The following is a 57,545-nucleotide window of genomic DNA, read 5'->3' on the forward strand; positions in this document are numbered from 1 at the left end:
GATTCTTGCCAGGCTCTTCCAGGGGCAGATGAGCGGGTTCTACATCGATGTCGGCGCTTGGGATCCCAAACGTCATTCCGTGACGAAGCACTTTTACGACCTGGGTTGGTCGGGCGTGAACATCGAGCCGGTCGCGCGCCAGTACCAGTTGTTCATCGAAGAAAGGCCTCGAGATCAGAATCTAAACGTCGCTGTGGCGGATGTTTCCGGACAGCTACGGTTTTACGAATGTAAGGAGCTCACGTCCCTCTCGACCGCAAGCGACGTGCAAGCTCAGGAGCTGCGGCGGGCGGGATACGATGTCGTCTCCTACGATGTGCAGGTTGTGACGCTCGAGGACGTCATTGCTCGCTGTGAAGATCGAGCAATCGACTTTCTGAAGGTCGATGTCGAGGGCTTCGAAGCGGCGGTCCTCCGCGGCATTGATTGGAGCAGGCGCCGCCCGCGCGTGCTCGTGGTCGAAGCGACCTTGCCGAGTGTCAAAATCGAGGACTGGGACCAGGTCGACAGCATCCAGAACTGGGATAGCTGGGAACCGGCCCTGCTCGCGTCAAACTACGAGCTTGTCTGGTACGACGGCCTGAGCCGCTTCTATTTGCGCAAAGAGGATGCCGTCCTCAGAAAGCGCCTTGCGCTTCCGCCATGCGTCCATGACGGTTTCGAGCTTGCGGAAGTGCATGAACTCAAACGCACTCATCAGATGCTGATGAAGGAACGCGAAAACGTTCTGAATGCGAATATAAGGTTGGAAAGCGAACTGAGATCCGTCGAGTCCGACCGAGCCGAAAAGGACCGGGTGATCGGCACTCTTGATGGACAAGTAACCGAGCTGAAAGGCAATCTGCTGACGCTCATGACTGAGCGCGAGGGCGCTTTGGAGGCGAATGAGCGACTGTCGAGGGAGTTGCGAGCCGTCGAGTCCGACCGAGCCGAGAAGGACCGGGTGATCGGCACTCTTGATGGGCAAGTAACCGAGCTGAAAAGCAATCTGCTGACGCTCACGACTGAGCGCGAGGGCGCTTTGGAGGCGAATGAGCGACTGTCGAGGGAGTTGCGAGCCGTCGAGGCCGACCGGGCCGAGAAGGCCCGCATTCTTGATGGACTCGCGGAAGAGGTTACCGGGCTGAAGAATACGCAGCAGCAGCTGATGGATGAACGGCAGAATGTCCTCGAGTCGAATCAACGCTTAGAAGGCCAGCTACGCGCCGTTGAGCAGGACCGGGCCGAGAAGTCGGATGTGGTCGCCCGTCTCGCTCGGGAAATTGCCGGGGTGACCAGCGAGCGGGACGTCTTGCTCAGGGAACGAGAGGATATCTTAAGCGCGAGTGGACGGCTGGAAGGCGAGTTACGCGCCATTGTAACGGACCAAACCGAAAAGGCGGCCGTCATCGGCCGCCTCGTCGAAGAAGTTGCGGAACTTAAGCGTGGTAAGCAGGCACTTCTGGACGAAAAGGAGCGCATCCTTATCGCCGGCCAGCGGCTCCACGCCGAACTCGCCGTTGCTCGCGCGGATGGGACGAAAAAGTCGGAAGTGATCGACCGCCTCAGTGCCGATGTCGAGCGGCGAGCAGTCGAGAGCACGATTCAATCCCATAAGCTGGTTGCCAAAGATCAAGTGCTCGAACTCTCGGCTGTTCAAAATCTCAAGAGTAAGGCGGTGCTCGGCGGCTTTGGAGACCTTCTTGTACGGCGCCAGCACAAGTCACCGGCGTACGGCGACTACCACCCGGCTGAAACTGCCGGAAGCGGCCTGCACGTAGCGATCGACACCCTCGAAATCGTCTTCGGGGTATCGGGTGGTGTCGAAACGTACATGAAGATGCTGACCAGTGCCCTCGTTGAGAGTGGTCGGCGGGTTACCATCATCTGTCTGCCGGACCAAATGGCTGCGCTGCGAAGGCTCTTTGGCACGAAGGTCGGCTACTTCGTGATGCGCAAGAGCCGCGCCGTTGGATTGGCGATCGAAGTGCCCAACCGGATTCTCGGAGCCAGGCGCAGGTTGAGTGCGGCGACTTCGATGGCGACGTTCTCGCGCCTTCGAGAAGACATCGGAGTAGACCTTCTTCACAGTCCTGTGCAGATCTTTTCAGTGCTCGATTTCCGCGTCCCATCGGTACTCAACCTGCACGATCTCCAGCACTTGCACTTTCCCGAGAACTTTACGCCGTCGGATATCGATGCCCGCAATCGGCTATATGGCCTGTCGGCATCTCTAGCCGACGCGATCGTGGTGTCCTCCGACTTTGTTCGCAACGATCTCGTCACGCAAATGCAGGTGCCGCCAGCCAAAGTGTTTACGGTGCCTGTTACCTGGGATCCGAGGGTCGTTGAAGGTCTCGGCGGGTTCAGCGTCCAGGATGCGACTTCACAGTACAAGCTACCGCCGATATATGCGGTGTATCCGGCGCAGTTCTGGCCGCACAAAAATCATGCGCGGCTCGTGAAGGCGTTGCGCATAGTGCGCGATAAGCGCCCCAACATCGACCTGAAACTCGTCTTCACCGGCTATCGCGGGCATTCGGGTTGGCCAGCTGTCAAAGCGACGATCGAGGAGCTGGGCCTTGAGGCTGATGTCATTTGTCTCGACCATGTTCCTGTCTATCATCTTGCGGCGATCTATAAGGGCTCGATCTATTGCGTGATGCCGTCGACGTTCGAGGCGTCGAGCTACCCCGTCATTGAAGCTCAAGCGCTCGGGGTGCCCGCGATGTGCTCGGATGTCACGTCGCTGCCGGAATTGGTGCGCGGCGAGGCCGGCCTGCTGTTCGACCCCTTCGATGTCGAGGATATCGCAGCAAAAATGCTGCAATGGCTGGACGATCCCGAAGATCGCGGGGCTCATGCCGCGCGCGCTCAAGCGAAGGCAGCTCACGAGCATAGCGTCGAGCGATACGTGAATGGTCTCGCGAAAGCCTACGAGCATGCCTGCGGGGTGAGGGAACGCAAGGGGCACGCGGAAGTAGCCGTGCCTGCGTAAGTGTTGGAAATGCGACGCGTGGCGGAGCTGCGTGTTTTAAGTTTAATCATTAAGTGACGATTGCAGGAAATGAACATTCGATTTCAAGTCTCCAAGCCTGTCTTGTGTGGAAACGAGCGGCGCTATGTCATCGACGCCATCGATTCAGGCTGGATATCCAGTACCGGGACTTATCTGACAAGGTTCGAGCGGGCGATTGCCAAGACTCTTCAAGTCGACGAGTGTCTATCCGCGAGCAACGGAACGACGGCACTTCACTTGGCATGCCTGGCGCTTGGATTGAAAGCGGGCGACGAGGTCATTGTCCCTTCGCTCACCTACGTCGCGTCGGCCAATGCTGTTCGGTATTGCGGCGCCAATCCGGTCTTCGCCGATTGCGACGCGAAGACATGGAATGCAACCGCCGAACTGATCGAGAGGGCTTGGACACCACGAACCGTTGGCGTTCTGGCCGTTCACCTCTACGGAATGCCGACGGACATTGGCCAGATTGCAGAATTGTGCCACCAGCGTGGGGCATGGCTGCTCGAGGATTGCGCGGAGAGCCTCGGTGCGACGGTCTTCGGCAGACCCACCGGCAATTTCGGCGATGCCTCGACCTTTAGCTTCTACGGCAATAAGACGATCTCGACCGGAGAGGGTGGCGCCGTCTACGTCCGTGATCCCCAGCGTAGGCGGCACGCGAGGATGCTACGCGGTCAAGGCATGGATCTTGAGCGCAGGTACTGGCACCCCATCATGGGCTACAACTACCGAATGACCAATATTGCTGGCGCAATCGGCCTTGGTCAGATCGAGATGCTCGACTTTCACCTTGCTGAACGTCGGCGGATCGCCAAACGATACCGGGAGCGTCTTCGTCCCCTCGAGGCCGAAGGGCTGCTGCAGCTTCCGGCGCAGGTCGCTGGATATGAGGGGACGCACTGGCTCTTCTCTGCGGTGCTGAACGCCGGCGGCGAAGCGCGCCGAGCGACCATCATGCATCACTTGGCCAGTGATTACGGAATCGAAACTCGGCCGTTCTTCGTTCCCATGCATCACTTGCCGATGTATTCGTCCGAGCATCGGCTTCCCGCCACGGAATTTCTGTCTGCCCATGGCATGAATTTTCCAACCTATACAGGTCTCCGCAACGACGAAATCGACGAGATCTGCGAGGCAATTGGCCACTTGGTGCGCACCGTGCCGTAGCTCGGCGCCGTCATCCAACAACGCATCGGGCGCTTGGATCGCTCTGATATCGGAACTGAGTCATGAATGATCTAGAGCGTAGTCTCGCATTTACGCCCAAAGCAGAACAGATCGCGCATCTGCGGACGTTACCGCGCGCAGAGCTGCCGAGCTTTGCCGTTGTTATCCCATCATTCAATCAGGCAAAGTTCATCCGCGAGACTCTCGAGTCCGTGCTCGCGCAGGATTACCCCAACATCGAGATTTATGTTGCCGACGGCGGGTCGACGGATGGATCCGTCGAGATCCTAGAAGAGTACGCCCGGACGTATTCGGAAGTTCTCAGGTATGACAGCCGGCCGGATGGAGGCCACCATCACGGCGTCAACAAGGGCATCGCTAATACGGCCGGGGACATCATCGCCTGGATCAATTCGGATGACGTCTACCTACCCGACGCGTTCTGGAAGGTCGCGACCTTCTTTCACTACAATCAAATGGCCATAGTCGTTTATGGCCGTAATCGATATGTGGACCGGGATCTCAGGCCAGTCGTTGACTATCCGGTCGATTGGAGTCCGCTGCTTTCAGAGCAGCGGCGACGAATGATGCACTTCTGCCTTGTGCCGCAGCCATCCCTGTTCTTCAAACGAACAGCGGTAACGCTGTGCGGCGCGCTTAATTCCAAGATCCTGGATTATGAGCTCTGGATGCGTTGGCAGGATAATGTTCCGTTTTACTTTTGCGACGACTACTTTTCGATGTCCCGGCTGCATGATGACGCAATTACGGCCAATGCCGACCGAAAATTGCTCAGCGGGATTTGCGAGACGGTCCACCAATATTACGGAGTCGTACCGTTCAGCTGGGCCTTCAAATATGCGTACACGCTTGAGCACGGCGCAGCCTGGTCGCGCGGCGAGTCTCCTCCAGCCGGGCGCAAAGTCCAGCTCATGGCCCGCTGGCACTGGATGGCGATGAATTTGCGCTGGTCGCCGCGGCTCGCTTCACGATCCATACGCAACTTCAGAGCGTGGGCGGCCCAGGTTCGCCGCGTCGCAGCTTGAGGGGAGGCATTCCATGTCGAAGGCAGAGATCCCGATTACAGTCGTTGTGCCATCGTATAATCAGGGCCGCTTTATCGATGAGACACTAACTAGTCTCCTCGACCAGGGCTATCCTGCCCTCGAAATCCTTGTGATGGATGGAGGGTCGACGGATGACACGGTTGAGCGGCTGAAGAGGTACGGCGACCGTATCACCTGGATCAGCGAGAAGGACTCTGGACAGTCCGACGCAATTGCCAAAGGGTTTGCGCGGGCGCGTGAGGGCTGGATCACCTGGCTCAACTCAGATGACGTGCAGTGCAATCGGGCGCTCTGGGCGGTGAGCGATGTCATCGCGCGCAATCCAGACGCCGATGTCGTGGTCGGACAAGGCCATTACATGGATGCCGATGGGAAGAACCACAGGCCTTATCCAACGATTCCCGTCGGTCCAAAAATCGATGTTGCGCGCCAGATGTTCGAGAAGGGCTATGTCGCTCAACCTTCGATGTTTTTCCGCAAATCTGCCTATGTAAAGGTCGGTGGCTTAAATCGCGCGTTACAGTTCTGCATGGACTACGACCTGTGGACGCGTTTTGCGCTTGCAGGCTGCCGCTTTGCTGCGTGCGATGTCGACATCTCCGGAAACCGCTGGTACGCGACGACCAAGTCCGCCGGGCAGACGCTCGAACTTCTATCGGAAGTGGCAGCCATGCAAGTCAGACATTTTGGCCGAGTCTCGCCATATTTCGTGCAGGCGGTCAGCGATAATCTCTACCAAATCTTGCACGGAAATCACTACGGCACCAAGCGCCATTTGCTGTACCGCCTGCTCTATTTCAAGACCGTATGGCTGTGGCTGAATGCGCACAGCCCGGCATACTGCCTGCGCGGCCTCTTCACAGAAACAATCGCAAAATCGGGCCCTCTCGTTGGCGACCGACTGACCGTCGGTGACTACTGGCGCGGTTTGCGGAAGGCCGTTAGCAGACCGCGGGTCGCGACATGACGGCGAACCTGGAAATCATCAATCCGCGGCCGGGCCATACGCTGCTGCTGGCCGACCTGTTTGCTGTTATCGCCGCTGATCCGCTGAGCCGTCGATTTCACCCGCATCCGTTCACGCCAGCCGAAGCAGCTCGCATCTGCAGCTACCGTGGGAAGGATCGATATCTGGTGCTCCGGGCGGACGATCGGTTCCTGGGCTATGGCATGCTGCGCGGCTGGGACGCGGGCTTCTCCGTTCCAAGCCTTGGCATCTATGTTGTTCCTGAACTGCGCACGACTGGCGCAGCGCGACTTCTGATGGAGCATTTACATCTGACGGCCCGGCTATCAGGCGCCAAGCAGGTCCGTTTGAAAGTCTATCCCGACAACATTGCCGCGCACAGGTTGTACCTGGCGCTCGGTTACTGCTTTTCTGATCTGCACGACACGGATCAGCTTGTCGGCATTCTCGAGTTGTAGCGCTGGATTCCTGACGAACTCGAGAGCCTTAAACACGATGCCCTTCGGACCAGAGTTGAAGACGATCCTTCGTCAGGTCAGCGGTTTTCGGCTTGGTCAGCTCCAGGCCTACCGGCCGCGACCGATGAGCATATCCGTGTCCGAGGGACGCCCCGTCTACATCAGTCCTCTCTCTATTTCGATCGTTACGCCCGTGCTGAACCAGGCCGCCTTTGTCGGCCAGACAATCGAGAGCGTACTTGGTCAACTCGTCTCGCCTCTGGAATACGTCGTTATAGATGGAGGCTCCGTCGACGGCACGCTCGACGTCATCGCGCGCTACGGAAAGCATCTGAGCTATTTCGACAGCCGAAAGGATAGAGGTCAATCGCACGCGCTCAACAAAGGTTTCGCCTGGACAAAGGGAGATATTCTCGGCTGGGTCAACGGTGACGATCTTTTGCTTCCCGGCGCACTCGAAACAGTTGCTCGTTTCTTTGCATCGCATCCCGAAGTCGATGTGGTCTATGGTGATCGCATTATTATTGACGGCGAGGGCAGAGAGACCGGCCGCTGGATGTTGCCAAGTCACTCAGACCGGATTCTCTCTTGGGTTGATTACGTCCCCCAGGAAACACTTTTCTGGCGGCGACGCCTCTGGGAACGAGTTGGCTCGTACATCGACGAGTCGTTCCAGTTTGCGATGGACTGGGACCTCCTGGTCCGGTTCCGCGATTGCGGCGCGCGCTTCCATCACCTGCCCCGGCTCATCGGAGCGTTTCGTGTGCATTCCGCTCAAAAAACAATCGCGCAGTTCGATGTCGGCTTGGAAGAAATGAACCGCATTCGTGCGCGCTGCCTGGGTTATGTGCCTTCATCCGCGGCAATGAGGCTTGCCGTGCTCCCCTATGCGCTTCGCCATATCGGTAGAGAGTGGCGGTCACGTCTGATGTTAACCCACGCCACGAGGCGCAGTCCACCGCGCGAGCGTCAACAAGCCGGCATGTGAAGAAGAATTATTAAAGATTTATGCAGAAAGGACAGCGTCGAAATGAAAAAGGCAGTGATCACTGGCATTACAGGCCAGGATGGTGCGTACCTTGCCGAGCTACTTCTCTCGAAGGGCTATGAGGTGCATGGCATCAAGCGACGCACCTCGCTCTTCAATACCGACCGAATTGACCACCTGTATCAAGATCCTCACGAGACGGGCCGCCGGTTCATTTTGCACCATGGCGATATGACCGACTCGTCATCATTGGTTCGTATCATTCAAGAGGTGAAGCCAGACGAAATCTACAATCTTGCCGCGCAAAGCCACGTCGCTGTGAGCTTCGAGGAGCCGGAATACACCGCAAATTCTGATGCTCTGGGTCCGCTGCGCGTGCTTGAGGCCATCCGAATTCTGGGACTGGAGAAAAAGACGCGCTTCTATCAAGCAAGCACATCTGAACTCTACGGGCTTGTTCAGGAGATTCCACAGAGAGAAACAACCCCATTCTATCCACGTAGTCCTTATGCGGTTGCGAAGCTCTACGCGTATTGGATAACCGTCAACTACCGCGAGGCTTACGGCATTTATGCCTGCAATGGCATTCTCTTCAATCACGAAAGCCCAATTCGGGGCGAGACGTTCGTGACTCGCAAGATTACGCGAGGGCTGGCCCGCATCAAGCTGGGTCTGCAAGATTGCTTGTTCCTAGGCAACCTTGATGCAAAGCGAGATTGGGGGCACGCGAAAGATTACGTCGAGATGCAGTGGTTAATGCTGCAACAGGACAACCCGGACGATTTCGTTATTGCGACCGGTGTGCAATACAGCGTGCGCCAATTTGTTGAAACTGCTGCGAGCGAAATCGGCTTGCGAATTGGTTGGAAGGGCACAGGCATCGACGAGCGGGGTTATGATGCCGACGGCAAGTGCATCGTCGCCGTCGATCCTCGGTACTTCCGGCCGACGGAAGTGGAAACGTTGCTAGGCGATGCCTCGAAGGCGCAACACAAGCTCGGCTGGAAGTCGAAGATCTCCTTTAAAGAGCTCGTGAAGGAAATGATCGGCGAAGATCTCAAAGCCGCGGAGCGCGATGAGTTGATCAAGCGGCACGGCTTTAATGCGTTCGATTATCACGAGTAGCGCGATGAACAAGTCGAGCAAGATTTATATCGCGGGGCATCGCGGCATGGTGGGCTCCGCGATCGTGCGGCGGCTTCTCGCGGCCGGATATGAAAATTTGGTGACCCGTTCGCATGCCGAGCTGGAGTTGACCGATCAAGCAGCGGTTGGCAAGTTTCTTGCGCGAGAGGAGCCCGACTACATCTTCCTGGCGGCGGCTAAAGTCGGTGGCATTCATGCCAACGATAGTTTCCGGGCGGAATTCATCTACCAGAACCTCATGATCGAGGCGAACATCATTGATGCGGCTTGGCGGGCCTGCGTGCCACGTCTGCTGTTCCTGGGATCGAGCTGCATTTATCCCCGGGAATGCCCGCAGCCGATCAAGGAGGATTATTTGCTCACCGGACCACTGGAGCACACCAACGAGCCGTACGCGATCGCCAAGATTGCCGGACTCAAGCTATGCGAAAACTATAATCGACAGTACGGCCTACGATATGTGTCGGCGATGCCAACCAATCTGTACGGCCCAAATGACAATTACGATTTGAACAACAGTCACGTTCTACCGGCCCTCATCCGCAAGGCGCACGAAGCGAAGCAGCGGGGCGATTCCACCTATCCGGTATGGGGGTCGGGACAGCCACGACGCGAGTTTCTATACGTCGACGACATGGCGGACGCGTGTGTGTTTCTGATGGAGCGCGATGACATCAGGGAGGGCTTGTTCAACATCGGGACGGGCGAGGACAGCGCGATTTCCGAGCTCGCGCAAACCGTCAACGAAGTGGTCGGATTCAAGGGATCAATTGTTTTCGATCCGACCAAGCCCGACGGAACGCCTCGCAAGCTTCTTAACGTCGATCGGATGCGCGAAATGGGCTGGTCTGCGAGAACCGGCCTCAAGGAGGGTATCCGCAAAGCTTACGCCGACTTCCTACAGCGAGTACCCAAAAACCGGGCTTGAGTGGCTGCCGACGTCTACGGCAACGCCTGACGCCCAGTTGGCGCATTCCTACTTGACCGATCGATCAGCCCGTTCGGGAAGCTCTGAGCATAACAATGACGTTTTTGCCAATGGGAGGGGACGCTTATGTCGGATTGCGCGACCTACAGAGTCGCTTTATTCATCGATGGACTAAGTTTGTACGCGAGCGCCAGGGCGCTCGGCTTCGATATTGATTATAAGCGATTGCTGAAGCGGTTCGAGAGTCACGGCAGGCTCCTACGGGCCTTCTATTATAGCCGGACGATTGAGAACCAGCAGAACTCGTCGGCGCGGCCCTTCATCGACTGGCTCGAATACAATGGCTTCACGCTCGTGACGAGGCCGGCCAAAGAGTTCGTTGACTCGTCCGGCAGGCTCAAATTCAAATGCAGCATGGATGTCGATCTAGCCGTGGATGCCATGGAGATGGCCCCTCACGTCAATCGGATCGTTCTTTTTTCGGGCGAGGGCAATTTCCGCCCGTTGGTCGAGGCCCTGCAGCGGCGAGGAGTGCACGTAACCGTAGTCTCGACCGCAGCGACCCAGCCGGCAATGATAGCCCACGAACTGCGGCGCCAGGCTGACGAGTTTATCGACTTGCTCGAGCTAAAGCCGAAAATTGGCCGTATCGTGCTCACGCGGCAACGCGTAGCATCAAGCGCCGATCCGTCCCGGTCGGTGAACGGCAACGAGCCCGCGATCTAAGTGATCCGTTGTTTCGCTGCTTGCCGTCTCGTTTAGCGCCGAAGGCGGCCAATCATATTGGCGGATCCCTGTATTGTAAGCATTGCAATCGCGAACAATGGAAACGGGAAGCAGAGCAGTGCTGCCTCCCACCAATACCAGCGCCAGCCGTAGAAAGCTCCGTAGAAAGCTACTCCGGCCGTGATTATCGATCCTAACGGGATCGCCCCGAGGACGATAAAGCTAACCAGTCCAAGGAGAAGTCCGAATCCGAGCCAGAGCTCAATTCCCTCAAAATAAGCCGCGAGCTGCACCAGTCCCAGAAGCGCATAGATCAGAAACCACGGCATGAAAATCCCCTTGATTAACGACGAACCTGCCACTCGGCTGTTGATTGTCTAAACTGAGCTTGCGACAGGCAGTCAGTTCGCGTTTCCCTTATCGAATCTAGCGCTCACAAGACCGACCCCAAGCTTGCGGGGATCTTGCGATAGGGCGAGCTGTTGAGGCGATTTGGCGAGTGGCATCCGCAAGTCAATAATGAGGGGGTACCCGGGCGCAAGGCGAAGTCCATCGAGCGGGACAGCGATGGCGTTCGTACCCTTTCGGAATGTAACGTCGGCCAGCTTCATATTCTGTGACCAGAACTCGACCCTTTGTTCGGGGCTTCTTTGCGTAATGAATGCTCTGCACTCTATGACGAGTCTTGGCTGGTCGGCGGGTACGCTTCCGATCATAAATCCAAGCTGCGCGCGATCGCCGTCTGACCAGATGCCCCAAGGCTCCGGGTTCGACCAGCCCTGAATGAGAGCGCCTCTGTTCTCGCCGTTTTGAAACGTCAGGGCGTGGCGATCGTCGAGGCGCGGGAAACGCGCTACGTCATAGCCAAGGCCCGGAAGAAAAAGATCAATAAGGCGCAGGGTGCCGAAAAAGGAGCCTGAAAGCACGGCGACGGCAATGAAAAGCCAAAGCAGGAGTTGGCGAAGGCCGGGCATGGGTTGACGGGGAGTTTGAACACGCGAGCGTGGGAATTGCATGGCGACGTCCTGGGTCCTTTCAGCCCCGGGCACTAACGATCTCTGAGTCGGACGGACGCTAGTGCGCTACCGAACACGGCGGAAGCTTATTAGGAGTGAGGCGCACGATCGTCCATCAGGATTGTGAGTCGGCGCGCATGATTATTGTCCGGTCTGAGCAGCCTGTCCCGATCGCAAGGCGTAGTGCAGTTCGGCTCGCCGCTTTGCCCTGCCGTCTGGAAACGCAACTTTTTGCGTCTAAACTCGGGAAAGATGATGGTTTCCTATCTCAAATGGGACTAGCCGGGTTGTCCAGAGCGATACATAGGTTGGCATCCGCTATTTTGCCCTGATCGATTTGCGGTGCAGGGCGAGACGGATTGCTGACGACTTTAGTAAGCGGAACGTTTGATTTTCTTATCACGTAACCAAAATCGTACATCTGGACGTTGAAAAGTGGGGTGGGTCATGCGGATCGGTAAAATGCAGACGCTCGACGACTCTTTCGAGGATGCAGGTTCCGCTTACATGGCGCCACCAGTTGAGAAGTCCCCTGCTACTCAAGTCCCGGATCAAAGCAGCCAGTCGAACACCTCCAACACGGAGACCGCCTCCTTTCAGGGCAGCGGTCTGGTTTTTGTGAACACCTGGGGGGCTGGAGCGAGCGCGCAATTCCAGAATATCGTGATCAGCGCCGAGCAGTATCTTTCCCAGCTATTTCCGAACGCCTGTACCGTCCATTGCACGTTTGATCTCCAGTCCCTGAATCCGGCCTATTCGGGCGAGAACTTTTTTAATCCGGTCCACGTTTCCTATGCCTCGTTCGTGAGTGCGCTCCAACAGCATGCACAAACCGCTACAGGGCACGCAGCTGCCAATGCGCTGGCCGCGCTCTCCGACCCCACGCACGGAGCTGGCCTTAACGTTTCGATTGGCGAAGCGCGCATTCTGGGCCTCGCCAGTGCGGGAACCGGCACTGACGACACGATCTATCTGAACAACGTCTACTGGACAGCTTCTGCGCTGCAAAACAGCCCAAATGATGCGAAGGCGGTCATTCTTCACGAGTTGACGGAAGGCATCATGGGCCGCGTCGGCGGCCTCGGGAAAGGTGGCAACGGTTGGGCTCCGATGGATTTCTTCCGCTACACGTCCGGTGGACAGCATGATTACACCGGCGGCTCCGATGGTCTGAATACATTCTTCTCGGTCAATGGCAGCAATATTTCTACTCAACTGCAGTTTCATGCATCCTACGCTAACGGCACAAACGACGGCTTCGATCTTGCCGATTGGGACGGTGTGCTGGGCGATTCCAACAATCACGACCCATTTGGACCGGGCGGCCCCGGCGTCGGCGATCCGGGCGTGCTCTCGGCCGAGGATATTCAGATCATGCAGGCGCTCGGGTGGGGCGTACAAGCCCGCACTCCGAAAGACTTGAATGGGGACGGCATCTCGGACGTTCTGTTCCGCAACAATTCGACGGGGGACTGGGGCTTTGAGGCGCTCAATGGGTCCGGCGGCGGCACCTGGCATGGACTGAGCCAGACCTCGGCCGCCTACAGTGTCGTGGGCGTCAGCGATTTCAACGGGGACGGTGTTGCTGACGTGCTCTACCGGAACAACAGCACCGGCGATTTTGGTGCGGCTCTGTTCGATCACAATGGCAATGCGACCTGGCAACCGCTTGGTGGATCCTCGGCGGCCTACAACGTTGTCGGAGTTGGCGACTTTAATGGCGATGGTATTTCCGATATCCTGTTCCGCAACAATTCGACGGGTGATTGGGGCTTCGAGGCGCTCAATGGGTCCGGTGGCGGCACATGGCATGCCCTAAACCTCACCTCAATTGCCTATAGCGTGGTCGCGGTTGGCGATTTCAACGGCGACGGCGTCGCTGACGTTCTCTACCGAAACAACAGCACGGGTGATATTGGCGCGGCCCTGTTCGATCACAGCGGTAATGCGACCTGGCAGCCGCTTGGTGGGTCGTCCGCAGCGTATAGCGTCGTCGGAGCGGGCGATTTCAATGGCGACGGCATTTCGGACATTCTGTTCCGAAACAACACGACCGGTGATTGGGGCTATGAGGCGCTCAATGGGTCCGGCGGCGGCACGTGGCACGCACTGAACCAGACCTCAAGCGCCTATAGCGTCGCCGAAGTTGGCGATTTCAACGGCGACGGCGTCGCTGACGTGCTCTTCCGAAACAACAGCACAGGCGATTTTGGTGCGGCCCTGTTCGATCACAGCGGCAATGCGACCTGGCAGCCGCTCGGTGCCTCCTCCGTGGCATACAATGTTGTCGGCGGCACGAATTGGACCTGAGCCTTTCGTGCGTTTCAAGGGCGTCGCGTTACAGACGTGCTTACCCAGGCTGAGCCTGGAGCAGCTGTAACGCTTCGTACTCGACTGTGTCTGCGTGTTACCTTCATTCCAAGCGAGACAAATCATCTTCTCCGTGGAGCACGACGTGGCATCCATCGCGGATTACCCTGGGCTCCAATTCGGCTCGGTTAGCGCGACGTAGGCGCTTGCAGGTATCGGTATCTCTTAGGAGCGTTTCTTGCACGACAAGGTTCGCGTCGACCCAGGTTTGGCTGCGCTTTGCGGGATTGCGGCCTATTACCGGATCGCGGTCGATCCAGCTACCCTCGCGCGCGAACTCGCACTCGTAGCTGGCGCCGGCCCAGGCGACGTTGTGCGGGCAGCCAAGTTAGCGGGCCTGAAAGCGCGGCTCGTGAATAGGCCCTCGATCAGGCGTGTCGCCAGCATGCCACTTCCGGCCATCATCCGCTTCGATGGGAGCTTTGTTATTCTCGGCGGAAGGAGTCCGTCTGGACTCTTCAGCATCGTTGATCCGATCACCCGGACCAACCGTGAGATGCGCCTCGACGAAATCTACGCTGCAATGGATGATTTCGTCCTGCTGGTACAGCGCCGCATCGGGGGCTCGGGAGCAGATCCAAGGCGCTTCGGCTTTCAATGGTTTCTGTCCGCGGTCTGGCGCTACCGTAGGCCGCTGCTACACGTTGTCGTGGCGTCCTTGTTTGTGCAAATGTTTGCACTTGTGACGCCACTCTTCTTTCAGGTCGTGGTGGACAAGGTTCTCCCACACAAATCCTATTCCACGCTCCTGGTGCTGGTGGGCGGTATAGCGGCAGTCGGCCTTTTCGATGTCGCGCTGCAGTACCTGCGGACCTACGCACTCGCGCATACCAGCAACCGGATCGACGTCGAATTGAGCCATCGCCTTTTCGGCCATCTCTTGCGACTGCCGATCAACTACTTCGAGAGCCGCTCCGCTGGTCAGACCATCGCGCGAGTTCGTGAGCTGGAGACCATTCGAAATTTTTTGACTGGGCAGGGTCTCTTTTCGCTTCTCGATCTTCTCTTTGCCTTCGTTTACATCGCCGTGCTGGAGGCGTACTCGGTCAAGCTGACTTGGACCGTGATCGCCGCGATCCCGGCCTATCTGGCGATCGCCATGATCGTGCGACCGCCGCTTAGACAGAGAATCAACGAGAAGTTCAACCTGGGAGCTGCGAGCCAGCAGTTTCTGGTTGAAGCCGTTGTCGGAATCCAGACCATCAAGACCTCTGCGGCCGAACCGTTTGTGAGGGCACAGTGGGACGAACGGCTGGCCGCCTATGTTCGGTCCGGGTTCGGAGCGACAAAGCTTGGAGCTGGTGGACAGAGCGCTATCCAGTATGTTTCCAAACTCTCCTCGGCCCTGCTGCTCCTGTTCGGCGCACAAGCAGTCATCGATGGCGACCTGACCATCGGTGGACTGGTCGCATTCAACATGATTGCCGGCCAAGTTGCGCAACCCATTCTACGACTTTCGCAGTTCTGGCAGGACTTCCAGCAGGTCCAGATATCGGTCGAGCGGCTGGGTGACATTCTGAATGCCCCGCCGGAGTATGCATCGGCCGCGTTTGAGAAAATGCCACCCTCAAGCGGCGCGATCGCATTCAAGAACGTGACATTTCGCTACGCGGCTGGCCAGCAGGACGCGCTCAAGGATATCAGCCTCACCATCAATTCAGGGGAGGTTATCGGGATTGTCGGTCCGTCGGGCTCTGGCAAATCGACGCTCGCCAAGCTTATACAACGTTTGTACCTCCCGACCGGAGGAGAATTGCTGCTGGATGGTAGAAACCTCAGCCACATCGATCCGCTGTGGCTTCGGCGGCAAATCGGTGTGGTGCTTCAGGAAGGCACACTCTTTAATCGTACGATCCACGAAAACATCGCATTGGCGAACCCAGGAATGTCGCGATCGCAGGTCATTGGGGCGGCACGCCTTTCGGGCGCGGACGAGTTTGTCTCGAAGCTTCAGCAAGGCTACGACACCATGATCGAGGAGCGCGGTGCCAATCTGTCGGGCGGTCAACGTCAGCGCCTTGCCATTGCGCGGGCATTGGCGACAGATCCGCCGATTCTTATTTTTGACGAAGCGACGTCCGCTCTGGACTACGAAAGCGAGCAGATCATCCAGGCTAACATGCACTATATCGCCCGTGGCAGGACCGTCATCATCATTGCTCATCGCTTGATGACTGTCCGGCATTGCGATCGAATTGTCAGCGTGGTTGATGGGAGGGTGGTCGAAACAGGCACGCACGATGCGCTCTCGCAGCGCCCTCGGGGCTTCTACGCCCGCCTATGGGCACTTCAGAACAACATGGCCAAGGACCAAGCGGCCGTTTGATGAACGCGCGCGCACCCATGCCTACGGCGCAGTCTGGTCCACCTCGCGTTCCGCAGCGAAGACGATCGGACCAGGAGTTCTTGCCGGCGGCACTCGAGATCCTGGAAATGCCGCCGTCGCCCGTCGGAATAGCCCTGTTATGGATCATCTGCGTTTTAGCACTTTCGGTATTGGCCTGGTCGTACTGGAGTCGTATTGATGTAATCGCCGTCGCTCAGGGCAAGATTCAGCCGTCCGGGCGAGTGAAGATCATTCAGCCGAGTGAGGCCGGAACGGTCGTTGCAATTCGTGTTCAGAACGGGCAATTGGTCGCTGAAGGCCAAGAACTTGTTGGACTCGAAAGCGGCGAGGCCGACGCTGACGTAAATGAGCTGAGAGCCCGACTGGGAGCATTTCGTGGAGAGTCGATGCGGCGGAGAGCCGCTCTACGGGCGATTGAACCGCGCCCGGTTACGGCGACGGCGGCGATAGACTGGGACGAAGAGATTCTTGGCGAAATCAGAGAACGTGAAACGCTCGTCCTTCGAGGGGTCCTCGATCAGCTCAACGTGAAGGTTGCTGAACTCGAAGCCGAAAAGCATCAGAAACAACTCGATCGGGATCTGTTTTCGGCAACGAGCACCGCCCTGGAGGCGCTTGTCGCCACGCTCCAAGAGCGCGTCGACATGCGGGCGACCCTTGCGCGAACCGGGTCGGGATCGAAGGCCGATCTCATCGACGCTACAGAGCGGCTGCAAGACCAGAAAGCGAAGCTTGCGACATCCCGCGGTCAGCTTGCCGAAAGCGAGGCGGCAATAGACGTGCTCAGCCAACGTATAGAGGGAAGCTATACCGATTTCGCCGCCGATAACCTACAAAAGCTTGTAGAGGCCGAGCGCGAGATTGAGGGAATCCAGCATCGGCTTGCCAAGGCGCGGGTCAGACAGAAACGGATGGTGCTGAAGAGCCCGATTACCGGGCGAGTGAGCGCGATGTCCGTGACAACCCTTGGTCAGGTGGTGAACACTGGCGAGGAAATCATGCGGATCGTGCCGGATGCCGTTGGTTTGGAGATCGAATGCTATATTCCCAATCGGGACATCGGCTTCGTTCATCCAGGGCAATCCGCCGTGGTTAAGATCGAATCTCTACCATTCACACGATATGGAACCGTCAACGCGACCCTTCTAAATATTCAAGACGATGCCATCCCCGAACCGGATGCGACGCAGGCCGAGGGCAATCCCATCCGGCCACTCGAAAATCGCGGCTTTGCCGGCGCGCAGCGTACACAGAATCTCGTGTTTCCTGCCACGCTTCGTCCTGAGGTCACGCGTGTGATCGCGGACGGAACGGCCGTACCGCTCTCACCTGGTATGGCCGTCAGCGTCGAAATCAAGACGGGGAGCCGACGAATTCTAGAATATGTCTTTTCGCCGCTTGTAGAGATCACGGCAAAAGCACTTAAAGAACGGTGATTGTTTGAAAGCACATTGATTTGGCTTTCCGTGATTGATCGGCGGAATGCCTGATCTGTTTTATTTGCGCCGTGCCCCTTTCGGTTTCCAGTTTTGGGAGACTCTTAGCTTGAGGTCGCCTTGTTGCTTGTGGCTAGAAAAGCGGATCCTCGCGTGAATCCCCCTTGGGATTCTTGGTTACCGACTCTTGTTCTTCGGCTCTCACCTCGCTGTTCCGTTTGACGAGCAGACCCAACAGCCCGAACAGCACCAATATGACGCCGCCGGCGATCAGCAAGTCCGGTAGCAAGATATCGTCATCCACAGCTGCTTCTTTCGTGTTCGAATTGGCTGACTCAGGCATGACCTATCGATTCGACGAGCGAGCGCGGCACCATGATGCTGGAGCGAAACCCCAATCGGTCTGATATCATAAGAACCCTCAGCTCCTCGTCCTCAGCGAGTTGCACATGCCTTACCGACCATCATTGCGTCAACCGGGAAAGCGCGACACGTACCGAATGGGATATTGCCTGCGGGGCGCTTCAACCTTAGAGTGAAGTTCGCAGGCGCTACTGAGTGCCAACTTGAGACCGCCCCTAGTACTGCTGGAGCGGTTACTTCTCAGCAGGGGCGCCAACGTGCTGTTTAACTCCATCGATTTTATTGCGTATTTTCTCCCTGCTGCACTGCTCGGCTACGTCGTTCTGCAAGCCCTCGGCCTTCGGCAGATATCTTTTGTCTTTCTGCTCCTGGCGTCGGTCTTCTTTTACGGTTGGTGGCGCGTAGACCTCATTCCGGTTCTGCTGGGATCCGTTGCATGCAACTATGGGCTTGGGTTGTTGATTGTCGACGCGCCGAGCTACGCCCGACCGCTGACCGCGTTTGGGATCGTAGCCAACCTGGCGCTTCTCGGGCTATTCAAGTACGCGGATTTCTTCATAGCCAACGCCAATGTTGCGCTTGGCACGGCGGTGGGCTTTCTGCGCTTGACGTTGCCGCTCGGAATCTCCTTTTTCACCTTCGTTCAAATCGCCTATTTGGTAGATGCGCTGAAGGGCAAGCGCGGTCAGCATGGCTTCGTCGAGTATGCTCTCTTCGCCACCTTCTTCCCACATCTGCTGGCAGGTCCCATCGTCCACCACTCGGCGATGATACCGCAGTTTCAGTCGAGCCAAGGAACCTCGACGCGGCTGAGCGACGTCGTGTTCGGAGGCCTCGTTTTCCTGATTGGTTTGGCGAAGAAGTCGATATTCGCCGATCATCTTGGGCCGGTCGCAGACGAGGTGTTCGCCTCCGCCGATCGAGGAGAGCTCTTGAGTACATCAGCGGGCTGGCTTGGGGCGCTTGCCTATACTTTCCAGCTGTACTTCGATTTTTCGGGGTATAGCGACATGGCGGTTGGTCTCGCCCGCATGTTCGGCATCCGATTCCCCTGGAACTTCAATTCGCCTTACAAGTCCGTTTCGATTATCGAGTTCTGGCGCCGATGGCACATGACGTTGTCCCAGTTTTTGAGGGACTACTTGTACATTCCGCTCGGAGGTAATCGTCGCGGAAAATATCGGCACTACCTCAATTCTTTCCTCACCATGGTGATCGGCGGCTTCTGGCACGGGGCAGCATGGACGTTCATCATCTGGGGCGCTTGGCACGGCACTCTGCTGCTGATCAACCATTGGTGTCGCGAATGCTTCAGGCCGCCGGACAGCATCCTGTTCCGAGCCGGCGCTTGGGCAGCCACCTTCGTGGCCGCAGTCGTCGGCTGGGTTTTCTTCCGGGCTAGCACGACCGAAGGTGCGCTCGGTTTATTAAAGGTCATGTTTGTCGGCGGCGGAAAGGGTGAGGCGACCCTCCAGATCGATACTCTGTCGATTCTTGGGCTGGCCGCGCTGCTCGCGTTGTTTTGCCCGAATACGCGCGAGCTGAGTGAGAGCATTGAGGCGGAGCGTGTCGACCGACGTTTAGCGGGCGTTGCCTTTGGCTCATTAATTCTGGTTATCGTCGTCTCCAAGGCGAGCATGCATGAATCCCCCTTTCTCTACTTCAACTTCTAGAGCCCGGAATGCCGAGTCCGGCAAGGCCGCTGCTTTTCTCGGGTGCGTGCTGATCGGCTTTGCTCTTGCGACCTGCATCTACGTGGGCGCGGTGCTTCTGACAGTTCCAAAAAATAACATTCCGAGCACATTCAAGTGGCTGCTGCTTGAGTGCACGACGGCGCCACGCATCATTGTCGACTCGGGATCCAACGCCCATCATGGGATCGACGCCGACCAGCTTGCGAAGGCATTCAATCTCACGGCCATCAACGTGGCCGACAATGCCGGCTATTCCCTTGTCGATCGGACGAGGCGCATCCTTGAGTTCGCCGGTCCTGGTGACATCGTGATCATGCCGATCGAGTGGCAAGGTTACTTCGATCCAGATGGCGACTCGAGTTACGCGCGACTTTCGCTCGAGCTGATCACAGAATATTTCTGGACACAAACCCGCGCAGAGCGCGTGCGTCGGGTACTCACCACACCGTTTCCGATTGTCGCGCGCGCGGTCTGGCGTAACATTAAGAAGCTGCGGCATCCCTCGCCGGGTATTTCCGCGCCTGAGGCGCTTCACTCCTTCTCACTCAGGCTCGAAGAAGCATTGCTCTATTCCGGCGGTACGGGTGGCTGGGCGCAAGGCAGTAGCAGCGGCATCAACGAAAAGGCACTCGAAGCGGGGTGTTTCAGAAGTACAATCGGACGTCGAGAGGGTGGTGCAGCGCGCCGGGTTGAAGCGGCATTCGACAATCTACGCGCAGCCAAAGAGAAAGGCATCAGGGTTATCATCACATGGCCTACGGTCGTCGGCGCGGACTGCTACCTCGAGCGCAGCCGTGTAAGTAAAGCGGCTGGCCAAGTGCGCGCCCTCGCCTCCGCGGCGGGCGTTGAAGTGGTAGGTGAGCCCGACGACTTTTGGATGCCGATGAAACTCGTCGACAATTCCTTTTACCACGTTATCAAGGAGGGGCGCTCGATTGTCACGCTCCGGCTCATAGAGCGCCTGCGGGAAGCCGGCCTGGCGCCGGAGCCCGGCGGTCACCCGCGAGGTCTCATCGACCTCATGAGCGAGGAGATCTATCGACTTGAGCTCCAGCGCGCCGAGGCAATGGACCCGACGGTTGACGTTTTGAATCTCGGTACCTTCGCATCAGCCGGGTCCGGCACAACCAAAATTGACTTTACAGCTGGGTGGTGGGCTGAAGAACCGGGTGGCCGCTGGGCCCGAAACAACGAAGCGGCCCTACGCCTGCGGCCCACCGGAATGCCCAAGGTACTCAGGCTGCGATTGATTTCGGCCTTTGAGCCGCGTGACATCGCCGTCGTGGTGAACGATATTCCCGCCGGGCGAATCTCGATCGATATGAGCCGCCGGGATTATGATGTGGAGATCCCAGAGGCGGTTGCCAACGCCCCGGTCCTGCTCATCCGGCTGAAGGGCGAGCAACGGCCCCTGATGCGCCCGAGGGATTTCGGTGGATCAGATGATCATCGTGTTCTGACCTTCCTTCTAGAAGGAGCTGCGTTGGTCGGCCAAGAATCGCTAGTCAGCGATTGAACAGAGTTCGGAATTATCTCATGATAGGGCGGGTCGGTCGGCGCGACCGGGCCGTCGGAGCCCGCCCCTGAGTCTCAATCAGATCCAGGCGCGCCATCCTCGATGGAGTGCACCGCATTCCCATGCGCCACTGCGCCAAAGCTGGGTCTTCACGCCTTGCCTGAGAAGATCGATGCGGATCGCCGTCCGCGGGGCGACCGGTGGCGGCTGGATGCGGCCGTGAACGCGACGAGAACTGCCGAGCAGAAGCCGAATGATATCCCAAATGGGACAAGCGGAAAATTCGCTGCGTTGCTATGTAGCTCCTGCGCATTTCTGGCAAAGCTGTCGATCGAGGCCCAAGAGAAGCGAGATCCGACCTCATCAAACCGTTTCTCCAATCTGCAAGAAACACGCCGAAGCGACTGCCCACCTACGCGTTTCCAGTGAGATATTTTCGTCCGGCACCATTTCAGGGTCAATATCATGCCCGAGCATCACGGTATGCAATTCCGAGGATTTTGCCCAGATTCGGTGGAAAGCGCGCTTCCGGCGTTCAGCCGATCTCGGCGCATGGTTGAAGCGCGTCCTGGAACAGCGACGTCAATTCAGACGTCAGCGAGAAAGGTCATCGGTAAGCCTGCCCTCGCTCATGCCCCTGTATCGCCGTCGGTTGTCAGCGTCCTATTTGTCAATCTCGCCTTCTGGGGCAGATCAGGCCGAACATTCAAGATAGCCGGTTTGCCTAATCTCGTGAGGGCGGATTGAAACCAACAAGGACGGATACCGAGACTGAATCGCTAGCGCTTGTCCTGTTGTTCAGTGGGGCCGGCCTCGTCCTTTCTCTTGCCACTGCCGTCTACTGGCCCGATCTCTCCGCCGTTTGTCTGGACATGCTCCCCTAAGGCGCTTGTGACCTCAATCCCGACAGCTTCTCTCAAGTTTCAAACAGCAGCGTCTCGCAAGGCGGACCGATGGAGATCAAGAGGATGGCACCAATGGCAGCCCAAGCCGTCTGTCATACGTCTTCTCAGAGAAACGTTCTCTCCGACCGCCGGAGTAAGTGGGCCAGCTCGGTCCGTTTCATCAAGCGTTTGCAGAATGAGCCGCGTGCGAGTGAAAATCGGATCACAGTGATTGATCTTCTTATTGTGCTTCTCGCGCTCGCATTTCCGTGGTCGACCACTGCAACGACGATTCTAGCAGCCGTCATTGTTCTGATGGTCGTATCCACGTATTGTCTGGAGGAAATGATCGGCGAGCTGAAGCGGCCGGCCTGCGCCCTTCCGCTCGTGCTCCTCGGATTAGCGGCGATTGGAACAACATGGGCCCACGGCATTCCGTGGTCGGACCGGCTGCATGCATTCGGAAAGGTATCGAAGTTCATCTGCTTCTTGCCGCTCTTTGTGCATTTTCGGAACACGTCGCGCGCAAAACTCGTATTCGGGGCCTATGTCGCGTCTAACCTTCTGCTGCTTGTCCTCTCATTCCTGGTGTTCTTCTCGCCGGAAGTCTACGCCATTGTCGGCGCCAAGGCTCCAGGCGTGCCGTTGAAGAACTATCTGGATCAGAGCCAAGCTTTCGTACTCATTGCCGTCATCTTTGTGGCGCTCGCCGTGGAATCCGTTCGGCTCCAGCACGTGCTACGATCGGTCCTGTTTATCGCTGTATCTGCCGCATTCCTCGCCAACTTGGCTTTTGTCAACATCGCGCGAACCGCATTCATTTATCTGCCGGTGATGCTGGCACTCGTCCTTATCCGCTATGCGCGGGGATGGTCGTCCGTCGCCATCTGCGCTGCAATTTGCGCGGTCGCCGTCGGCGTATGGGGAGTGTCCCCAAATCTACAGTTCAAGATGGCTCGTCTTTTGGGAGAGGTCGACGCATTTCAGACCAACACCATGTTCGTAGACGGATACGAAACTGGCGGCGCGGAGCGCCTAGAATTTTGGCGCAAGTCGATCGACTTCATTCGCTCGGCACCCATTCTCGGCCACGGCACCGGTTCGACCAAAGACTTGTTTGCCACGGAAGCCGCTGGGCAGACCGGCATTAGGGCGAAAGTGGTCGACAATCCGCACAATCAGACACTTGCGGTCGCGATCCAGTGGGGCCTCCTCGGATGTCTTGTCCTCTACGCCATGTGGGCTGCACACCTTCTGTTGTTTCGGGCAGGACTTGGCGGGCGGCCGGGCAATCTACTCGCTTGGATAGGCCTGCTCGCGGTCGTGCAGAACCTTGCGAGTTCGTTGCTCAACTCGCATCTGTTCGATTTCTACCAGGGATGGCTCTACGTCTTTGCTGCGGCGATGGTTGGCGGCCAACTGCAGCGAAACGAAACGCTAAGCCGAGCGAATACCTAGTGGCTCTGCACAGTGATTTTGACAGGTTGGATCTGGGGCGGTCAGATTAGCTCCGGCAGGCTTTTTGGATCAACGAGGACCTCGATGCTGCGAGGCGTCCTTGGCTGCCGTCTGATAAGGCCGGCGCGTTCCAGCGTCAGCACCATCTGGTGAACCGAAGGCGGGCTGACCCGGAAATACTCCTGGATGTCGGTTTCGGCCGGGGGCCTGCAGTGCAGCCGGGTATGGAGGTGGATAAAAGCCCTGCGTGGGTGTGAAGGGTTTTGTCGAAGGACTCACGCCGGCCATCCGATTCAGTTGTTGGTGCGTGCCTCGAGCGGGGAGGCACGCCATGAATGTATCGGGTCGAACTCAGCCAAATCGAGCGCAGCGAACTCAAGGCGCCTGCTCAGTGGCGGCAAGCATGCGTCCCGCAAGCTCAAGCGAGCGCCCATTTTGCTGGCCGCCGATGTCGGGACCAGCGAAGAGGAGATCGCAAGGAGCGTCGTTGTGAGCGGCTCGACCGTGTACCGGACCAAGCGACGCTTCGCGGAAGGAAATCTGGAGCGGGCGCTGAGCGAAGAGCCGCGTCCGGGGCGGAACGCAAACTCACGGGCAAGGAAGAAGCCCTGCTTGTGGCGACAGCCTGCGCCAGTCCGCCAAAGGGCGCCGTGCCCGCTGGACGCTCAAGCTGCTGGCGGGTGCGATGGTCAAGCTCACCGAACACAAGAGCAAGTCGCGCGAGACCGTCGAATTTGTTCAAGCAAAGCTGCGCTTTGCGATTGGCAATGGCGTGTTTTGCTGACGGGCGCGCGCATTCCAATAGAACCCCGCAGCGGCCCGAATGATCATTGCCAGAAGCGATCTCGGGAAACGGAGCGAAGCCGAGATGACACACTCAGTCGAGAAAGAAGATTGTTCGTTCGTTCCGTACTTTGTTTGTTGGAGCGCAGTCTACGGAACCTAGATATAAATCCCGCGAATCGCGGCAAGCAGCAATGACGCTGCCGGGAAGCAGCGGAGACGACAGATGAAGAGCGCGAATTGAGGCATGTCACCCTTCGGCAAGATCGCGCTCTTTATCGATGGCCTCAACCTCCGCGCAACCGCGAAGGCGCTCGGCTTCGACATCGACTACAGCCGCCTGCTTGGGGAGTTTCAGCGCCGTGGCACGCTGCTGCGGGCGTTCTATTACACGCCGATTGTCGAGGATCAGGAATATTCGGCGGTCCGGCCGCTCCTCGATTGGCTCGATTATAACGGCTACGTGGTCGTCACCAAGCCGACCAAAGAATTCGTCGACTCCTGCGGTCGCCGCAAGGTGAAGGGCAATATTGACATCGAGCTCGCCGTCGATGTCATGCAGCTTGCTCGGCACGTCGACCAGATCATCCTGTTCTCCGGCGACGGCGACTTCCGTTGCTTGATCGAGGCTGTGCAGCGTCGTGGCGTCCGCGTGACCGTGATTTCCACCATTGCTACCCAGCCGGCCCTGGTCGCCGACGAACTCCGGCGGCAGGCCGACGAATTTATTGACCTAGCGCAGTTGAAGTCGAAGGTGGAGCGCGATCCGTCCCAACGGTTAAGCTTCACGTCAGATGCTATCAGGTACCGCGATTCGGTCATCGCGGAATAAGCTATGGCGGTGATTTCGTGCAGGTTGATGGCGGCCCAACAATGCGCCGCTTAGGACTCTCCTCGTATCTCGTCCGCTTTTTGCTAATCTGGGTGGTCAGTGCGACCGCGGAGGAGAGCAGGGCCGATGACGGTCGATCGTCGCCGGTTGTTCCAGGTGTGAGGATCGAATGCTCGCTGAAACGGGGGGCTCGTGACCTGTTTAAAACCGAAGCATTCGTCGCGCAGGAACACTATAAGGAAAACATCGCGCCAACGGCCCAAGTCAGGATCTCGTGGCTTGGCGCGACTTTTGTGCGCCGGTACGCAATCAAGGTCGAAACCGAGGGCGAGCCATCTCTGCAACCGTATACCTTGATAAGCCCGTCCAGTGCGGTCGACATCAGCAGAGAATTAGGCGCTCGCGATGTGACCACGCTCGCGAATGTGTGGTGCCTCTTAAGGCTGCAGCCTAACGGAGAAAGCGGGGCGCTGCAGACCAACTCTATTCCCAATTTATTTTTGGTTCGTGACGGGATGGGCGACGTGGGTGTGGTTGATGTCCTATGGGGAGGCGCGGGCTGGGAAATTGGAGCTAGTCCGATCGGAAACCAACGGACATGGCCTCCTGGCACTCGCGTTTTCTCTCACGGCGCGGATTAACGAATGTAGCGACTGGATTACTGTACTTGGTGTCGGCGTGGCGGTTAGGCGAACGGTAGGCGACTGACTTCAATCTATCAACTAGAGATCGATAATGTAACTTAGCAGGAGAACGAAGCGCTGCTGATCTCGTTGCTACTCTATCTCGCCCTGGACCTCGCCGTCTCGGCATTGATGAATCTCTAAAATAGCATGGTCGCGCTGCGCGGGAGAGCGCCCGGCATGACGGCGACCGAGCACCGAAATTGTGGGGTTAGATCCAGTGGTTTGACTGACCGCGCGAAGCCTCCGCTCCACACAAAGACGCAGAAAAACCAAGCGTATCTCGCGTCTGAAGGGTATAAAGGGCTATTTCTGAACAGAGAAAAATTATGCGCGCAATAGTTGTCGCCATTCTGATAGTCGGGCTCCATTCATGTTTTGCAATGGCTGAGGTGCCGTACATTGTCGAGAAGGACAGCTACTACTCGCAGATTGTGAACGGCATCAGTATCAGTGTGGGAGAGCTACCAGACCGCTATATGGGTTGGAATAAGAATAGCAAGCACGTATCGATCTCGGTGAAGATCGATCGAAGTATTTTGTCGGATAAAAGAGCCACGCTCAGGCTGCTCAATCAAGTATCGCTTTGGGTTGATGAGCAGTTAGTAATGCAAGGCGTAACGAGACCGTCGCTCACCGTAATACGAGTTAATTCTCGCGGCAGTAACATGGGATTCATTGCGGTTCGCAATGGACTGAGCGAGCCGTGGTGGGTTGACGGACACGATTGGCCTACTGGGAGGCGACCTCTTAAGGATTAGGTACGATGCGCGCGATTGCATTCGCTATGGTACTCGTCGGGGTCTTTTCATGTAGTCCAATTGACAAAGTGCCGTCCGCTGCCGGAAACAATGAATACTACTCGCGGATTGTGAGTGGCTTTACTACATGGTACGATGGCGACCCAGACCCCTATATACCGCGTGGTTATCATCGCAGAAGTATCTTCGCGATCTGGATTAAATTTGAAGAGGTCGACAAAAGTATTCTTTTGGACGACAAAGCGACACAAAAACTACTGGATCAAGCGTTGCTTTGGGTAGGCGAGCAGTTTGCCAAGCAGGGTAAACCTACCCCGTTGCTACTCACCATCGTACGGGTCAAGGATTCTCAAGAAAACGTTTCGCTTGTTGCGCTTCGCGAACGACACGACGAGCGGTGGCAGCTTTTTAGGTCGGGTGATCTGTTTATCGAGAAATGAGTCGTAATAGCAAAAGCCCCCAACTCGTCGTACAGGGGCCGTTTTGCTCGAATGAGAGGGTATTTTAGCCGTCACTGCGTGGATGGCGATCGGCGTGACGCCTTACCCGCTCTTTACGCTGGCATCCGCGCGGATCGCGGCTGGCGCAGCAGAAAGGCCAAGGCTCTCGTCAGGGTCGCGCGTCCCTTCCGGCCACCGCTACGGTTCGCAGCGATTCCGATGGCGACAGTTCCGACTAATATAAGCTGTCCGATTGCGGCTCGGACTCGCGCGAGCCGCACAGAGTGACAGCCACATCGTCGTCGACAGGGATTTGAACTTCGATGGCAGAATAGGAAAGTTAGCGACCGGCGGGGATATCGCAGGGGACACAGGCCGGATCCATGATCTTATGTACTATAGCGCGACAATCAATCAGGATGAAAGCGCGTATTGCCTCATATATCGATGCTCTCGAGTGTGATCGGTTGCCTCGTTAATCTTGCTCCCGGCTTGGGTTGAGGAGGAGGCCGGGTGCGGAGATGGCCGGGGTTTCGGAGCGCCCGGCCTCCTCCTCTGGCACCTGGCACATCATTGGGTTGTCGTGACTTCATGCCCCGGCGGCGTTTTCTCCGTAGGAACGAACAGCAACGCATTCGCTTGCTCGAGCGTTCGAAGAAGCTTGTTCGGATAGGCTCCAGGATATTCCACCTGCAACCGGGAGAGCAGTTCGCTGCCAGTCCGCCAGGGCCTAGGGCTCGGCTTCAAACCATTTTCGCAAATTTGGCGTGGCCCGGATGAGCGGGTCGGGACGAATTGGCGGAGATTCACAGCAACCGACAATAGAGAGACCAGTTCGGCTTGTCGCCTCGTCCCCGTTCGCAGAAAGACCGCCTTGCCGCGCAGCCAACAACGGCTCCATGCGTTCTCGAACTGATTTCGCAGGAGCGACGCCGCCAAGGTCCAGTAGCGCAACAAGGAGCGGAACGCGGAACTCCCGGTGCGGCAACTCGGGACCGGCCGTGCCCTTCACCGGATCTGCCGAGAGCACCCGCTCAGGCCGGCCGGAAATCCCATCAAGAGCTGTGAGCGCCCTGCCGATAACCGCGTCGGGCGTATCCTCAAAGGGCGTGGCGTACCTCTTCAGCCGAGCGTAGGTCGTCTCGGAAACTCGGACGACTGGCATCGTTCCCGCCTTGGCTCCGGTCTGGTCCGCGTCAAAATCATAGTAATCCCTCAAGATGATAGTTCACGCCCGCTTTAACTTGGTTGACCCCGGATTCCACGGTTACGCTGTTGCCGAACGGGTTCGCGAACGTCAGGGTTTTGCTGCCGAAAGCAAGGTGATCATATTCGAGCTTCGCCGACCAGTGAGACCCCAACATGTATTCCAGGCCGCCGCCGGCGATCCATCCGGACCTGGTCGTGTTGGCCACGGTCGAACCGTCGAGCCCGCTGTTCACCTCCATACGGTAGTCGGCGTTCATCCACGCCGCGCCGCCCTTGGCGTAGAGCATCAGCGGCCCCGTGACATAGCCGACCCTGCCGCTCAAAGTGTCATACCAGTTGTGGTCGCTGGCAATCGAGAGCGACGCGGTCCCGGCGGGATCAACGAAATTGGTCTTGCCCTGCGCCGACGTCCAGCCGAGTTCTCCTTCGATGCCGACCAGCCAGTTCGGTGCAAGCAGGTAGTTGTAACCGAACTGCAGACCGCCGAGCGCGCCGCTCGGATTGGTCGCGCCCCAGCCAATCGGCGTGAGCACGTGCTCGCCGGCGCTGAACGCGCCGCCGAAATTGGCGCCGACATAGGCGCCGTTCCAATAGTAGGCGATCGGGGCCGCGGCTGGGGCCTTGGTGTAGAAGCCGGGCAGGACGCCGGTAGTTTTCTCGGGAGCCCCAAGCTTCTGGGATATGCCAAAATAGTATCCGCGCCGCGGTCCGTATTGCGGTGCGAACACGCCGATGCCGCTGCCGTTGCGGATCTGGTAGATGTAGTCGGCGACGTTGACCACATCGAACCGGACCGTAACGGGCAATCCGTTCCAGCCATGATCAAACTCGTGCGAGACGCCGGTGTTGACCTGCCAATAGGATGGGAGGTGATCACCGTTCGGAACAACGGTGCCGTCTGGATTCTGAAGATCAGTACGCAAGCCGCTGCCGTAGATGAAGGTTGCGCTCACGGTGGTCCCGTCCAACCAGCTATGGGTATCGAACCATCGGTATGCGATCCTCCCCGAACCCGTATAGAGTTGTTCGTGGTCGGTGTGGATCCAATTGTTCTGGATGTAGACCAGATCGTCCGGGCCAAACAAAGTCTGGTTTGACACGACCTTCTTCGCGCGCTGAACCCCGTAGGCCCAGCTGGTGTCGGCGGAGAAGCCACCGTATCTAAACCTGAGCGACAGCTCCGCACCATAATTGTAGGCCTTGTCGTAGTTGAACGCCGTAAGAGCGTAAGCTTGGCCGAACTGCCCATCGTCGAGCAAGTCCCTGGCGTTTTTGTAATAGATGCTGCCGGCGAGCTCGAGGCTCGGACAGTTTGCGACCGCGGTCGGAGCCTTGGTAGGCATTCCGACCGGCCCGGTCGGACATTGCGGCAGCAGTTGCTGCCTGAAGCCGGCGTCATACACATCCGCCCGCTCGGGTTGGATCGCACCGACATTCTGGAGAGGCTGGCCAGCCACCTGGCCAGCCAGTACGGCGGCCTGATCGGGAGTGACGGTCGGGGTACCTGCGGTGGTCCCGTTGAAGATCTGGGTTGGAATTGTCCGACCGAGCACCTGCGGTGCCGGTTCGAAAGTCCGCATGTAGCCGATGTGTAGCACGGTCGACCACCATGGCTTATAGGTTAGGCTCGCGCGCGGACTGAACTGGTTGGCGTCGACGTATTGGTAGATCTGATCGAACCGCAGGCCGTAATTGAGTGTGAGTTTGTCCGTCAGCCGCCACTCGTCCTGGGCGTAGGCTCCCAGCTGCCAGCCAAATAACTTGCTGCTGTCGAGAATGTTGAACGGCGCGTCGATCGCAGTCATGCCGTTCGGATCGTTCGGATCGAGCGGCTGCACCGTGCTTGTTGTTGCGATTCGGGTCTGTTCGCCTTGGGTGTAGAAGCCGGCCCGTAAGGTGTGCGCGTCGTTCAAGCGGTAGGAGAAATCGCCCGAGACGCCATTGAGGAATGAGCTGCGGAAGACATCGGACGCAACGTTGTTGATGAAGAGATCGCCCACCGGGTCGGGCACGAAGTGCAGATCGCTGTAGCGTGAATAGTACGACAGCTGCGCATCGAAATTGCCTTCGGATTTCTGCCACGCGATAACATTGTAGGCGTTCTTTTCGTACTGGTTCTGGTTGAGGGTGGCTGAATCGAAAGCGCCTTTGCCAAAGGCCGTATAGGCGGGAGCAGTCGGGTTGGGGGTACCGTCAGGGTTGAGGCAGGGGTTCGCGGGGTCGAAAGGACCACCGCAGAAACCTCCCGCGTTGCCCGGCTGCCCGGGGTTATTGGGAATCTGGTAACGGGTCTCGCCGAACCCCGTAAGAGTGACCACCCGCGTCGTTGGATCGAGGACCGTGGACGTGTAGGCGAAGAACCTGCCCTGTTCAGAGTGATCGTGAATGGCGTTGAGGGAAGCTATGGGATTTTCAAGGCCGAGGCCGGTGCTGAGATAGCGGCCGGTGACGTAATAATCGGTCTTTCCCTCGACTCCTCCATATTCGAAGCTGGGCGTGATGGTCTGACGGCTGCCGCCGTAGAGGCTGACGCTGCCGCCGGACAGCGCCGCGCCGGTCTTGGACGTGATGTCGAAGACGCCAGCCGTATGCAGGCCGTACTGCGCCGGCAGCGCGCCGGTGAGCAGCTGTATGTTGCCGATAAATGAGGTTTCGAGTATCTGCGAAAAGCCGGACACGCCGTCGGGCAGAAGAATTCCGTTGATCCGGTACTGAACGTTGGCGTGCTCGTTACGGATGTGAAAATCGCCCGAGCTCGTCGAGTCCTGCGAGACGCCCGGAAATTGCAGCGCGAGGTCGCTGAGCTGGACGGCATTTCCCTGCGGGATATTCTCGATGTCCCTCTGAGTGAGTTCATAGGTCGTCGCGCCAGCCTTGGGCAGAATGACATTGTCGCGCCGCTGGTCGAAGTTCTGGGTCTGCTGGACGACCTGACGATTGGCCGCTGCCTGGACCTGCTCTGGGGTAGGCGCCGGCTGCACCGGCGCGGGCTGCGCCGGTGCGGGCTCACGCCTTACCACGCGCGGCTTCTGCTTGGGCTTGGCCGGCTGCTTCGGCGCTTCCACCTTGGTTTCGGGAAGCACCTTGGGTGTATTTTCCTCAGGAGGTGAGGTCTGCGCGCGAGCCGTGCCGCCGAGGCTGCAGATCATGAGCGAGGCCACTCCGCTCGTTGCTAACATTCGTTTGAAGAACACTGACATTATTCCGATTCCTGGAACGCGCGAGCGGGGACGGCGCTGCGGGCGAATTCGCAAGCGCCTGCCGTCGGGCTGCGACGGACTGAATTGATTTCATTCGGGAGATCGCGCGGTGCGATCCTCGCGATACTAAATGGATGTCAGGAAATCGGAGGTGCGCGTGACTGAAACGCACGCCAGGCAGATGCCACGCGAGCGAAATTGCTCTCCGTGGTCAGAGCCGAGAATGCAACAATCTGCGGGAGCGGCAACGATGGCGGCGTCGCGAACAGCGCCGTGTTAGCCATCGCCATCACCGCGCAGATGGCGCAAATGTCACCCGAGTGCTCGCCCGAGTTGTGATTGGAGGCAGGTTGCGGCTCATGCTGACTGCTGGCGGCCTGAGCGGCGAAGGAAAGCTCAGATGCGGCCAAGCTCAATTCAGGAGCGGCGTTCGCAGCAGAGCCAACGCCGTGGAAATGGCCGAACGACAACGCAAGCTGGATGCCCAGCGCCAAAAACGCCAGCCAAGACATCCGCCTTGTGTTGGATCGGAACCACTTCATGCTGAAACGCGCCTTTCGTCGAAAGGTCGAACAATCAGACCTAATCGACGTCGACGAGAGTTTCGCGAACTTGATTGAACGCTGTCAACAGCGGTCAGCCAAAGCGTCCTCAGAATCAGGCACTCTGTGGGATTTTCGCAACGTGGAATTTTCGCAACGCTAGTCAATGCGGACACTTTCAGTCGACGCCCCATGTGCCTTGTGAGATTGGCGCGCCTCGCGCATTCGCTCTAGCGGACAGGCCTCTCGCCTGCGAGCCAAAAAGCTCGTGCCCGAAATTGACGGGCGCGATGAAGCTGTCCTGCGTGCCGGGCTTGGCCGCGGGAAAGGCCGGGAATGGGCTGGCGCGGTGGAGGATGTCGAGCGCCTCCTGATCCAGTACGCTGTTACCCGAGGATTTTGTCACCTTGCTGGCGACCACCTCACCGGCGCGGTTCAACTCGAAGCGCACCATCACCGTGCCCGATGCTCCGTGCGCGGCCAGCGGATAGCGCTTATAGCGCTGCAGATGCCCGAAGATCAGCGCATTGTAGGCGTTCGAGCTGGCCACGCTGAACTCGGCGACGCGCTCGTTCTTGGGAACAGCGCGGGTCTCCGGCGCGGGGGTCATGAGTTGAGCCTCCGGCTTCTCGACCTTCTCCTCCTCCCGTGGCAGCGTGACCTCCGCCTGCGGCTGCGGTGGAGGCTGCTCGACCTGCTCGACCGGCTTCTCCTCGACTTTGCGATCCTCTGTCGGCACGGCCTCCGCCTGTTGCATGGTTGGGCCAACCGCGATGTCCTGATTTTGAATCTCGGGCGAACTGGCTTCGACCGGCGCGAGTGTCACGGTGATGGCGGGAATGATGTTGGGCTCGACCGGCTCGCGGGCATCCCACTCCACGAGCGAGGCAACGATAGCTACATGCGCGGCGAGGATCGTCACGCCGGCCAGCGTCCAGCGGGACAAACCGCGCCTCTCCGGAAGATACAGGGCGAGCGAATTCATTGCTTGGTTGCCGGCGTTTCGAGCCCGACCAGGGCGAGCTTGAGATATCCGGCGTCACGCAGGATGTTCATCACACTCATCAGGTCGCCATAGCTCACCGACTTGTCGGCTCGGATGAAAATTGTCTCGTCCCGGTGATCGTTGGTAGCCGTATCCAGCGCGGCCGGTAGCGCCTCGCGCGAAATGATGCTTTCGCCGAGCGCGATCGCGAGGTCCGGCTTGATGGTGATGAACACCGGCTTGTCAGGCCGCGGCTGCTCGGGTGCAGTCGAGGCGGGCAGGTTGACACCGATGTCGACGGTGGCAAGCGGAGCTGCCACCATGAAGATGATGAGCAGCACCAGTATGACGTCGATGAACGGCGTGACGTTGATCTCATGCAGGACCTCTAAACCGTCATCGCCTGATCGCGTGCCGAGACGAAACGCCATGTCACTCACTCCGCCGCCGCGCGCGGCAGGATCGCGGTGCGGCTGCTCTGGCTGCGGCTGATCAGGAGCAACAACTGCGCCGAGGCGTCGCCAAGCAGCGTGCGATAGCCAGCAATAACACGCGCGAGATGGTTATAGATGACGACCGCCGGAATGGCAGCGACAAGTCCAAACGCCGTGGCAAGCAGCGCTTCGGCGATGCCGGGAGCCACCACCGCGAGATTGGTGGTGTGGGACTCGGAAATCCCGATGAAGGAGTTCATGATGCCCCACACCGTGCCGAACAGGCCGACGAACGGTGCCGTGGCGCCGATCGTCGCAAGGATGCCGACCCCGCGCGAGACCTGCCGCGTCATCGCCGCTTCCACGCGCTCCAGCCGCAGGGCGACGCGCTCTTTGAAACCGTCGTCGATGGGGCCTTCGGATAGCTCCGCCTCGCGCGCGGCGGAAGAGACCAGTTGCGCAATCGCGTCTCGATCATCACGGCAGGCGCGCACCGCGTCCTGGAGACTACCGTCCGCCTCGAGCATCCGTATTCGCCGTCGCGCAAGCCGTGTCGCGATGCTGAGCTCGACGGTCTTGGAGAGCCAGACCGTCCAGGTCACAAGCGACGCAAAGGCAAGCCCAACCATGACAGCCTTCACCACGATGTCGGCATTGAGGAACATGCCCCATGGCGACAGGTTGTGCGGCAGCAGAGGGTTCGGAACTTGAGCAAGCGCGGGCCCTGTGAGCATCGCTGTCGAGCAGACGATCGCGCTCCCCAGTCTCGTTCCGCGCCAGGGTTTCACGGACCACACGTTGCGCCCGCCTATCGATGATATGTCGTCGTGCATAGTCCTCACGGCCTCTGCCAGGTGCACTGCGCAGGTGCAGGAGCATGCGTGTTTCATCATGGCGTCGTTCACCGGTCAGGAATTCGGGGCGTAAGCGTCCGCGATGAAGCGGACGGCAAATCAGGCGTGATTGCGGGGCAGAGCCGGCGCGGCAGCATGACGTGAGCCGACTGCGTCGCTTCCGCCCCGTCGTTATGGGGATCGATGCGGCGCGCAGCGCGGCCACCAGCTCCCGTTCAGTGGGAATGCCGACCCGAAGCTCAAAGTGGCCACAGGCGCATGCTGCACCCCTCGATTGGCTGTCAGCCGACCGGTGGTGCGCGCGATTGAAATGGCGCACGATAAGTTTTCAGGACGCTATCGAAGGTAAGCCGGAAGGAGTGTCCAGCATGCTTGAAGTCAACTGATGGCGACGGCTGCGCGACATCGGGGATGAAGGAAGTCGCGAGCAGAAAGCCCGAGAAGCAGATCGGACAGTCCGCGTCGTCGTCCGCCAGCTTTGCCGGAAGGCCTGCCGCAGATTGCCGCTTCATGGGACCGTGCCACGCGCGGGCTGCATCTGCTGTCGAGTGGTAGATGCCCTGGCCGGTGAAGTCTCGGGCATGGATATGTCCGAACGACATCCCGAGCTGCAGCGTCACGGCAAGCAGCGCAAGGCAGGTCCCGCATCGCCGCGTGAGGATACGCCACAACTTTAAGCAGGTCGGCAGCAAGCTGCGCCCCTCTCGTTAGACCCCTTGAGCCGCGCCAACAGCACCAACCTCTCCATCCGCCTGTCCAAAACAATGGATAGGCGTTCGTTTTCCAGCCATACCTTGCTCCAGCGTCGCAAATCCCGATTGTCTGCGAGCGTTCGACCAAAGCAACCCGACACATCTACTTGACTTTTGTTGGGTCTGCAACGTTATAACATAACGCACAGGATCTCCGAGTCGAAGCTAGGCAAAAGTAAAAGTGTTTCAATATCTCGTCAGCGCAGGCCCGCTTCATTTCGCCTTGGTTCCTTATTCGCCCAGCGGCATCTGCGAGCCCCAGCGGAAGTCCTGCTTTTGTCGGTTTCGGCTGCTGCTCTTGCTTGGCCTTGCGACTGTCTCAGCGATCTCGCCCGCTTCAGCGCAGGAAAAGGCAGCGAAGCTGGAGGTGGTTGCGACCTTCTCGATCCTGGGCGATCTCGCCAGGAATGTCGGCGGAAGCCATGTTGACGTTACGGCGCTGGTCGGTCCCAACGGTGATGTCCACGTCTATTCGCCGACGCCGGCTGATGCGGAAGCGATCAGGAATGCCAGACTTGTGATCGTCAATGGTCTTGGGCTCGAAGGTTGGCTACCACGACTCATCAAATCATCAGGCAGCAACGCGATCACCGTCGTCGCAACCCACGGCATCGTGCCGCGCAACATTGCCGCCGGTGAAATACTCAGTCGTGATCATGGGGCGGCGGATCCGCATGCCTGGCAATCCGTACCGAATGTCGAAATCTACGTCGGCAACATCCGCGACGCCATGGTGGCCGCCGATCCTGCCAACGCCACGACCTACAGAGCCAAGGCTGCGGCTTATCTAGCCAAGCTCGAAGCACTCGATCACGAGGTTCGCGAGACGGTAGCTCGAATTCCAGCTGGCCGCCGAAAGGTGATTTCAACCCATGACGCCTTTGGCTATTTCGCCGCAGCCTATGACGTCACGTTCGTAGCGCCAGAGGGCGTTTCGACCGAAACCGAGCCGAGCGCGCGGGATATCGCAACAATCATCGCGCAGATCAAAAAAGAGAGGATTCCGGCGGTCTTTCTGGAGAACGTCAGCGATCCCAGAATAATGCGCCAAATTGCGTCCGAGACCGGTGCGGCGATCGGCGGAACGCTGTATTCGGATAGCCTGACCAATGAGAAGGGCGAGGCTCCTACCTACATAGCGATGGTCCAGCACAATATCAGCATTATTGCGAGCGCCCTTGCGAACTAGTGGCCGGCCTGTCGACCGAGCTCCGGCTACATGGCGACGGAGCAACTCTGGATGTTCTCGCGCTAGTTTAATGCCCGAGACGACGGAACGAAGAGGTTACGGCTTGCAAGTCGGCACCGGACTCGCGGCCGGTTCAGGGGCACGGCGGTAACGAGCGAGGATCGGTTCGAGGACCTCTTTCGACCAGAACTTCGGGGCGCCGATTTGCCTCAGGCAAAAGGCGTTCCAATAAGGGCTGCTCGACGAAAGCGATCGGCGTGCCGAAACGGCATGTGCAACCGCCTTGATGTCCTGCGATTCCGGGTAGATGTAGACCGTTGTCGGCTCCTCGAGCTTTGGAATGATTCGCTCGGCGTCGGATCGCGACCAACTCGTGCAGCCATTGCTGCGTCCGCTCGCGTAGTCCACGAGGGTTCCGACCGGAACGCAACCATTCACATTGGCATAGGGACTACGCGCCATGCTTCGATAATGGATGGCCTTCAGGACAACGGCTGGATGCCCGCCGATCGCACGCTCTCTGGCGTTGGCGGTCTCTCCCTCGCCATCGAACTGAACGAACGAGCGCATCAGGATGGCCGCCTTTTTCGCGGCGTTACGAAAGTAACCCTTGAAGGAGGTTTTCGTCTCGGCCGTCACATAGGCGCCGCCGGTCGTCAGATTCGAGTCCAGCGCATTGCCAAAATTCTTCGCACACTCCTTACCGTTCGCGAAATTCACCGCGCCCTTGATATTGCGGCCGCTGCCGTGCCCCGCGGACGTCGCGCGAAAGGACCGGTCGACTTCGCAGATCTCGTAGAAGCGCTTTCCCAATCCGCCCTCGCTCGGCCGCGTCGCATCCATGGCGAAGTAGCAGGGATTTTTGACGACGCCTGCTGCGACTTTTTGCTGGTGCAGAGCGCGGGCTCTCTGCAAAACCACTGCGGCGATCTGCCCCGCGCCGTCACCGACGTGGCTCTTCAGCCAGCCCGGTATCTCCGACGGCTGTTCCGCCGCAAGGGCTCCAGCCGTCAGCCACGCGGCGATCGTCACGCCGAGCGCAAACCGCCAAAGAAAGGGCAATCCAGATCGCAACGGATCGCCTCCACGACTAGCGTTCAGGCCGCTTGATCGGCGCGCCGCCATACTGGAAATGGATCTGGCAGCTTTGCCCATTCGGCAACATCCATTGCAGGTCTGCCCGGCACGAGGCAGGCATCGAGCCGCGCTCGGATCGCCGCTTCGTCCATGCCGACGCCGATGAATACGATTTCCTGGCGGCGGTCGCCATAGATCTCGTTCCAGTGCTTCCGCAGGTTTTTGCGCCAGACGGGATCGTCGGGCCAGCGCTCGGCGGGAACGGCCGCCCACCAGAAGCCCAATGCTTCGGTTCGCACGATTGCGCCAGCCTGACTGATTTCGCCAAGCCATTGGGGACGGGTCGCCAACCAGAAATGTCCTTTCGCGCGAATGACACCCGGCCAAGACTGCTTGATGAATTGGTCGAGCTTTACCGGATCGAATGGCCGAACGGCGCGGTAGACGAAGTTCTTCACACCGTATTCTTCGCTTTCGGGGACGTGCTCGGCGAAGCCATAGAGTTCCTTGTACCAGAGCGGGTGCTGCTGGGCCTTCTCGAAGTCGAAGCGGCCGGTGTCAAGGACGCGATCGAACGGGACGCGGCTGTGGTTTGCTTCGATGATATCGGCCTCGGGATTGAGCGAGCGGACAATCTTGCGCGCCGCTTCGCGCTGAGCTTCCGTGGCGTCGTCCACCTTGTTAAGCACCACGACATCAGCAAACTCGATCTGCTCCACGAGCAGGTCGACCATCGTTCGTCTGTCGCCCTCCAGCGCCTCGCCGCGATCCTGGAGAAAGTCGGTCGACGAATAGTCCTTGAGCAGGTTCACTGCGTCGACAACGGTCACCATGGTGTCGAGACGGGCGACATCGGAAAGGCTCTCGCCGGCTTCCGAGCGAAAGTCGAACGTGGCCGCCACCGGAAGGGGCTCGGAGATGCCTGTTGACTCGATCAGCAGATAGTCAAAGCGCCCGCTCTCCGCGAGCGTGCGTACTTCCCTCAAGAGATCGTCGCGGAGCGTGCAGCAAATGCACCCATTGGTCATCTCGACGAGCCTCTCGTCAGTCCGGGACAGGTTGGCACCACCATCGCGGACCAGATCGGCGTCGATATTCACCTCGCTCATATCGTTGACGATCACCGCCACCTTGAGACCATGGCGATTGTTCAGGACGTGGTTCAGCAAAGTTGTCTTTCCAGCCCCGAGGAAGCCGGACAAGACGGTGACGGGGAGTTTTTGCATGGAGATCGAAGAGCCTTTTTAGGGGGCGGGTGCGTGTCAAGCGCGGCAGCCCGATCGCTGTAATATCGTCATGGCCGTGAAGTGGGCCACGTTCAGACCCTAGATCTCTGTGTAGTCCAGGACCGTATGTTCTCCGGACCAGACCATGTCTGCGTCGTAAATTCGTTCTCGGCGCTTGGACCTGAAGTCAATCCCGAGAATGATCTGGCCCGTGGCCCTCTTTCCGCCGCTGAAGACTCGGAACGGAATAGAAGCGGGGAGGAGGGCCTCCTCCCCAGTTTGGGACTTGGTCATGAACGATCCTTGGTGTAATGTCGTAACAGTACAATGCCTGTTATACTGTTACACCCGAGACAGTCAAGGTGAGATGGAATGCACCGCGACCCAAATCCGCGCGGAACTCGCGTGCACGAGGAGATGCATGGTCACCCCGTCGGTGGCGACGCAGTTGAATCTCGCGCCCGCTCGTACGCGGTGTCGAAAGGGGTGCCGTTCACGCCGATGCGCCAAAGCGTGCTTGCCTTGCTCGCGACGTCTGGAAAGCCGATGAGCGCCTACGAGATCGCAGAGAAAGTGAGCGATGCGCGAAAGCTCAAGACCGTGCAAGTCTACCGTGCGCTCGAATTTTTGCAGGAGGCAGGGTGCGTCCATCGGCTGGCGTCCCGCTCGGCCTATTTCGCCTGCGATCATCTGCACGGAGAAGGCGAAACGGTTGTCTTCATGGTTTGCGCGCAATGTGGCGCAGTTCAGGAGGCGGCGTCCGAACTGGTGGCGCGCGGCTTGCGGGGCGCAGCGGAAACAACCGGCTTCAGACCCTGGCATCCGATGATCGAGGTGGAGGGCCAGTGTGCGGAATGCGCGGGTACGCCTGAAAGCTAGCGGCGCCAACCTGGAAAAGCTTGATGCCCAGCGTCGAACCTACCGCTGGCTGTACCGCGCGCTGCATGCCTTCGATTTCCCCGCCTTGATTGGCGCGCCCCAGCCTGCGGAGCGCGATTATTGGTTCTTATGCACGTTTGGAGCAGCGTTCAGGATCACCGGAATCGTGATCGCCTGGCGGCGACTGAGACTTGAATTTCGCTGACCGCATTCGGATTAGCCCGCCTGCCCAGCGCTGCAAAGGCAGCGACCACAATCAATCGTTGGGCTCCTGAGGGCTGTTGCGAGTCCAGATGTAACGTTATAACGTAACGAATCGGGATGTTTGATTGCTTGGAAATGAAGATAGACCAACCGATTCCGGTGACGATCCTCACGGGCTTCCTGGGCTCGGGGAAGTCCACGCTGCTCAATGAGCTCTTGGCAAGCGAGGCCTTTGCGGACACCGCCGTCATCATCAACGAGTTTGGCGACATCTCCATCGATCATGACCTTGTTCGCGTGAACCAGCGCGAGCTGATGGTGACTACGACAGGCTGCCTCTGCTGCACGGCTGCCAGCGACATCAGGTCTTCCCTGTTCGAACTTTACGACGCTGTTGAGAGCAAGGCTGTCGCGCCGTTCAGGCGCGTCATCGTCGAGACGACCGGGCTTGCCGATCCCGCCCCGATCATCAATCAGATCACACCGGGCGGATTTCCGGCGGTCGGCTATCGGGACCATGTCGTGGCCAGATGCTTTCGACTGTCCGGCGTCGTCTGCGCAGTCGATGTGACCATGATCGAAGAGACGATGGAGCGGCACTTCGAATGCATGAAACAGGTGGCGTTCGCGGATTGCGTCGTGCTGACCAAGACGGACCTTGGCGCGGAAGCCGGCGCGGCTCCCGGTCTCTCCAGACTGCTGCCGAAGATCCGGCAGATCAACTCTGCCGCCGCCATCGTGGACCGTCACGAGAACGGCTTCGATCTCGCAGCGGTCTTTGCTCCACGTCGCTACGTTCCTTCCGAACAGGGGGCCGATGTCGAGGGGTGGTTGGCCTTGGAGGTGGCGTTGGCCCAGCAAGGGCAGACTCCCAACGATGCCACAGGCACGAGCCGCCATGCAGCGGCAGGCATCCAGAGTATGGCATTGCTCGAAAGCCGACCTGTATCGCCTCGAAAACTCGCAACGTTCGTTGACCTGCTCAAGGCCGTAAGCGGTCCGCAATTGCTCCGCCTGAAGGGGCTCGTTGCGCTGGATGACGATCCGGAGCGGCCTCTCGTCGTGCACGGCGTTCAGCATGCGATTCAACACTACCGGCTTCCGGCCTGGCCGTCGGACGATCGACGCACGCGAATGGTCGTCATCGCGCACGGCCTTGATGAAGCGGTCATAAGGGCTCTGTTCACCGCAATAACGGGCATCTCGGCGCGTGAGAAGGTCGAATTGGTGCTGTTCGTCGCAGTCCTAGGCTTTCTCGGCTTTGCGCTCGTAGGGGCGCTATTGCTGCACGGGCATGCCGCTGCCGAGATTCAACCTCCGTCTGTCATTCAAAACGCAACAAGACCTCAACACTGAAAGGGTCAAGCATGAACAACGTGATAACGCCAACGCCTGTCACCGTTCTCACCGGGTACTTGGGCGCAGGAAAGACGACCTTGCTAAACCGTATCCTGACCGAGACCCACGGCAAGCGCTATGCGGTGATTGTGAACGAGTTTGGCGAGGTTGGAATTGACAATGATCTGATCGTCAATGCCGACGAAGAAATATTCGAGATGAACAACGGGTGTATCTGCTGCACGGTAAGAGGTGATCTCATTCGGATTCTCGATGGACTCATGAAGCGGCGCGGCAAGTTCGACGGAATCATCGTGGAGACCACCGGGCTTGCCGATCCGGCCCCCGTGGCGCAAACGTTTCTCGTCGATGATGATGTCCGCCGCAACACGAAGCTGGATGCCATCGTCACGGTCATCGACGCAAAGCACCTCCTCGGAGAGATTGACCAAGCCCACGAAGCGCAGGAGCAGATCGCATTCGCTGATGTCGTCCTGCTCAACAAGACCGATCTGGTGTCGGAGGCGGACCTCAAGCTTGTCGAGGCAAGGATCCGTTCAATCAATCCCTATGCGATGATCCATCGCACCGAGCGTTGCGCGCTCGATCTCGAAAAAGTACTGGATCGGAACGCGTTCGATCTCAACAGGGTCCTTGAGTTCGAGCCCGGCTTTCTCACTGAGGCTCACGACCATGAGCACGACAGCCACGTCAAGAGCCTGTCATTGACGACGAGCACACCGCTCATTCCCGAGAAATTCTTTCCCTGGATGCAGGAGATCGTTCGCCAGTTCGGAATCGATATTTTGCGGTTGAAGGGAATCATCCAATTCCAGGACGATCCTGATCGCTTCGTTATCCAAGGCGTCCACATGTTGCTCGAAGGAGACCATCAACGTCCCTGGAATCCCGATGAGCCCAGAACCAGCCGTCTGGTCTTTATCGGGCGCGACTTGCCGGAGGGCGTCTTGAAGGCAGGCTTTGAGCAATGTCAGGGCTCAAATCACTGATTTAAGGTACGAGTGATGCACCAAACTGCAGCACGGCACCGGAGCTTGTCCGTTGCCATGCTGAGGCTGACAGCTCGCAAATCCATTCGGACGCCAAAAGCATGCCAAAGATTGCCTTACCTATGGGGCGACGGGTCCAAAGAATCGGCTATCCCCAGGCAGTTCAGGAATTAAAGCTCCAAACGCAGAAGCTGTTGGGCTTGTCGGAGGACGTGACTGTCTCGGTCAGCGAGTTGACCTGTCGAGAGCCAGGATGTCCCGATGTGGAAACCCTCGTCGCGATCTTGAGAGACGGGGAAAAGCCAATGATTGCAAGAATCCACAAATCGATTCCCGACGTCACCCTCGATGAACTGAAAGCAGCGCTTGATCTGAGACTTCATACCTAGCGCGCCTCCACGGATATTTCACCAGGAAGCCTGCTGAAGAGGGAGTTTTTCGACCAGCCTCGCTTAACCTTGCAGCCGAATCTGCACCCGACTCCGCGCCAAGTCCGGTCCGGCCGAACCGTGACGGTCCGCGTTCGCTTCGCAAACCTGAACTCAGTTACTCGCTCGCGGGTACTCGATGCACAATCTCCGCGACCGTGATCCTCGCCGGGACCCGCGCTATCCGACATTACACCCCACGTCCTGAGCCACAGCTTCGCGAGTTGCCAGTGATCTCGGCTTTACCGAGGCGGCGATCGCGGCGCTGGTCGGCCATGCCAAGGGTTCGGTGACGAGCAAGTACATCCATACGCGCGATACAGCGCTAATCATGGCCGCAGATACAATCTCTGGTTACATCCAGGGCTCTTGGACGGTGTCGAGTTCAAGCAGATAGCAGTGGTCCACGTGAAGCAGCCTGCTGAGTACTCATTCCGCGGCGAGGGTAACGGCAGCCCGACATCCTTTGGCGTACTGGGCGGACAAGCCGCGGGCATTGGGGATTGTTCAATCAGGTGTGAGGATGGCTCGTGCTACGCGCCACCTCGTTTCGGCGTCGAGCGACTACCCTCGTTGACACTCACGATCAAGGCCGCGGGCGGTGGCGGATTCGGATCGCCATATCTGCGGCCTGCACAGGAGGTCCCCAACGATGTTCTCAATGAAATGGTCGGCCGTGAAATGGCGGAGGCGGACTACGGAGTTGTTATGACAGGTAAAGATCTGCAGATCGACGAAGAGGCAACGCGAATTCGCCGCCAAAAATTTGAGAAACTTGAAAGCAGGCCGTAAACAAGCCTCCCACTTCTGAAAAGCGTGACCATGGAGAGGAGCGCGTTCATTCGTGCCTATCGAAGCTATCCCTTCCGTGTCAACCGGATTCCGAAGATGATGAGTGCGCCAGAGAGGAGGAGCGGCAGCGACACCGCTTCCCCAAACAAAGCCACCGCAAGCACCACTCCCACAACTGGTTGCAGGAACTGCAGAGGCGTGACCGCCGTGGCGCCCGCTTCGCCCAGGACATAGAACCACAGCGCATAGCCAATAATTGTCACGAAAAGAATAAGGAAGAGAAGGGCGGCAAGTTCTGCAGCGCCAACAATTGACCACTCAAAAGCCATCGCCGCTGGAATCGTGAGCGGCGCAAGCACCAGAGCGCCGATGGCGATCGACCAGACGGTCGCTGGCCATCGGCCGATCCGCGCCGAACTTCGTCCGCCAAAGACATACCCTACGCTAGCTAAAATGATGGACAGCAATACGAGCGCGTCGCCCGTAAAGCTCGCCGCGGGCCCCGTCGTTCCCGGCAAAGTGCGCGATGTCATCAATAGGCTGATCCCGCCCATGGTTATCGCTCCGCCGATCCACCAGTGGTCGCAATCAATCCGTATTCGATGGCCGTAGCACCAGACTCATCCTTAAAGAACGCACTAAAAACAGCCTTCATCACTGCACCTGCCCAATGTTTCCGTTTGGACGCGTTGTCGCGTCAAAAAAAACGAACTAGCCCGTCTTATTCATCAGCGGCTTGTTGAGAGGCTGGCGAGCGTGGCGTAAGCCGCTGAGGTGGCGTAGGATTCGGTTGCTGACACCCACCCTCCGCGCATCCGGGCCGCCACACTCGCCATGACCGACGATACGAGTCTGCCGTTCTCATTTCCAGCCGTTTCCCGCAAGAAGATCACAGCCTCGTTCGACGGCGGCAAGCTGACGTCGGATGGCGGCGTCATGCTTCTGGCCATGGCGGACCGGCGCCTCGGCTTGGCCGCGAAGTTGTCCTTCGTATTCCCCGAGCGGCGCGATCCGGGACGCATCGTGCACAGCCTTGCGGATATGATCCGCGCCCGCATCTTCGCCATCGCGTGTGGCTACGAGGATGGCAATGATCTCGATCGTTTACGCGGCGATCCGGCGTTCAAGCTGGCTTGCGGCCGACTGCCGGACACTGGCCGGGATCTGTGTTCGCAGCCGACCCTATCGCGCCTGGAGAATGCACCACACCTGCGCGAGGTGATCCGGCTGAGCTCTGTGCTGGTTGACCTATGGATGGACAGCTACGCGCGAGCGCCGAGCGCAATCACGCTCGACATCGACGACACGGTCGACGTGGTGCATGGCCGTCAGCAACTCTCGCTGTTCAACGCCCATTATGACGAACACTGCTTCCTGCCGATCCACGTCTACGACACCGAGCACAGCCGGCCTGTTGCGGTCATCCTGCGCCCCGGCAAGACGCCGAGCGGCCGCGAGGTGCGGGCACACCTGCGCCGCCTGGTTCGGCGCATTCGCCGGCGCTGGCCCGATACGCGTATCACCTTCCGCGGCGACAGCCATTACGCCGGCCCCGAGGCGATGACTTTTTGCGAGCAAAACGGCGTCGATTACATCTTCGCGCTAGCCGGCACGAAGCCGCTCGCCAGAAAGGTCGACGAGGTCTGTGATGCAGTTCGAACCGAACGTGCGATCGAGAACAAGATCGTGGTTCGCGGCTACACCGAGACCCGCCACGCGGCCGGCTCCTGGCATCGTGAGCGCCGCGTCGTCGCCCGCATCGAGGCAACCCAACAAGGGCTCGACGTCCGCTACGTCGTCACCAGCCTGGATATCGGCTCGGCTGAGTGGATCTATGACAGCCTCTATTGCGCTCGCGGACAGCCGAGAACCTGATCAAGCTGCACAAGACCCAGCTCGCCTCCGATCGCACCAGTTGCCGCTCGGCGCTCGCCAACCAGGTCCGCCTCGTCTTCCACACCGCCGCCTATTGGCTCATCCTCGCCGTGCGCGATGCCATCCCAAAGCCGCGCGATCTGGCAACGGCCGAGTTCAACACGATCAGGCTCAGGCTTCTCAAGATCGCAGCCCGCGTCATCGAGACCGCCACCCGCGTCCGTCTTGCCTTCGCGGCGGCGTGCCCCGACGCCGACCTGTTCCGCGGCTTGGCAAACGCTCTGGTCCCGCAAGCACCCTGACGCGCGGGGCATGAGCCCCCGGTCACCCCGCTGCCGTCCTCCAACGCGTTCACGAAGTCGGGTCGAAAAGCGGGGAAAAAGCCGAAGCGTTCGCGCGCGCCTTCACCCCGACCGGAAATGTTCCAGCTGCCCTGCCCGGCAATCATGAATAAGACGGGCTAGGGCGGCAAAGCCTAAGGTTGTTTAAATTGCCAATGCACGAATTTGAGAGACAATCGAACTAAATTACGACTCGAGTTTTCGAGAGGTTTCGAACGGGATGTGACCGCTGGAAATGGATGAAGCTGAGACTTGTCACGGCGATGGCCAAAACGTGGAAGTTGCAATGACTTACGACCATGTGTCTCGAAAGCCGAACGCGTCGCGTGCGCTATCGAGCTATGCCGTTGCAACTAGATTACGCCACAAGGGAGAGGCATGCGACGATGGTCGCGCGACAACTTGACGCTGCGGGTTCCATATCAACTCGCCTAATAGGATACCAGCGGGCTGCTGAGCGAAGGTCTGGACATATCGCAGGTCATTTCCCGCCGTACCAGCGCCGGTTACCCGCAAAACGCCCCGCCGGTGGAGCCGCCCTCTACTTTTCCGCGTGGCCGCTGGCGGGGCAATGATCGCAGGCCTGGTCAGTACGAGCATCAGATGGCACAGGACCGCACACGCTACAGGTCCCCGTAAAATGCTTGGCGTACGCCAGGCGCTTGCGCCTGTCCCGTTCAGTCGTGCCACCCTCGACAAGGAAATGGACGCCGGCCGTTTCCCTAAGGCGCGCGAGATCGCGCCAAGCTGCCGCAAGAACGGACTCCCTGGCCCGTAGTAGTGCGGGTGCTATGTCGTTTGGCATCCACGACCGCCTTTGCCGTGGGAAATTAGCTAGCGGAACGATCTCCCGGTATGGTTTGATGGGCCACAATGGACCTCTAGGGGGCAGCTTTGTCCGAGGGGCGTGTTCAAAGGCGATTGGCGGCCATCTTAGCGGTGGACGTTGTCGGCTATTCGGCGCTCATGCAGAGGGCCGAAGAAGCCACTTATGTCGAGTTCGAGCGGCTCAAGCGCGAATTGATCGAGCCGAGCCTCGTCCGCCACGACGGCCGCCTGATCAAGACAACAGGAGATGGCGCTCTCGCCGAGTTCGCAAGTCCCCTGGCCGCCACGCGATGCGCGATTGAGATACAGGATCATCTCGCCGCCGGCAGCGGTCCCTTCAAATTGCGGATCGGGCTCAACTTGGGCGATGTCATCGTCGGCCAGGACGGCGACCTCTATGGCGACGGCATCAACATCGCGGTTCGGCTGGAAGGGATCGCCGATCCGGGCGGTATCCTGATTTCCGACAAGGTGTACAGTGAGGTCGAAGGCAAACTGGACGCTGGCTTCGAAGATCGCGGCGAGCAGCAACTCAAGAACATCTCCAAGTCTATTCGCAGTTACGCCGTGCGTCGCGCGCTGGTCGAGGGGCTGAGTGCGGCCCTCCCACTTCCGGACAAGCCCTCCATCGCCGTGCTGCCATTCCAAAACTTGAGTGGAGACCCAGAGCAGGAATATTTTGCCGATGGCTTGGTGGAAGACATCATCACGGCCTTGTCGCGCTTCAAGTCACTGTTCGTAATCGCGCGCAATTCGAGCTTTACGTTCAAAGGTAAGGCAGCCGATATAAAGGAGGTCGGACGTAAGCTGGGTGTGCGCTACGTTCTTGAGGGGTCGGTCCGAAAGGCAGCAGGGAAGGTTCGCATCACCGGCCAGTTGATAGATGCGGTGAGTGGCGCTCACATTTGGGCGGATAGGTTTGAGCGGGACCTGATAGACGTTTTCGCCTTACAAGATGAGGTAACGGTCGCTGTTGTCTCGGCCATTCAACCCAAACTGGTCGAAACAGAAATTGAAATGGCGAGCCTCCGTCGCCCCGAAACTCTAACGGCCTATGATCTATGTCTTAGAGCGCGGAAGCAATATTATCTTCTGACGCGCGAAGGCTTTGCCAATGCTGTGCGATTGGCGCATCGAGCCTTGGAGATTGATCCTCGCTGCATCTCAGCCGCCATGTTGGCGGCTGATGTCCATCGTGGAAACGTTGCGTTGGGTTATTCAATTGATCTCCAATCCGACCGCAATGAAGCAATTCGGCTGGCTCGCTTGGCCCTGAGCATCAACGCAAATGATACGGAAGCGCTGGGCATCGCGGGGTTGATTACCGCCTTTCTTGTCGGAGACCACGAAACCGGCATCGATCTTGTTGAACGTGCGGTCGCGTCAAATCCGAATGATGCTCGCGCATGGCGTCAAAGAGGTTGGGTCTACAAATTTGCAGGGCACTTCGAAGAAGCAATTCGGAGCTTCGAACGCAGCATTCGCTTGGACCCGTTGTTTCCCATGCTTCACAATTCGCTTACTGGCATCGGCCTGTCGTTGATCGAGCTTCAGCGTTTCGAGGAGGCAGTCGCGGTTTCCAGGAAGGCTCTTCGTCACAGCTCATACGATGCATCAACTCATCGCGCTTTGGTGGCCGCATTGGCCCACTCGGAGCGAAATGCCGAGACGTGTGAGGCCGTAGCTCGTCTGCTTGAGGTTGATCCGGGCTTTTCGATATCCGCATGGCTTGCTCGGGCCGGGCAACCATACGCGAAGCTGTACATTGAGGGGCTTCGGAAAGCTGGGTTGCCCGAATGAACTGGTAGAAATATTCCGCTCGCGCATTTTCACTTAGGTCGTCGTTCTGGCGCTGGTCGAGGTCCGTCCGACCAAGCAATGCGCTCAGGCACCGTTGCTCCAAGGAGAGGACCATCCATGCAAATGCGCTCTTGTTTGACTGCAATCATACGGACCACACTCGTTGCCGGCGTGAGCTTGGTAATAGCGGCGGGAACGACCAAAGCGCAAAGACAGGGCGGCAGCCTCACACTTGGCACCGAGCTTGATATTCCCGGCCTCGATCCCGTGAAGGCCGGCGCCTTCGATACTTCGAGCCAAATGGCGGCAGCCCTGATCTTTGATACATTGACCGGCCGCGACAAGAACGGCGACGTGGTCCCGAAGCTCGCCTTATCCTGGAGCCATTCCGACGATTACAAGAACTGGACGTTCAAGCTTCGGTCCGGCGTGTATTTCCACGACGGAACGCCGTTTAATGCAGCGGCTGTCGCTTGGAAATACGCGCGGCATAAGGACCCCAATAATCGTTGCGGTTGCGGCTTTTTCATCCAATTTATCGACAAGGTCGAAGCGATCGACGATTTGACTGTCGTCTTCTATCTGCGCGACCCCTCCGTAGAACTCCCTGCGTTGCTGTCGCCTCCATTTACCAACAACATCATCTACTCTCCTAGCGCGACACAGAATCTCGGAGACAACTACAACAGGCATCCGGTGGGTACGGGGCCGTTTATCTTGAAATCTTGGACCGCAGGCGACCGCATGATAGTCGAACGCAATCCGAACTATTGGAACAAAGGGCATCCGTATTTGGATCGCGTCAGTCTCCGTCCGCTTCCCGACCAACAGTCGCGATTTGCGAGTCTACTCTCCGGCGTGGTCGATCTGATCTGGGACGACGAGTACGATGCGGACAACCTTGTCCGCGCTAGGCAGAATCCATCGGTAAATATCTACACGTATTCTGGCTCGGGCGCTCAGCCCTATGCTTTCAACACCAAGGTCGCCCCCTTCGACGATGTCCGCGTCCGCCGAGCGCTGATCATGGCGATTGACCGGAAGAAGATGTCAAGCGCATTGACGAATGGCTTAAGCAAACCCGCCAGCAACCCCTTTGGAGATGGGTCTTGGGTGAAATGCCAGAACGACGGCGCCCTACCTTTCGATCCCGAAAAGGCAAAGCAGCTTCTCAAGGATTACGCTAAGCCCGTTCAATTCAAGCTTACCGTTTCAGCAACCCCGCGAGGGCGCAACGTTGGTCAAGTCCTGCAGCAATTCTGGAAGCAGGTTGGTGCTGACGTCGAGATCGAACAGGTCGATCAGGCCACAATTCCTGTGCGTGCGTTTGCGCGGCAATACCAAATCACACCTTGGCGCATAATCGACAACCCCGATCCTGAGCCATTTATATATGCGCTCTTCCATACAGGCAGCCCAGTCGCACTCGCAAATTACTCCAATCCCGAACTTGACGCTCTGCTAGAACGTGCACGTTCAACTGCGGATCGTGCGGAGCGCACCGAAGACTACTGCGCTATCTCCCGGATCATCAACCACGAAGCAATCTGGTTCTTTACCTTCCAGAACACGTACTATGCGGTGACTAACAACAAGCTGAAGGGCCTTCCACCGCTTTACGGCGGAGTGATTGACGTTTCCGACACGTGGTTGGAGTAGCAGCGGCTTCGGCGGATTGCAGATGATCCGCCGAAGCTCCGTCGCGACGCCGTCGAGCACCGCGCGCTTCTCCTTCATCCGCGGTGAGCGGTTGTAGACCTTGCCGGTGACGCTGGGCACGGTCCGCTGTCACTCGGCGTGGGGTCCGAGCGCCGATCGGCATTCTAAGTACCTGATCGACCTCATGATGATAGGGGTAATGTTGGGCGCCTATTCATAGCGCTCTGGCGCCAGTGCGTGGGACGCGTTCAACACAGCCGGTGTGAACGCACTCGGCATGATTTCTGACAAGCTGATGCAAATGGCCATCGATAAGCTTTGGACCAATGCTTTGGGCGGCTCTACCGGCTCTAGCCTGTTTAGCTTCCTCGGTTTTGGGGGCGGCGGCAGTGGCAGCACACCGACCATGAGCGGTACCGGCCTTGGCGCAGGAACGGGCGGCTTGTCCTTCCCGATGTTCGCCAACGGCACGGGCAGTGCACCTGGCGGGTGGTCTATCATTGGTGAGAGAGGCCCTGAGCTGATGAACGTGCCAAAGGGTGCGAGCATTCTGCCGAATGGCGTTTCGCCTGGCGGTGGCGACGTACACCTTAGCTTCGCCCCATCCTACAACGTGCAGGGTTCGGGTCCGGAAATCGCGGCGCTTAAGGCGCAGATGGCGCAAGATCGCGCAGATTGGGGGCGGGCCTACGGGACCGCCTCCTAGCCGCGCGTATCGAGCGAAACCCCGAGCAGAGACGCCTTGACCATAGTTGCGGCCGACGTCCGCTTCAGCAATTTGGCAATTTTCTTAACGCCAGCCTTTTGCTTCGCGAGTGACTTCAGCGTCTTCACATCGTCCTTCGTCCAGCGACGAACAGACTTTTTCTTCTTGGCCAACTCGGCGCTCCTTCACTCATTAGGAGCGCGGTGTAGCACATCGCGTGCGATGCGCAACCCGACATCACGCATCTCTGATTACCGCAGCAAGCTCGGATGTACCGGCGCGCGCCAGCTATTTTAAATCAAGTAGAAATCTTTAATCAGACCGATGCGTTGTGTTGCGCGGACGCCAGGTCACGCCAAGCTCACTGGCACTCCAGCTGCGCTAATAGATTGTCATTGTAGTATCCATCCGCGTGACGATCGGCACCTGCGCCAGGGATGTCACTCGGCGTGGGGTCCGAGCGCCGATCGGCATTCTAAGTACCTGATCGACCTCATGATGACAGGGTCAATGTTGGGGTCTGACTCACTTCTGATGATTTTCGCTGGCGAGCTCGGATTCTCCAATGGGGAATCAACGCCATGCGAACTGGCTTGCAAATTTCGTCACTTGTGCCTCGTGGGTTGGCGTTTGACGGTGTAAGTGATTCAACGGACTCGATTATTTTGACATTGCGTTCGAGCTGGCGGCGGCCGAATGTCCGCTGTGCGGGATGCTTTCGCGCCGAATTCACAGTCGCTACCTTCGACAGGTCGCCGATCTGCCCAGCGCTGGCAGGGAGGTACGCATCCGAATGATCACACGGCGGTTTGTTTGCGAGGTGGCGCATTGCCGCCGGCAGATCTTTGCCGAGCGGTTCGGAGACGATGTTGTCCCGATCCGGGCGCGTCGTACGGCGCGGTTGGAGAGCATTGTCCATCATCTGGGCTTGGCACTCGGCGGAAGACCGGCAGCAGGCTTTGCTCAGCGCCTCAGGCTGCCCGTCAGTAACGACACTCTGCTGCGGGTGGTGCGACGACGAACGGTGATGCCATCGGATCCGCTGATCGTTGTGGGCATCGATGACTGGGCCTTCCGAAGGAATCACCGTTACGGGACAATCGTATGTGATCTGGAGCGAAGGCGGATCGTGGCGCTATTGCCTAACCGGGAAACGGCCACCGTGCAGGCTTGGCTTTCTGAGCATCCGGGAATCAAGATTGTCTCGCGTGATCGCGGCGGCGGATACGGTGAGGCTGCGACCAGGGCGATCCCTGGCGCCATCCAGGTGGCCGATCGTTGGCATCTGATGGAAAACGCGAGCGCGGCGTTCCTCAACGCCGTACGTCGGTCCATGCCCGGGATTCGCACCGCAATCGGCGCTACGACGATCAATCCGACCCTCCTGACCTCTGCGGAAAGGTTGCGATATCAGGGCTATCTACGGCGTCAGGACGCCCATGATGCGATTGCTGCGCTTGTCAGCGACAAAGTACCGCTCAAAGAGATCGTGCGTCGGACAGGGTACAGCCGTAATTTTGTCCGCCAGATCAGTCGCGGTGGGGGAACGGACGTCTTCCGGACTCGTCTGAGCACCCTCGACAACCATCTGCCGTTCTTAGAGGCGCAATGGACAGGCGGTTGTCGCAACGGCGCCGAACTCTGGCGCCGGCTAAAGGAGCAAGGCTTTCAAGGCTCTCTACGAGTGGTCACCGAATGGGCCACACGGCGGCGGCACGCTGAAAGAGCCAGCGATCAACAATTGCAGAAGATTCGCGCCGCGAGGTCGATAGCAACAGATCCGCGTCGCCGATCGTGCGCAACATTTTAGGGCAGCACCACCTAAACTCGATTTGCAACATTCCATGGACAACTGGCAGATTGCCATCGCCAACTTGAGCAAAGGCCACATCGGGGAAGTGGCCTCAAACCTCCTGGGCTCCCTCCTTATTTCCCACCTGCAGCTCCTCACCGTAGCGCGCTCGGATTACCGGCCGCTGACCGCGTTCCGGTCTATGTGCACGTGGACGAAGCGGCCAATTTCACCACTGATGCATTCGCCGGCCAGCTGTCTGAGGTCCGCAAATACCGCTCGCACTTTGTGCTGGGAACACAATACATCTCAGCTTTGCACCCGGAGGTACGCGACACGATCCTGGGCAACGTCGGCACGTTGATGATTTTCAGAGTTTCGGCGGCGGACGCCGAGATCTTGGCGCCGGAATTTCATCCCTTTCCGCTAAATGAATTGGTCGACCAGTGGCGTATCGCGCCTGGCTGCGCCGCATAGACAACAACCAATATCCGATCGAATTGGCGCCGCCGGCGCATCCCTCACGCCGCGCGCTGGAGCTAGTTATATCCACGAGCCGCAGGAAATTCGCACAGCGACGCGACCAGATTGAGCGGTCTTTCCAGTAGGCTCTTTTGGCATCCGCGCCAGCGTTTCGGCTGCATTCTGCAGTCCGACTTGCCGCGAACGCCAGAAGTCGCTTCAAAAGCCAGCATCACGGAATCAACAGGCCATTTGAGCGAATGCTGGCCTGTTAAACCCTTGCGTGTGGTTCTGAACGTGCCAAAATCGACCGCTTATTGGGAGGGGGCACAATATGCGTATCTTCGTATGGGTCGTTGGACTGGTCTGCTTGGTTTATCCAAATCTCGGGAGAGCACAGACTTACATAGGGACCTACGTCGGTGACGGATCACTAGAAGTGAAGAAACTTTTCCGGACCGACACATACGTTCGGCACTATCGTTTGGAGATGGTTGGGGCCAATCGTGCTCGGATCATGTTGTCGTCTGACGACGAAGATCTGAAAGCCACCTTGCAGGTATCAGGAAAATTTGAGAACGCCTCCAAATTTGTTGGAACGGCGGTGGTCGAAAGTGGACCGCCTGAGTGGGTAAGAGACCGAGACCGGGGGCACGACAGGATAGAATTGGTATTTTTGCCAGACCTATCGTCCGTGTCACTAATCCAAATTTTCATGGACAATGGGAAACCGAGCGGCGGCCAAATGGCGGGAATCCTGAAACGGGTCGGACCACCGCCTCAGACGGCGGTCACATCGCAATCCGTTTCGGCCCAGCCGAGCTTCAACTGTGGGGCCGCGAAGAGCGCGTCCGCTCGGCTAATTTGTAGTGACCCAGAACTAAGCAACGCTGATGGAGCGCTTGGCAAAGCGTTTCAAAACGCAACCAGAGGGCTTGAGGGCGATAATAAGAAGGTGAAGATACAAGAACAGGTAACATGGTTACGTGAGCGCAATAGACGATGCAAACTGGACGATAAGTTGGGAGTACCTGTTGAAGAGTTGACTAGTTCCAAGCCATGCATCCTGAGTTGGATAAACATCCGAATTGGAGAACTGTCGGGGACGCTTCCATCTAGTATTGCGAATGCTGGCATTCCACCTGCTCAATTCGGAGGATCGCAAGAGGTCTTAGACAAGAAATTCGCGTCAATGCTTACTGGAAACCACCCGGCGCAGCGCGACACGTGTATGCAGCCGATGAACCAAGTCTTGCACATAGAGGGGTATGTCGAGATTACGCCGGAAGCGGCCCGCGCAATGCTCGACGATAATATAGCGCGGGGGCTCGCTGAGTACGCCGCTCGCCGTATCGTTCCAATCTGCAGAGTGCCGTTTGATTCTCCTTATGAACTTACTTTATTTATGATTGCAGCTGGTACCAACACGGCAAATATCGTGAAAATTCAGAACGGACGAATCGTACGCTTGTCAAATGTCATCGCCGATGGATTTAGGGAGCAGGAGCAGCAGGCTCGACAGCGGCAAGCAGCGATTGAGGAACAGCAGCGACAACAGAGAATGTTCGAGGAAGCTAGACGCCTCCAAGCCGCGCAACAGTTAGCGAATTCACCGGAGCTACTAGCTCTTAAACCAAAGAATGAAGAAGATGCCGGTATTGTTAATCAGATGATTGCAGACTTGAGATCAACAAACGTCTTCTTGAGCGGCAACTGTGCTAACCTAGACTACATTGGGGGCGAAGTAAGCGACAGATCGGTAGACGGATCGGCAGGTGTTTTTATTGTTCGGCTTCTTATCGCTAATCGTTTGTCCGACACGATTGAATCAACGTCTCCATTATCTAACCTTTGCGCGAAGCTAGATCGCAACCTTGCGCCAGGCCAAAGGGCGTTTGCGACCATGCGCGGCGCCTACAGAAAGTATGATTCTGGCTGGCGATTGGAAAATATTCTCAGGAATTTCTGATGTGTTCGAAGGCGACTCCATGAAGGCTATAATGGGCTAGAGGTCCGTCGGCTTAAAGGTAGGAACGATGCGCGCCACCGTGTTCGCTATTGTGTTTGTCTGTGTCCATTCATGTAGCGCAATGGCCGAGGTGCCGTACACTGTCGAGAAGGACAGCTATTACTCGCGGATTGTGGACGGCATCAGCATCAGTTTAGGAGAACTACCAAGCCGGTATATGGGTTGGAATAAGAATAGCAAGCACGTATCGATCTCAGTGAAGATCGATCGAAGTATTTTATCGGATAAGAAAGCGACGCTCCGGCTGCTCAACCAAGTATCGCTTTGGGTTGATGAGCAGTTAGTAATGCAAGCGTAGCGAGACCGTCGCTCACCGTAATACGGGTTAATTCTCGCGGCAGTAACGCGGGATTTGTTGCGGTTCGCAATGGGCTGAGCGAGCCGTGGTGGATTGACGGACACGATTGGCCTGCTGGTTGGCTTAATCGGCATAAATGACCTCGTAAGGATTAGGGACGATGCGCGCGATTGCCTTCGCTATATGGTGCTCGTCGGGGTCTTTTCATGTAGTCCAATTGATGATCTCCTTCTTGCCGCAACCACCTGCGAACACGTAGGCGACCGCCGGCGGCGCCGGCCCCTTCCAAGCCGATCGTCCGTCGCGTGCGCCCAGAACTGGCAGATCCTCGCGCGGCGCTTAATGGCCAAGCGGACCCTCAGGATGCCTACTCATTCAGAGCGCGGTCATTCTCGTCACGAAGCGTGTCAGTGCTGAGAACGGCCGACTGTCTTCGGCCTTGCACCAATCCGGTAGAATATCTCGGACGCTGGCTCCCAGGTGTGAGGGTCCAGTAGGTTCCTGAGCGCTTGCTGGGCTCCCTGGAGCGCTGCGCGATCCTCTTCAAGTAAGCGATCGTCAAGCAGCACTTCATTGATCTCAATAAGTTCGGCCAGTATCCGGTCTTTTACGGGATTCGTCATCGCCCGCTCGGTCATCAGTTGAAATCACCACATGTATTTGGGATAGTTCTTGGACGATTTCCTGCGCCGAGAAGCCATTTTACGGCAAAATTCACGGAGCTGGAACGGAATGCGATACGACCGAATCGACGCACGTATCCTAAAAAGAACAACCGCCTAACTTCCGAAGTACTCGGCGAATTGGCTGGGCTTTCTGCCACGGCGGGTCAACGACGACTAAAGAGGCTCCGTTCAGAAGGCATCATCGAGGCCGATGTGTCAATCGTTTCGCCGAAGGTCGTGGGAAGACCGATCCAAATGCTTGTCCTGGTGACCATGGAGTGGGAGCGTTCAGGCATCATCGATAGGTTCAAGGCGATCAAACTGTCAGCTGAAGTCGTCAACGGATTCCACGTTACAGGCGGACTTTGTCCTCTACGTCACAGCCCGTACCATGGATGAAGATGAGGAGTTCACTCAGTGCTTCTTTTATGTGAACCCCGACGTCAAGCGCTTCAAGACGATAGTCGTATTGGATCGCGTAAAAGCGGGGTTCGTCGCTTCAGTTGAGTCACAAGCCAATGACTACTAACGGTCGACGAAGGTGGGTCTCCTACAGCTGACGTGTGAGGATGGAGCGCAGGATAGTTTGTACGGAACGATCAAATCTGAAGCCGAGATGACACGCTCGGGCGAGAAGAGAGATTGTTCGTTCCTCGCGTACCGTTTTGGTCAGAGCATTCCTAAGCGGACAGGTTCTACTTGAACTCAAGCAATTACAGACGAGCGCGAGCTGGAGCGCAGTTAGCGTCTGTCTGAATTGCCGTACGCGACGAGAATCAGAACCCCCGTGAGTCTCGGGCACAGCGTGGCTTACCGCTTTCAGGGCAGGGGTGCCCCGCCCTTGTCTCCATCTGGGGGCGGGGGCGGGGCTACTGATTTCTAGTCAATTCCTTGGGGGGCGCGAAGCAGCTGGAGGCGCACACCCGATTGCCTCGGAGGCAATAAGGCAGTTGAAATACGTGGGCAAGATGCCGCCTGAGTGCGGGATTTGAGCGTCAACACGGGGCTTAGCGCATTAAACAAGATGAAATCATTGTTACAGTGGCGATCAATTTTCCGTTGCAGTCACGGGCCGGGAGCGCAAAACGGCAGCCGGGAGAGCGAACATGACCGACCGCATGCCCGCAGTCCATGAAGCGTTCAATTGCGCCACGGACGCAGCTCTCAAGCGGGTGTCCGGCACACAGCCGATCCTTCACTTGCCTCTTACGGCGCGACCAAAGGCCTTCGTCAAAAACGCGATTCTGGCGAGACTTTCCCTGCAAGACCTCGCGGCAATAGGAGGGCGCCTTGAGCCGATCGTCCTGAAGGAACGTATGGTTCTCCAAGAGCCGAAAAAGAATGTCGAGTACGTCTATTTCTTAGAGTCGGGACTCGTCTCGCTAAGGGTTGTAGCGGCGGGAAGCATGCTTGAAACGGCGGTCATAGGCTATCGGGGCGTGGTCGGCGCTTCGTTTTTGTGGGGAGGACATCTTTCGACGCAACAATCTGTTGTGCTCTTTCCCGGTAGCGCGCACAGGATCCGAGTCGAGGATTTGCGTCGCGTGATAAAAGAGTGTCCACAGATCCGAGAGCATCTCTTTGAGTACGTTCAAGCACTGACATTTCAGTGCGTTCAGACAGGATTGTGCGGGGTTCGGCACGATCGCGAACAGCGGCTCGCGAGTTGGCTATGTTTGGCGAGTGATGCTATTGGTGCCAGTGTGCTGCCAGTTACCCATGACTATCTTTCGTCCGCCCTGGGACTGCGTCGCCCCGGGGTAACAGAGGTCCTTATCCGATTCGAAGAGCTGGGATTGATTCGCAAGATGCGCGGCGTCTTGCAGATCGATAAACGCACGCTGCTCGAGCAAAAGGCATGCTGTTGTTACAAGCTTGTCTCAAGCGCTTATGCCTCGTATCAGTCCCTAATATCAGTGACAAAGAGCCGATGACCTCTC

General features: G+C 58.1%; 48 protein-coding genes and 6 pseudogenes. 37 read left to right on the plus strand and 17 right to left on the minus strand.

Annotation, left to right across the window (positions count from 1 at the left end; genetic code table 11):
• Positions 1 to 28 precede the first annotated feature (28 nt).
• From ACVIGB_RS01555 to ACVIGB_RS01595, 9 genes are all read left to right on the plus strand, one after another.
• Positions 29 to 2,977: an FkbM family methyltransferase gene (locus ACVIGB_RS01555; protein ID WP_456717412.1), complete on the plus strand. Its 2,949-nt coding sequence runs from the start codon at positions 29 to 31 to the stop codon at positions 2,975 to 2,977.
• A gap of 69 nt (positions 2,978 to 3,046) precedes the next feature.
• The gene (locus tag ACVIGB_RS01560) at positions 3,047 to 4,168 is read left to right on the plus strand and encodes a DegT/DnrJ/EryC1/StrS family aminotransferase (RefSeq protein WP_456717411.1); all 1,122 of its coding nucleotides are present in this window, start codon (positions 3,047 to 3,049) and stop codon (positions 4,166 to 4,168) included.
• Between the two features lie 62 nt (positions 4,169 to 4,230).
• Positions 4,231 to 5,214, plus strand: coding sequence for a glycosyltransferase family 2 protein (locus ACVIGB_RS01565; protein WP_456717410.1), 984 nt, complete (start codon positions 4,231 to 4,233; stop codon positions 5,212 to 5,214).
• Between the two features lie 13 nt (positions 5,215 to 5,227).
• On the plus strand, positions 5,228 to 6,202 hold the full coding sequence (locus tag ACVIGB_RS01570; RefSeq protein ID WP_456717409.1) for a glycosyltransferase family 2 protein: 975 nt from the start codon (positions 5,228 to 5,230) through the stop codon (positions 6,200 to 6,202).
• Positions 6,199 to 6,660 (plus strand): N-acetyltransferase family protein, encoded by a 462-nt coding sequence (locus tag ACVIGB_RS01575; protein WP_456717408.1) that lies wholly within the window; start codon positions 6,199 to 6,201, stop codon positions 6,658 to 6,660. Before ACVIGB_RS01570 ends, ACVIGB_RS01575 begins: the two co-directional genes overlap by 4 nt.
• 55 nt (positions 6,661 to 6,715) lie before the next feature.
• Positions 6,716 to 7,648: a glycosyltransferase family 2 protein gene (locus tag ACVIGB_RS01580; RefSeq protein ID WP_456717407.1), complete on the plus strand. Its 933-nt coding sequence runs from the start codon at positions 6,716 to 6,718 to the stop codon at positions 7,646 to 7,648.
• 42 nt (positions 7,649 to 7,690) lie between these two features.
• Complete coding sequence (gene gmd, locus ACVIGB_RS01585) at positions 7,691 to 8,773, plus strand: GDP-mannose 4,6-dehydratase (protein ID WP_456717406.1); 1,083 nt, start codon at positions 7,691 to 7,693, stop codon at positions 8,771 to 8,773.
• A gap of 4 nt (positions 8,774 to 8,777) precedes the next feature.
• Positions 8,778 to 9,722: a GDP-L-fucose synthase family protein gene (locus ACVIGB_RS01590; RefSeq protein WP_456717405.1), complete on the plus strand. Its 945-nt coding sequence runs from the start codon at positions 8,778 to 8,780 to the stop codon at positions 9,720 to 9,722.
• A 126-nt stretch (positions 9,723 to 9,848) separates the two neighbouring features.
• Positions 9,849 to 10,448 carry a LabA-like NYN domain-containing protein gene (locus ACVIGB_RS01595; protein WP_456717404.1) on the plus strand — a complete coding sequence of 200 codons (600 nt, stop codon included), beginning with the start codon at positions 9,849 to 9,851 and terminating at the stop codon, positions 10,446 to 10,448.
• Between the two features lie 32 nt (positions 10,449 to 10,480).
• Here the strand turns inward: ACVIGB_RS01595 and ACVIGB_RS01600 are convergent, their stop codons facing one another.
• Both ACVIGB_RS01600 and ACVIGB_RS01605 read right to left on the minus strand, forming a co-directional pair.
• Positions 10,481 to 10,777, minus strand: coding sequence for a hypothetical protein (locus tag ACVIGB_RS01600; protein WP_456717403.1), 297 nt, complete (start codon positions 10,775 to 10,777; stop codon positions 10,481 to 10,483).
• A gap of 72 nt (positions 10,778 to 10,849) precedes the next feature.
• Positions 10,850 to 11,464, minus strand: a complete 615-nt coding sequence (locus ACVIGB_RS01605; protein WP_456717402.1) for a DUF7024 domain-containing protein — start codon at positions 11,462 to 11,464, stop codon at positions 10,850 to 10,852.
• A 462-nt stretch (positions 11,465 to 11,926) separates the two neighbouring features.
• Here ACVIGB_RS01605 and ACVIGB_RS01610 point away from each other — a divergent pair, with 462 nt between their 5' ends.
• The 3 genes from ACVIGB_RS01610 (at position 11,927) to ACVIGB_RS01620 (ending at position 17,617) form a co-directional block, all read left to right on the plus strand.
• Positions 11,927 to 13,774 (plus strand): FG-GAP-like repeat-containing protein, encoded by a 1,848-nt coding sequence (locus ACVIGB_RS01610; RefSeq protein WP_456717401.1) that lies wholly within the window; start codon positions 11,927 to 11,929, stop codon positions 13,772 to 13,774.
• Positions 13,775 to 14,012: 238 nt separating this feature from the next.
• The gene (locus ACVIGB_RS01615) at positions 14,013 to 16,160 is read left to right on the plus strand and encodes a peptidase domain-containing ABC transporter (protein ID WP_456717400.1); all 2,148 of its coding nucleotides are present in this window, start codon (positions 14,013 to 14,015) and stop codon (positions 16,158 to 16,160) included.
• 80 nt (positions 16,161 to 16,240) lie between these two features.
• Positions 16,241 to 17,617 carry an HlyD family type I secretion periplasmic adaptor subunit gene (locus tag ACVIGB_RS01620; RefSeq protein WP_456717399.1) on the plus strand — a complete coding sequence of 459 codons (1,377 nt, stop codon included), beginning with the start codon at positions 16,241 to 16,243 and terminating at the stop codon, positions 17,615 to 17,617.
• A gap of 133 nt (positions 17,618 to 17,750) precedes the next feature.
• On the opposite strand, the gene ACVIGB_RS01625 is transcribed toward ACVIGB_RS01620, so the two are convergent.
• Positions 17,751 to 17,960: a hypothetical protein gene (locus tag ACVIGB_RS01625; RefSeq protein WP_456717398.1), complete on the minus strand. Its 210-nt coding sequence runs from the start codon at positions 17,958 to 17,960 to the stop codon at positions 17,751 to 17,753.
• A gap of 277 nt (positions 17,961 to 18,237) precedes the next feature.
• Here ACVIGB_RS01625 and ACVIGB_RS01630 point away from each other — a divergent pair, with 277 nt between their 5' ends.
• The 3 genes from ACVIGB_RS01630 to ACVIGB_RS01640 all read left to right on the plus strand — a co-directional run bounded on the left by ACVIGB_RS01630 (position 18,238) and on the right by ACVIGB_RS01640 (position 23,532).
• On the plus strand, positions 18,238 to 19,653 hold the full coding sequence (locus ACVIGB_RS01630; protein WP_456717397.1) for an MBOAT family O-acyltransferase: 1,416 nt from the start codon (positions 18,238 to 18,240) through the stop codon (positions 19,651 to 19,653).
• Entirely contained in the window at positions 19,622 to 21,190 is a 1,569-nt protein-coding gene (locus tag ACVIGB_RS01635) for a hypothetical protein (protein WP_456717396.1), read from the plus strand. The genes ACVIGB_RS01630 and ACVIGB_RS01635 overlap by 32 nt, the downstream gene beginning before the upstream one ends.
• A gap of 977 nt (positions 21,191 to 22,167) precedes the next feature.
• Positions 22,168 to 23,532: an O-antigen ligase family protein gene (locus tag ACVIGB_RS01640; protein WP_456717395.1), complete on the plus strand. Its 1,365-nt coding sequence runs from the start codon at positions 22,168 to 22,170 to the stop codon at positions 23,530 to 23,532.
• A 41-nt stretch (positions 23,533 to 23,573) separates the two neighbouring features.
• On the opposite strand, the gene ACVIGB_RS01645 is transcribed toward ACVIGB_RS01640, so the two are convergent.
• Positions 23,574 to 23,768 (minus strand): MarR family transcriptional regulator, encoded by a 195-nt coding sequence (locus ACVIGB_RS01645; protein WP_456749108.1) that lies wholly within the window; start codon positions 23,766 to 23,768, stop codon positions 23,574 to 23,576.
• A 99-nt stretch (positions 23,769 to 23,867) separates the two neighbouring features.
• Between ACVIGB_RS01645 and ACVIGB_RS01650 the strand changes: the two are divergent.
• From ACVIGB_RS01650 to ACVIGB_RS01660, 3 genes and pseudogenes are all read left to right on the plus strand, one after another.
• Positions 23,868 to 24,262, plus strand: a pseudogene (locus ACVIGB_RS01650) (helix-turn-helix domain-containing protein); the annotation flags it as partial.
• Between the two features lie 300 nt (positions 24,263 to 24,562).
• Complete coding sequence (locus ACVIGB_RS01655) at positions 24,563 to 25,147, plus strand: LabA-like NYN domain-containing protein (RefSeq protein WP_456717394.1); 585 nt, start codon at positions 24,563 to 24,565, stop codon at positions 25,145 to 25,147.
• Between the two features lie 1,449 nt (positions 25,148 to 26,596).
• On the plus strand, positions 26,597 to 27,031 hold the full coding sequence (locus ACVIGB_RS01660) for a hypothetical protein (RefSeq protein ID WP_456717393.1): 435 nt from the start codon (positions 26,597 to 26,599) through the stop codon (positions 27,029 to 27,031).
• A gap of 570 nt (positions 27,032 to 27,601) precedes the next feature.
• Here ACVIGB_RS01660 and ACVIGB_RS01665 read toward each other — a convergent pair.
• The 3 genes and pseudogenes from ACVIGB_RS01665 to ACVIGB_RS01675 all read right to left on the minus strand — a co-directional run.
• Positions 27,602 to 27,989 (minus strand): annotated as a pseudogene (locus ACVIGB_RS01665) (ISNCY family transposase); the annotation flags it as partial.
• 244 nt (positions 27,990 to 28,233) lie between these two features.
• Positions 28,234 to 31,440, minus strand: coding sequence for a TonB-dependent receptor domain-containing protein (locus tag ACVIGB_RS01670; protein WP_456717392.1), 3,207 nt, complete (start codon positions 31,438 to 31,440; stop codon positions 28,234 to 28,236).
• A 137-nt stretch (positions 31,441 to 31,577) separates the two neighbouring features.
• Positions 31,578 to 31,982: a DUF2946 family protein gene (locus tag ACVIGB_RS01675; RefSeq protein ID WP_456717391.1), complete on the minus strand. Its 405-nt coding sequence runs from the start codon at positions 31,980 to 31,982 to the stop codon at positions 31,578 to 31,580.
• Between ACVIGB_RS01675 and ACVIGB_RS01680 the strand changes: the two genes are divergently transcribed.
• Positions 31,921 to 32,145, plus strand: coding sequence for a hypothetical protein (locus tag ACVIGB_RS01680; RefSeq protein WP_456717390.1), 225 nt, complete (start codon positions 31,921 to 31,923; stop codon positions 32,143 to 32,145). The two genes, ACVIGB_RS01675 and ACVIGB_RS01680, sit on opposite strands and share 62 nt — an antisense overlap.
• A 15-nt stretch (positions 32,146 to 32,160) precedes the next feature.
• Here ACVIGB_RS01680 and ACVIGB_RS01685 read toward each other — a convergent pair whose 3' ends face one another.
• The 4 genes from ACVIGB_RS01685 to ACVIGB_RS01700 all read right to left on the minus strand — a co-directional run bounded on the left by ACVIGB_RS01685 (position 32,161) and on the right by ACVIGB_RS01700 (position 34,947).
• Positions 32,161 to 32,967, minus strand: a complete 807-nt coding sequence (locus ACVIGB_RS01685; RefSeq protein ID WP_456717389.1) for an energy transducer TonB — start codon at positions 32,965 to 32,967, stop codon at positions 32,161 to 32,163.
• Positions 32,964 to 33,398 carry a TonB system transport protein ExbD gene (exbD, locus tag ACVIGB_RS01690; protein WP_456717388.1) on the minus strand — a complete coding sequence of 145 codons (435 nt, stop codon included), beginning with the start codon at positions 33,396 to 33,398 and terminating at the stop codon, positions 32,964 to 32,966. The genes ACVIGB_RS01685 and exbD overlap by 4 nt, the downstream gene beginning before the upstream one ends.
• Positions 33,399 to 33,403: 5 nt before the next feature.
• Positions 33,404 to 34,135: a tonB-system energizer ExbB gene (gene exbB, locus ACVIGB_RS01695; protein ID WP_456717387.1), complete on the minus strand. Its 732-nt coding sequence runs from the start codon at positions 34,133 to 34,135 to the stop codon at positions 33,404 to 33,406.
• A gap of 401 nt (positions 34,136 to 34,536) precedes the next feature.
• Positions 34,537 to 34,947 carry a DUF2946 family protein gene (locus tag ACVIGB_RS01700; protein ID WP_456717386.1) on the minus strand — a complete coding sequence of 137 codons (411 nt, stop codon included), beginning with the start codon at positions 34,945 to 34,947 and terminating at the stop codon, positions 34,537 to 34,539.
• A 358-nt stretch (positions 34,948 to 35,305) separates the two neighbouring features.
• On the opposite strand from ACVIGB_RS01700, the gene ACVIGB_RS01705 reads away from it, so the two are divergent.
• Positions 35,306 to 36,196, plus strand: coding sequence for a metal ABC transporter solute-binding protein, Zn/Mn family (locus ACVIGB_RS01705; RefSeq protein ID WP_456718239.1), 891 nt, complete (start codon positions 35,306 to 35,308; stop codon positions 36,194 to 36,196).
• Between the two features lie 96 nt (positions 36,197 to 36,292).
• On the opposite strand, the gene ACVIGB_RS01710 is transcribed toward ACVIGB_RS01705, so the two are convergent.
• The gene (locus tag ACVIGB_RS01710; RefSeq protein ID WP_456717385.1) at positions 36,293 to 37,351 is read right to left on the minus strand and encodes a hypothetical protein; all 1,059 of its coding nucleotides are present in this window, start codon (positions 37,349 to 37,351) and stop codon (positions 36,293 to 36,295) included.
• The gene (zigA, locus tag ACVIGB_RS01715; RefSeq protein WP_456717384.1) at positions 37,294 to 38,499 is read right to left on the minus strand and encodes a zinc metallochaperone GTPase ZigA; all 1,206 of its coding nucleotides are present in this window, start codon (positions 38,497 to 38,499) and stop codon (positions 37,294 to 37,296) included. The genes ACVIGB_RS01710 and zigA overlap by 58 nt, the downstream gene beginning before the upstream one ends.
• A 372-nt stretch (positions 38,500 to 38,871) precedes the next feature.
• On the opposite strand from zigA, the gene ACVIGB_RS01720 reads away from it, so the two are divergent.
• The 7 genes and pseudogenes from ACVIGB_RS01720 (at position 38,872) to ACVIGB_RS01750 (ending at position 43,150) form a co-directional block, all read left to right on the plus strand.
• Positions 38,872 to 39,378 carry a Fur family transcriptional regulator gene (locus ACVIGB_RS01720; RefSeq protein ID WP_456749076.1) on the plus strand — a complete coding sequence of 169 codons (507 nt, stop codon included), beginning with the start codon at positions 38,872 to 38,874 and terminating at the stop codon, positions 39,376 to 39,378.
• Entirely contained in the window at positions 39,347 to 39,583 is a 237-nt protein-coding gene (locus ACVIGB_RS01725) for a hypothetical protein (protein ID WP_456717382.1), read from the plus strand. Before ACVIGB_RS01720 ends, ACVIGB_RS01725 begins: the two co-directional genes overlap by 32 nt.
• A 134-nt stretch (positions 39,584 to 39,717) precedes the next feature.
• Positions 39,718 to 40,938 (plus strand): CobW family GTP-binding protein, encoded by a 1,221-nt coding sequence (locus tag ACVIGB_RS01730; protein WP_456749109.1) that lies wholly within the window; start codon positions 39,718 to 39,720, stop codon positions 40,936 to 40,938.
• 11 nt (positions 40,939 to 40,949) lie between these two features.
• Positions 40,950 to 41,930, plus strand: a complete 981-nt coding sequence (locus ACVIGB_RS01735) for a CobW family GTP-binding protein (protein WP_456717380.1) — start codon at positions 40,950 to 40,952, stop codon at positions 41,928 to 41,930.
• A 101-nt stretch (positions 41,931 to 42,031) separates the two neighbouring features.
• Entirely contained in the window at positions 42,032 to 42,319 is a 288-nt protein-coding gene (locus ACVIGB_RS01740; protein WP_456717379.1) for a nitrate reductase, read from the plus strand.
• A 219-nt stretch (positions 42,320 to 42,538) separates the two neighbouring features.
• Positions 42,539 to 42,757 (plus strand): annotated as a pseudogene (locus ACVIGB_RS01745) (integrase); the annotation flags it as partial.
• 174 nt (positions 42,758 to 42,931) lie between these two features.
• Entirely contained in the window at positions 42,932 to 43,150 is a 219-nt protein-coding gene (locus ACVIGB_RS01750; RefSeq protein WP_456718258.1) for a hypothetical protein, read from the plus strand.
• A gap of 65 nt (positions 43,151 to 43,215) precedes the next feature.
• Here the strand turns inward: ACVIGB_RS01750 and ACVIGB_RS01755 are convergent, their stop codons facing one another.
• Positions 43,216 to 43,704, minus strand: a complete 489-nt coding sequence (locus ACVIGB_RS01755; RefSeq protein WP_456717378.1) for an EamA family transporter — start codon at positions 43,702 to 43,704, stop codon at positions 43,216 to 43,218.
• Between the two features lie 2 nt (positions 43,705 to 43,706).
• Positions 43,707 to 43,805, minus strand: a complete 99-nt coding sequence (locus tag ACVIGB_RS01760) for a Flp family type IVb pilin (RefSeq protein WP_456717377.1) — start codon at positions 43,803 to 43,805, stop codon at positions 43,707 to 43,709.
• A gap of 179 nt (positions 43,806 to 43,984) precedes the next feature.
• Here ACVIGB_RS01760 and ACVIGB_RS01765 point away from each other — a divergent pair.
• The 4 genes and pseudogenes from ACVIGB_RS01765 to ACVIGB_RS01780 all read left to right on the plus strand — a co-directional run bounded on the left by ACVIGB_RS01765 (position 43,985) and on the right by ACVIGB_RS01780 (position 50,359).
• Positions 43,985 to 45,327: pseudogene (locus ACVIGB_RS01765) on the plus strand (IS1380 family transposase).
• 933 nt (positions 45,328 to 46,260) lie between these two features.
• Positions 46,261 to 47,994 (plus strand): tetratricopeptide repeat protein, encoded by a 1,734-nt coding sequence (locus ACVIGB_RS01770; RefSeq protein WP_456717376.1) that lies wholly within the window; start codon positions 46,261 to 46,263, stop codon positions 47,992 to 47,994.
• A 117-nt stretch (positions 47,995 to 48,111) separates the two neighbouring features.
• Positions 48,112 to 49,653 carry an ABC transporter substrate-binding protein gene (locus ACVIGB_RS01775; RefSeq protein WP_456717375.1) on the plus strand — a complete coding sequence of 514 codons (1,542 nt, stop codon included), beginning with the start codon at positions 48,112 to 48,114 and terminating at the stop codon, positions 49,651 to 49,653.
• Positions 49,654 to 49,930: 277 nt separating this feature from the next.
• Positions 49,931 to 50,359, plus strand: a complete 429-nt coding sequence (locus ACVIGB_RS01780) for a hypothetical protein (RefSeq protein ID WP_456717374.1) — start codon at positions 49,931 to 49,933, stop codon at positions 50,357 to 50,359.
• On the opposite strand, the gene ACVIGB_RS01785 is transcribed toward ACVIGB_RS01780, so the two are convergent.
• Complete coding sequence (locus ACVIGB_RS01785; RefSeq protein ID WP_456717373.1) at positions 50,356 to 50,532, minus strand: hypothetical protein; 177 nt, start codon at positions 50,530 to 50,532, stop codon at positions 50,356 to 50,358. The genes ACVIGB_RS01780 and ACVIGB_RS01785 overlap by 4 nt on opposite strands.
• Before the next feature lie 408 nt (positions 50,533 to 50,940).
• Between ACVIGB_RS01785 and ACVIGB_RS01790 the strand changes: the two are divergent.
• The 4 genes and pseudogenes from ACVIGB_RS01790 to ACVIGB_RS01805 all read left to right on the plus strand — a co-directional run.
• Positions 50,941 to 52,133: pseudogene (locus tag ACVIGB_RS01790) on the plus strand (ISL3 family transposase); the annotation flags it as partial.
• A 222-nt stretch (positions 52,134 to 52,355) separates the two neighbouring features.
• Positions 52,356 to 52,628: a hypothetical protein gene (locus ACVIGB_RS01795; protein ID WP_456717372.1), complete on the plus strand. Its 273-nt coding sequence runs from the start codon at positions 52,356 to 52,358 to the stop codon at positions 52,626 to 52,628.
• Between the two features lie 424 nt (positions 52,629 to 53,052).
• A complete protein-coding gene (locus ACVIGB_RS01800; RefSeq protein WP_456717371.1) occupies positions 53,053 to 54,582 on the plus strand; it encodes a lysozyme inhibitor LprI family protein in 1,530 nt (509 codons plus the stop codon).
• 67 nt (positions 54,583 to 54,649) lie between these two features.
• Complete coding sequence (locus ACVIGB_RS01805) at positions 54,650 to 54,940, plus strand: hypothetical protein (RefSeq protein ID WP_456717370.1); 291 nt, start codon at positions 54,650 to 54,652, stop codon at positions 54,938 to 54,940.
• A 407-nt stretch (positions 54,941 to 55,347) separates the two neighbouring features.
• Here the strand turns inward: ACVIGB_RS01805 and ACVIGB_RS01810 are convergent, their stop codons facing one another.
• On the minus strand, positions 55,348 to 55,578 hold the full coding sequence (locus ACVIGB_RS01810) for a hypothetical protein (protein WP_456717369.1): 231 nt from the start codon (positions 55,576 to 55,578) through the stop codon (positions 55,348 to 55,350).
• Between the two features lie 94 nt (positions 55,579 to 55,672).
• On the opposite strand from ACVIGB_RS01810, the pseudogene ACVIGB_RS01815 reads away from it, so the two are divergent.
• A pseudogene (locus ACVIGB_RS01815) lies at positions 55,673 to 56,134 on the plus strand (Lrp/AsnC family transcriptional regulator).
• Between the two features lie 577 nt (positions 56,135 to 56,711).
• The gene (locus ACVIGB_RS01820; RefSeq protein ID WP_456717368.1) at positions 56,712 to 57,539 is read left to right on the plus strand and encodes a Crp/Fnr family transcriptional regulator; all 828 of its coding nucleotides are present in this window, start codon (positions 56,712 to 56,714) and stop codon (positions 57,537 to 57,539) included.
• Positions 57,540 to 57,545: the final 6 nt, after the last annotated feature.

The sequence above is a fragment of the Bradyrhizobium sp. USDA 4341 genome, from assembly GCF_054063755.1.

What these genes read in the sequence shown, in the direction of transcription:
- ACVIGB_RS01555 (WP_456717412.1), top strand. Translation starts at nt 29, where the DNA reads ATGAGCGGGTTCTACATCGATGTCGGCGCTTGGGATCCCAAACGTCAT.
- ACVIGB_RS01560 (WP_456717411.1), top strand. Translation starts at nt 3,047, where the DNA reads ATGAACATTCGATTTCAAGTCTCCAAGCCTGTCTTGTGTGGAAACGAG.
- ACVIGB_RS01565 (WP_456717410.1), top strand. Translation starts at nt 4,231, where the DNA reads ATGAATGATCTAGAGCGTAGTCTCGCATTTACGCCCAAAGCAGAACAG.
- ACVIGB_RS01570 (WP_456717409.1), top strand. Translation starts at nt 5,228, where the DNA reads ATGTCGAAGGCAGAGATCCCGATTACAGTCGTTGTGCCATCGTATAAT.
- ACVIGB_RS01575 (WP_456717408.1), top strand. Translation starts at nt 6,199, where the DNA reads ATGACGGCGAACCTGGAAATCATCAATCCGCGGCCGGGCCATACGCTG.
- gmd (WP_456717406.1), top strand. Translation starts at nt 7,691, where the DNA reads ATGAAAAAGGCAGTGATCACTGGCATTACAGGCCAGGATGGTGCGTAC.
- ACVIGB_RS01590 (WP_456717405.1), top strand. Translation starts at nt 8,778, where the DNA reads ATGAACAAGTCGAGCAAGATTTATATCGCGGGGCATCGCGGCATGGTG.
- ACVIGB_RS01595 (WP_456717404.1), top strand. Translation starts at nt 9,849, where the DNA reads ATGTCGGATTGCGCGACCTACAGAGTCGCTTTATTCATCGATGGACTA.
- ACVIGB_RS01600 (WP_456717403.1), bottom strand. Translation starts at nt 10,777, where the DNA reads ATGCCGTGGTTTCTGATCTATGCGCTTCTGGGACTGGTGCAGCTCGCG.
- ACVIGB_RS01605 (WP_456717402.1), bottom strand. Translation starts at nt 11,464, where the DNA reads ATGCAATTCCCACGCTCGCGTGTTCAAACTCCCCGTCAACCCATGCCC.
- ACVIGB_RS01610 (WP_456717401.1), top strand. Translation starts at nt 11,927, where the DNA reads ATGCAGACGCTCGACGACTCTTTCGAGGATGCAGGTTCCGCTTACATG.
- ACVIGB_RS01625 (WP_456717398.1), bottom strand. Translation starts at nt 17,960, where the DNA reads ATGCCTGAGTCAGCCAATTCGAACACGAAAGAAGCAGCTGTGGATGAC.
- ACVIGB_RS01635 (WP_456717396.1), top strand. Translation starts at nt 19,622, where the DNA reads ATGAATCCCCCTTTCTCTACTTCAACTTCTAGAGCCCGGAATGCCGAG.
- ACVIGB_RS01640 (WP_456717395.1), top strand. Translation starts at nt 22,168, where the DNA reads ATGGCAGCCCAAGCCGTCTGTCATACGTCTTCTCAGAGAAACGTTCTC.
- ACVIGB_RS01655 (WP_456717394.1), top strand. Translation starts at nt 24,563, where the DNA reads ATGTCACCCTTCGGCAAGATCGCGCTCTTTATCGATGGCCTCAACCTC.
- ACVIGB_RS01660 (WP_456717393.1), top strand. Translation starts at nt 26,597, where the DNA reads ATGCGCGCGATTGCATTCGCTATGGTACTCGTCGGGGTCTTTTCATGT.
- ACVIGB_RS01670 (WP_456717392.1), bottom strand. Translation starts at nt 31,440, where the DNA reads ATGTCAGTGTTCTTCAAACGAATGTTAGCAACGAGCGGAGTGGCCTCG.
- ACVIGB_RS01680 (WP_456717390.1), top strand. Translation starts at nt 31,921, where the DNA reads ATGCCCAGCGCCAAAAACGCCAGCCAAGACATCCGCCTTGTGTTGGAT.
- ACVIGB_RS01675 (WP_456717391.1), bottom strand. Translation starts at nt 31,982, where the DNA reads ATGAAGTGGTTCCGATCCAACACAAGGCGGATGTCTTGGCTGGCGTTT.
- ACVIGB_RS01685 (WP_456717389.1), bottom strand. Translation starts at nt 32,967, where the DNA reads ATGAATTCGCTCGCCCTGTATCTTCCGGAGAGGCGCGGTTTGTCCCGC.
- exbD (WP_456717388.1), bottom strand. Translation starts at nt 33,398, where the DNA reads ATGGCGTTTCGTCTCGGCACGCGATCAGGCGATGACGGTTTAGAGGTC.
- exbB (WP_456717387.1), bottom strand. Translation starts at nt 34,135, where the DNA reads ATGCTCACAGGGCCCGCGCTTGCTCAAGTTCCGAACCCTCTGCTGCCG.
- ACVIGB_RS01710 (WP_456717385.1), bottom strand. Translation starts at nt 37,351, where the DNA reads ATGGGCAAAGCTGCCAGATCCATTTCCAGTATGGCGGCGCGCCGATCA.
- zigA (WP_456717384.1), bottom strand. Translation starts at nt 38,499, where the DNA reads ATGCAAAAACTCCCCGTCACCGTCTTGTCCGGCTTCCTCGGGGCTGGA.
- ACVIGB_RS01720 (WP_456749076.1), top strand. Translation starts at nt 38,872, where the DNA reads ATGCACCGCGACCCAAATCCGCGCGGAACTCGCGTGCACGAGGAGATG.
- ACVIGB_RS01730 (WP_456749109.1), top strand. Translation starts at nt 39,718, where the DNA reads ATGAAGATAGACCAACCGATTCCGGTGACGATCCTCACGGGCTTCCTG.
- ACVIGB_RS01735 (WP_456717380.1), top strand. Translation starts at nt 40,950, where the DNA reads ATGAACAACGTGATAACGCCAACGCCTGTCACCGTTCTCACCGGGTAC.
- ACVIGB_RS01740 (WP_456717379.1), top strand. Translation starts at nt 42,032, where the DNA reads ATGCCAAAGATTGCCTTACCTATGGGGCGACGGGTCCAAAGAATCGGC.
- ACVIGB_RS01755 (WP_456717378.1), bottom strand. Translation starts at nt 43,704, where the DNA reads ATGGGCGGGATCAGCCTATTGATGACATCGCGCACTTTGCCGGGAACG.
- ACVIGB_RS01760 (WP_456717377.1), bottom strand. Translation starts at nt 43,805, where the DNA reads ATGAAGGCTGTTTTTAGTGCGTTCTTTAAGGATGAGTCTGGTGCTACG.
- ACVIGB_RS01775 (WP_456717375.1), top strand. Translation starts at nt 48,112, where the DNA reads ATGCAAATGCGCTCTTGTTTGACTGCAATCATACGGACCACACTCGTT.
- ACVIGB_RS01780 (WP_456717374.1), top strand. Translation starts at nt 49,931, where the DNA reads ATGATTTCTGACAAGCTGATGCAAATGGCCATCGATAAGCTTTGGACC.
- ACVIGB_RS01805 (WP_456717370.1), top strand. Translation starts at nt 54,650, where the DNA reads ATGCGCGCCACCGTGTTCGCTATTGTGTTTGTCTGTGTCCATTCATGT.
- ACVIGB_RS01810 (WP_456717369.1), bottom strand. Translation starts at nt 55,578, where the DNA reads ATGACCGAGCGGGCGATGACGAATCCCGTAAAAGACCGGATACTGGCC.
- ACVIGB_RS01820 (WP_456717368.1), top strand. Translation starts at nt 56,712, where the DNA reads ATGACCGACCGCATGCCCGCAGTCCATGAAGCGTTCAATTGCGCCACG.